This window comes from Actinomadura violacea (assembly GCF_017573465.1).
Lineage (GTDB): Bacteria > Actinomycetota > Actinomycetes > Streptosporangiales > Streptosporangiaceae > Spirillospora > Spirillospora violacea.
In genome coordinates this window covers 111,567-167,670 of the sequence record NZ_JAGEPF010000015.1, presented here as the reverse complement: position 1 = coordinate 167,670, position 56,104 = coordinate 111,567, and the positions used below count along the sequence as shown (strand labels likewise).

Here is a 56,104-nt window from a genome sequence, read left to right as displayed (position 1 = left end):
GCGGCGCGTCCGGTGACGCGCCGGGCGGGACGTCCGCGGGCGGGAAGACGGCGGTGACGACGAAGCCGCCGTCCTCGCCGGGGCCGGCGTCCAGCGTCCCGCCGACGCTGCGCGCCCGCTCGATCATGCCGAGGATCCCGAACCCCTCCGGCCCGGCGCCGGAGGGGCCGCGGCCGTCGTCGGCGACCCGCACGACGAGCCCCGCCTCCTCGCGGGCGAGGGTCACCGCGACGCGGTGCGCGGCGGCGTGCTTGACAACGTTGGTCAGGGCCTCCTGGACGATCCGGTACGCGGCGACGCCGATCTCCGGCGGCGCCGCGGCGGCTCCGTCCGCGTCCAGCGTCACCTCCAGCCCGGCGGACCGGGCCGCGGACACCAGGCCGGGGATCGCGTCCGGGCCCGGCAGCACGGCGGGCGCGCCGACGTCGGTGCCGCGCAGCACCTGCAGCGTGCCGCGCAGCTCGGTGCGGGCGTCCCGGCAGGTCCCCGCGATCGACCCGAGCGCCTCGGCCAGCTCGGCGCGGTCCAGCGGCCGGTCGCCGGCGAGCAGATGGGCGGCGGCGCCGGCCTGGACCCCGATCACCGTGATGCTGTGCGCGAGCAGGTCGTGCAGGTCGCGGGCGATGCGCAGGCGCTCCTCGGCGACGCGGCGGCGCGCCTCCTCCTCGCGGGTGCGCTCGGCCCGCTCGGCGCGCTCGGTGATCGTCGCCAGCCGCGCCCGGTGCACCCGCCAGACCTGCACCGCGATCACCACGGAGACGACCGCCTCGATCACCGCGATCTGCTCGCGGACCGAGCTCCCCCCGGCGCGCAGCGCCATCATCATCACGCAGACGAACAGCAGCAGGCCCACGACCATGAGGACCGCGCGGACCCGGCGGCCGAGCACCGCGTAGGCGAACAGCGCGATCACCTCGGCGGGGATCAGCGCGTGGTGCTGGTACTGCAGCAGGTGATACGGCAGCGTCAGCAGGACCAGCACGACGAGCGCGAGCCCGGGCCGGCGCCGGATCACCGCGAGCGGGGCGTGCGCGCCGGCCAGCAGGAGCACGCCCCCGGCGTCCAGCGGCCGGGTCCCCGGCCAGGCGAGCGCCACCGCCGCCGCCACCGCGGCCAGCAGCGTCGTCAGCAGGGCGTCGCGGGTCGCCGCACCGGGCCGGGGCATCGTCACCACGCGCCCATCCTCCCCGACGCGGCGGGCCGCGCGCATCCACCCCCGCGCCACGCGATCCCGCCGCCCGCCCGGGCGGCCGCGCCGCCCGGGCCGGGGGCGCGACCGCGGCGGATCAGATCAGGCCCTGCGCCAGCATCGCCTCGGTGACGCGCTCGAACCCGGCGATGTTCGCGCCGACGACGTAGTTGCCGGGCGCGCCGTAGCGCTCGGCGGTCTCGTCGCAGGTGTTGTGGATCCGCGTCATGATCTCCGCGAGCTCCGCCTCGGCCTGCGGGAACGTCCACATCTCCCGCCCGGCGTTCTGCCGCATCTCCAGCGCGCTGACCGCGACGCCGCCGGCGTTGGCGGCCTTGCCCGGCCCGAACGCGACGCCCGCCTCCTGCAGCACGTGCACCGCGTCCGGTGTGGTGGGCATGTTGGCGCCCTCGGAGACGGCCTTCACACCGTTGCGGACCAGCACCCGCGCGGCCTGGACGTCCAGCTCGTTCTGCGTCGCCGACGGCAGCGCGATGTCGGCCGGCACGTCCCACACGCCGCCGCCGCGCACGAACCGGGCGGACGCGCCGCGCCGCTCGGCGTAGTCGGAGACGCGGCCCCGCTCGACCTCCTTGACCTGCTTGAGCAGCTCGAGGTCGATTCCCTTCTCGTCCACCACGTAGCCGCCGGAGTCGGACACGGTGATCACGTTGGCGCCGAGCTGCTGCGCCTTCTCGATGCTGTAGATCGCGACGTTGCCGGATCCGGACACGGTGACGGTCTGGCCGTCGAGCTCCTCGCCGCGCTTGCGGAGCATCTCGGCGGTGAACAGCACGTTGCCGTAGCCGGTGGCCTCCGTCCGGCACGCCGACCCGCCCCACGGCTGGCCCTTGCCGGTCAGCACGCCCGCCTCCCAGCGGTTGCTGATCCGCCGGTACTGGCCGAACAGGAAGCCGATCTCGCGGCCGCCGACGCCGATGTCGCCGGCCGGGACGTCGGTGTCCGCGCCGATGTGGCGCTGCAGCTCGGTCATGAACGACTGGCAGAACCGCATGACCTCGGCGTCGGAGCGGCCGTGCGGGTCGAAGTCGCTGCCGCCCTTGCCGCCGCCGATGCCGAGCCCGGTCAGCGCGTTCTTGAAGATCTGCTCGAAGCCGAGGAACTTCACGATGCCGAGGTTCACGGTCGGGTGGAAGCGCAGCCCGCCCTTGTACGGGCCGAGCGCGCTGTTGAACTCGACCCGGAAGCCGCGGTTGACGTGCACCGCGCCGGAGTCGTCGGTCCACGGCACCCGGAAGACGATCTGCCGCTCCGGCTCGACGAGCCGCTCCAGCAGCCCGTTCGCGCCGAGCTCGGGCCGGGCGGCGACCGCCGGGCCGAGCGTCTCCAGCACCTCGTGGACGGCCTGGTGGAATTCGGGCTCCCCCGGGTCGCGGACCAGGACGCGCTCGTAGGTCTTCTCCAGCACGGTCTGCGTGCCGGTCGCGTGCTGCGGCCGGGGGGATACGGGCATGCCGGGTCCTTCCTCAAACGGTGATCATGCCTCTCCACTTTAGGCGGTGGTCTGGACCAGCGCGGCTCCCGGGCCGGTCAACGCGCCGCATCGCCTCCGATCACGGGCTTGACGTCCACCACCGGCGTGCCGTCGACGGCCTCGAGGCCGCGGACGCGCAGCCGCCGCCCGACGACCTGCAGCACCTCGACCGGGTGCAGGCCGACCGGGTTCGGCCGGTCCGGGGACCGGGTGGCGAACACGCCGGTCTCGGGGTTGCGCGGGTCGTCGCGCGGCCGGGTCCGCAGCACGTCCCGCGACGCCTGGTGCAGCCACGTCAGCACGATGATCCGGTCGCCGGCGCTCAGGCCCTCCAGCGCGGCGTGGTACGACGGCTCGAAGACCAGCCACGCGTCGGGGGCGCCCTCCGTCCCCTGCTTGGGCGCCGCGGCACGGTCCTTGAGCGGGGACGACACGTGCCCGACCGGCGTGAGGGTGAGGTCACCGCGGATGCTCTCCATGCCGCGATCCTCTCAACCCGGTCGCGCGGGCGCGTTCTAACCCCCGGGAGGCGGTTGCGGCAACGGGGGTGCGGCGGGTTACCGTCGACCACGACAGATCGCGGGGGCCCGGCGAACCGGGCTGAGATAGCGGCTGGGACGGCCGCTGACCGCATGAACCTGACCGGGTAATGCCGGCGTAGGGAGAGATCGAGTCGTCATGACCGAATCCGTGGTTCCAGCTGCCCGCAAGACCTACCTGCCGGGCTCGCGCCCGGGGATGCGCGTCCCGATGCGGGAGGTTCCGCTGACCAACGGCGATGTCGTCGTCCTGTACGACACGTCCGGGCCGTACACCGACCCCGAGCACGAGACCGACGTCCGCAAGGGCCTGCCGGCGCTGCGGGAGGCGTGGATCGCCGAGCGCGGCGACACCGAGCCGTACGAGGGCCGGCCGGCGCGTCCCGAGGACGACGGGCGCCGCGCCGCGCCCGTCGCCGACGGGCTGCTCCCCCGCCGCCCGCGCCGGGCGGCCGGAGGCGCGGTGACCCAGCGCGCGTACGCGCGGCGCGGGGAGATCACCGCCGAGATGGAGTTCGTGGCGCTGCGCGAGGGCGTGGCGCCGGAGTTCGTCCGGAGCGAGCTGGCCGCCGGGCGGGCGGTGCTGCCCGCCAACGTCAACCACCCGGAGACCGAGCCGATGATCATCGGCCGGAACTTCCTGGTGAAGGTGAACGCCAACATCGGCAACTCGGCCGTGGCGTCCTCGATCGAGGACGAGGTCGAGAAGATGACGTGGGCGACCCGCTGGGGCGCCGACACGATCATGGACCTGTCGACGGGCCGGGACATCCACACCACCCGCGAGTGGATCCTGCGCAACTCGCCGGTGCCGGTCGGGACCGTCCCGCTGTACCAGGCGGTGGAGAAGGTGGGCGGCGACCCCGCCGAGCTGACCTGGGACGTCTTCCGCGACACCGTGATCGAGCAGGCCGAGCAGGGCGTCGACTACATGACCGTGCACGCCGGGGTGCTGCTGCGGTACGTCCCGATGACGGCGCGGCGCAAGACCGGCATCGTCTCGCGCGGCGGGTCGATCATGGCGGCGTGGTGCCTGGCGCACCACGAGGAGAACTTCCTCTACGCCCACTTCCGGGAGCTGTGCGAGATCTTCGCGGCCTACGACGTCACCTGGTCGCTCGGCGACGGGCTGCGGCCGGGCTGCATCGCCGACGCCAACGACGAGGCGCAGTTCGCCGAGCTGCGCACGCAGAGCGAGCTGACGGCGATCGCGGCCGAGTACGACAACCAGGTGATGAACGAGGGGCCAGGCCACGTCCCGATGAACAAGATCAAGGAGAACGTGGACCTGCAGCAGGAGTGGTGCGGCGGCGCGCCCTTCTACACGCTCGGGCCGCTGACCACCGACATCGCGCCGGGCTACGACCACATCACCTCGGCGATCGGCGCCGCGATGATCGGCTGGCACGGCACCGCGATGCTCTGCTACGTCACGCCGAAGGAGCACCTCGGGCTGCCCGACCGCGACGACGTCAAGGCCGGCGTGATCGCCTACAAGATCGCGGCGCACGCCGCCGACCTGGCCAAGGGGCATCCGGGCGCGCAGGCGTGGGACGACGCGCTGTCGGACGCGCGGTTCGACTTCCGCTGGGAGGACCAGTTCAACCTCTCGCTCGACCCGGACACGGCCCGGGAGTTCCATGACGCGACGCTCCCGGCGGCGCCCGCGAAGACGGCGCACTTCTGCTCGATGTGCGGGCCGCACTTCTGTTCGATGAAGATCACCCGGGACGTCCGGCGGTACGCGGGCGAGCACGGGCTCGCCGAGCAGGACGCGCTCGCCGCCGGGATGCGGGAGAAGGCCGGCGAGTTCCGCGCAGCGGGCGGGCGCGTCTACCTGCCGATGGCGCCCGGCGGCTCCTGACCGGCGGCCCCGCCCGGCTTCCGGCCGCCTCCGCTTTTGGACGGCGCCGCACTCGGGCGGGGTCGCCCTCGGACGGGCCGCCTCCGCACCCCACCGGAGCCCGCCGCGGACCTCGTGTCCGCGGCGGGCTCCGGCCGTGCGGGATCCCTGCTCCGCGGGGGCGCGACCCGCTGCGACTAGACTTCGGGGAACGTTCCAACTCCGCGGACCAACCCCTCCGAGCCGCGGTCGCGCATGCGTCAGGGAAGGACCGGGGAACCACGTGACCAGCGACGACACGCCGCGCACCCGTGCGCCGCGCGCGGACGTCCGCCGCAACCGCGCCCGGCTGCTCGCCGCCGCGCGCGAGATGTTCGCCCGCGACGGCGCGGGCGCCTCGCTGGAGGGGGTCGCCCGGCTCGCGGGCGTCGGCGTCGGAACCCTCTACCGCCACTTCCCCACCCGGCAGGACCTCCTGGAGTCGCTGCTCGCCGACGCCTACGACGCGCTCGCGGACCGGGGCCGCGAGCTGCTGGGGTCGCCGGAGCCCGGGCGGGCGTTCCTGGCGTGGCTGGGCGAGTTCGTCGCCGCCGTGTCGCAGTTCCAGGGGACGGTGCCGTCCGTCCTGGTGTCGCTGCGGGCCGAGCGGCCGGCGGGGTCCCGGTCGTGCCGCGCGATGCGGGACGCGGGCGAGGCGCTGTTCGCCCGCGCGCAGGAGTCGGGCGAGGCGCCCGCCGGGGCCGCGTTCCTGGACGTGCTGAAGCTCGCGGGCGGCATCGCGACGGCCGCCGAGCGGGAGCCCGGCGCCGCGGAGCGCCTGCTGTCCCTCGCCGCGTCCGGCATCGCTCCCGGCGCGGCCGGCGCCGTCGGCGACGCGGCGGGCGGGTGCGGCTGAGGCGTCAGGTCCGGACCGGGACGGGGAGGATGCGGCGCGGTCCCTTCGGCTCGCCGCCGTGCCTGCGCCATTCGCGCGGGTAGCCGACCGAGACCTCGATGTGCGGCACGCCGTCCGTCCAGATCGTCCGGGGGATGTGCAGGTGCCCGTACACGACGGCGACGGCGCCGAACCGCGAGTGCCAGGACGCGGTGCGCTCGGTGCCGCACCACTGCGCGAACTCCGGATACCAGAGGACGCGGGTCGGTTCGCGGACGAGCGGCCAGTGGTTGACCAGGACGGTCCGGGTGCCGGGCGCGAGGGCCGCGAGCCTCTCCTCGGTGTAGGCGATCCGCGCGTCGCACCAGGCGTCCCGGGTGGGGTGCGGGTCCGGGTGCAGGAAGACCTCGTCGGTGCAGACGACCCCGGTCCCGTGCGCGATCTCCAGCGCCTCCTCCTTGGTGGACGCGCCGTCCGGGCGGAACGTGTAGTCGTACAGCAGGAACAGCGGCGCGACCGTGACCGGGCCGTCCGCGCCGTCCCAGACCGGGTACGGGTCCTCGGGCGTGAGGACGCCGAGGCCGCGGCACATGTCGACGAGCCGCCGGTAGCGGGCCTCGCCGCGCAGCGCGACGGGGTCGTCCTTGATCGTCCAGAGTTCGTGGTTGCCGGGGACCCACAGGACGCGGTCCCACCGCTTCGCCAGCGCGCCCAGCGCCCACTCGACGTCGGCGAACCGCTCGGCGACGTCGCCGGCGACGATCAGCCAGTCGTCCGGGGCCTCCGGTTCCAGCGCCTCGACGAAGTCGCGGTTCTCGGGGAACCCGACGTGCAGGTCGCTGATCGCGTACACACCGCTCATGCCGTGATCGTAAGCGCAAAGCGGGCGCGGCCCGCCGGGGATCCCCCGGCGGGCCGCCTGCGGTGCGTGGTGACGGGTCAGCCGTCGGCGTCGGGCGACGGCAAGTAGCGGCCGGGCACCTCCGCCGGGGTGAGGATCGTCTTCTCACCCGGATACGGCTTGGTGAACCCGTGGGTCAGGTACCACGTGTAGTGGTCCATCTGGTCGGGGTTGGCGCGGTCGGGCTGCGGGTTCTGGTCGTTCTGGTGCTGCTGCCGGTTCCACGCGTCCCACAGGTTCGCGACGCCCTTCTCCCCCGCCGGCACCGCCGGGGTCGGCGACTGGGCCGGGGCGAGCGACGTCTTGGCCGTCGGGACGGGATCGTCGCCGCAGGCCGGCGGGGTCTTGAGCCCGTAGGTCAGCGGGACGCGGTTCTGCACGGCGGTGAACGGCGTGGGGTCGGGCCGCTTGTTGAAGGCGGTGAACATCGGGGTGGCCGCGCTGTCCTTCTGGTTCATCGGCCGGACCCCGAGGATCTGCTCGATGGTGCGGACCACCGTGATCTGCGAGTAGTAGTGGCCGTCGACCTTGCCATGGTTGGCGTAGGGGCTGATGACCTGCACCGGGCCGCGCGCGCCGTCGACGTGGTCGACACCGTCCTGGGTGTCGTCCTCGATGACGAAGATCGCGCTGTCCTTCCAGTACTTGCTGTGCGAGATGTGGTCGACGATCCGGCCGACCGCGAGGTCGTTGTCGGCGACCTGCGCGATCGGGTTCGGCGCGCCGCCGGTGTGGTCGCTGGACAGCCAGAACATGTTGAGGGAGGCCGGGCCCTCGGCGTCGAAGTGGCGCTTCCAGATCTCGTACCGGTAGATGTCCGGGATGTTGGTGTCGAACTTCGGGTAGTCATGCGCGGTGACGTCGTTCAGCGACGGGATCGGCGAGGACGAGTCGGTCTTGATGGCGGTGTTCTGGCCGGTGTCCGCCATGGTCCTGGCGTCGCAGTAGAACTGCTGCCAGGTCGCGCCGGACGGCTTGGTCTCGAACTGCAGGAACTCGCCGTAGTTCTTGACGGTGCCGCCGGCCGCCTGGACGCCGCTCCACAGGGTGCCGGTGCGCTGGTGGCCGAGCGCGTCGTCCTCGGTGTCGTAGCTGCGCGTGTACTCGCCGGCGCCCGACTCGGTGTACTCCGGGTTGTCGGACTGCATCAGCCAGTTGTGGCCCTCGGCGGAGTTGGTGCCGATGTCGTAGGTGTTGTCGTAGAGCCCGAACTGCCTGGCCAGGGCGTGCTGGTTCGGTGTCGCGTTCTCGCCGAACTGCGCGAGCGCAGGGTCGCCGTTGCCCCGCTTGTCGTCGCCGAACACCTGGTCGTAGGAGCGGTTCTCCTTGACGAGCAGGAAGACGTGCTTGATGGTCGACGGGTCGCCGAGCCGGACCGGGACCGGCACGGGCCGCGCGCGGCCGCCGGTGCGCAGCCCGATGAGCGACGCGGCGTCCCAGCCGTTCTGCTGGAAGACCCGGGACGTGTAGGCCCTGATGAGGCGGTCGTCCGGGAGCTTGAAGCGCAGCAGCGTGCCGGTCGAGTCGTGGGTGTTGTGGCCGGTGGCCGGCGACGTGCCGGCGCCCTTGTCGATGGTGCGCCCGGGGCCGCGCTCACCGATGCCGCGCAGGTTGGTGACGACCACCTGCCCGCCGGCCGTCGTCACGTTCTCGGGGAAGTAGTCGGTCGGCAGCAGCCCGACGTAGCCGACCGGGTCCTTGGGGCTCTTGTACCGGTAGACGGCGAGCGCGTTGGCGCGGCCGAGCGTGACCAGCAGGCGGCCGTCAGGGGTGAGGGTGACGCCGTCGGGCTCGTATCCGACCTTCGCGCCCGGCCACGGCTGCGTCGTGATGGTCTGGACGACGGTGTCCTTCGAGGTGTCGACGACCGAGAGGGTGTCGCTGCCGGTGTTGGCGACGAACAGCACCCCGTTCGCGGCGTGCAGGGCGGTCGGGTGCAGGCCCACGTCGATGGACTTGACCGAGCCGCCGTCGTCGCCCACGTCGATGACGCTCACCGTTCCGGTGGTGGCGGCGCCCGTCTTCGGGTCGGCGGGGACCTGGGTGCCGTAGGAGTTGAGGGTCTGGTCGCCGTCCTTCGCGGGACGCCCGCCCTCGTTGCTGACGTAGAGCTTGCCGCCGATCAGGGCCAGGTCGCGTGGAGCGTTCCCAACGCTCCAGCTGTGCTTGATCGTGCCGGTGGCCGGGTCCATGGCCACGACGCGGTTCTGGCCGTTGACGGCGGCGTACAGGGTGGTGCCGTCGGCGGAGAACACCGCCTGGGCGGGCAGCGGGTGCTTCGCCCCGTCGTTCGGGATCGTGATGAACGCCGGGGCGCCGACGGTGCCGTCGGCGTTCACCGGGAAGCGGCTGAACCCGTTGATCTGCGGCATCCAGAGGGTCTTGCCGTCCGGCGAGTACGTCGGCCCCTCCTGCCCGACGTTGTTGTTGCCGATCTTCAGGTCCGCGTCCGCGGCGGTGCCGGCCTGCTGAAGGACCTTGTAGTCCTTCAGGTCGACGATCGTCAGGGCGATGGACCGGTCGGTGGTCAGCGCCGCGAGATGGCGCCCGTCCGGGCTGACGGTGGAGGACAGCAGCTTCCCGTTGTCGACGAGCAGCCGGTCGCCGAGAGGCTTGTTGAACTGGTCGCTGGCGAGCACCGTGCCGAGGCCGGTCGTGTCGCCGACCTTGCGAGTGCCGAACGCGTGCGTCGACGCGTAGGCGGCACCCCCGCTCGCCGCGATGGCCAGCGCGGCGGTACCGGCCGCGACGATCCGGACCCGGCGGCCGCCGAGCCGGCGGAACACCCCGGAGCGGTTCTCCGCGGGGCTCCGGCGTTGACGTCTGACATGCATGAACTAACCCTTCTGAGCACTGGCGGGGCCGGCGAGCAGGTCGACGTTCCCGTCGAACTGCCACAGGGGGTTGGGCGCATCCCCGCTCGAGGTGCGCACCTGGAAGTAGCCGTTCACCTCCTTCGGGCCGTCTCCGTCGGCGACGTACCGCCCGTCCGCGGTGACGTCGAGCTGGTAGATGGCGGTGCCCGTGGAGGACACGCCGGGCAGGTGCCACGTCACGACGCACCGCCAGTCGTTGCCCGGACCCTCGTCGGCGACGCGGTCGCCGCCCTTGTCGCACGACGCGGTGGTCCGCAGCTGTGCCTCGGTGACGGCGGGACGGTGCAGCTCGCGGGTCTGCAGCCGGTAGAGGTGCCCGTACGAGGTGGCGAGGGAGTCCTCGAGCTTGCCCCGGTCGATCCCCGACCCGCTCGCCGGGGTCGTCCAGGAGACGAGCGCGACCGTGAGGACGGCGAGGAGGGCCAGCGGCAGCACCCCGTGCACGGTGACGCGGCGTCCGGACCCGTCGTAGGCCAGGTCGGTGAAGTCCCGGCGCAGGAACAGCCGGTAGGCCAGCGCGGTCGCGACGACGGCCCACACCAGCGCGACCGCGATGCCGATGAGCAGCGGGCGGGTCTGCGCCGGGGCGGTGAACAGGCCGCGCCAGGCGAGGAACGCCTCGCCCGGCAGGGCCGTCCGCACCGCCACCGGCAGCGGGAGCATCTGCGCGAGCTGCAGCCCGAGCGCGAGGAGCGCGGGCATCAGCAGTCCCATCGGCGACCGGCCGAGCGCCACCGAGCCGAGCAGCCCGACCGCCGCGAACGCCAGCGTCGGCGCGAGCACGCAGCCCCAGGCGAGCAGCACCGTGGTGGCCGCGTCCCCGGAGGACAGCATGTGGCCGTCGAGACCCGCGAGCGGATGGCCGCCCGCCGCGGCCAGTCCCCCGGCGATGCCCGAGACGGCCAGCCCGGCGGTCATCGCCAGGATCACGGTGAGGCTCGCGAGGGCCTTCGCCACGAAGATCCGGCGCGGGGAGCGGACCGCGACCAGCAGGTGGCGCCAGGTGCCGAGCCGGTCCTCGGCGGCGAACACGTCGCCGGCCGCCAGCGACGTCAGCAGCGGGAGCGCCCAGGTGCAGGAGAAGCCCAGCACCACCAGCGACCCCGCCCAGCCGGACGCGTGCATCCAGCGGCCGAAGACCGTGTCGGCCGGCAGCGAGCTCTGCATGCTCACCGCGGCCACGAACACCGCCGGCGCGATCCAGCACGCGGCGAGGACCAGCCGGATCCGCCACTGCGACAGCAGCTTGACCAGCTCGAAGCGGTAGCCGCGCGGCAGCGGCGCCGGCCTGGCCTCGTCCGCGGCGGGCGGGGTCTCGGCGGTGGTCGCGGTCATCGGGGGTCCTCCTCGGTCTCGCGCGGCTCGGTCCCGGTCAGCGCCAGGAAGGCGGCTTCCAGCGGCGGGACGACGGGCGCCAGCCCGCGCACCGCGACACCGGCCTCCACGAGCCGCACCACCAGGTCGTCGAGGGCCTGCACCGGCCCGCGGACGACGAGCGCGCCGTCGTCCGGCCCGGCCTGCGGGTCCCGCACGACCCGCAGGCCGGGCGTCCGCGACGCCACCTCGCGGGCGGCCGGCGGATCGGCGGTCAGCAGCCGGTGGTCGAGGTCGCCGACCTCCGCGGCGAGCTTGCCGACCGGCCCCGAGAACACGACCCGCCCGGTCGCGAGGACGGTGACCTCCGGGCACAGCGCGGCTAGGTCGTCCATCCGGTGGCTCGACATGACGACCGCGGCGCCGTCCGCGGCGAGCCCGGTGATGACCCGGTGCACGTGCCGCTTGCCCGCCGGGTCCAGGCCGTTGGCGGGCTCGTCGATGACGAGCAGCCGCGGCCGGGTGAGCAGCGCGGCGGCCAGCCCGAGCCGCTGCCGCATCCCGAGGGAGAAGCCGCGGACACGGTCGTCGGCGACGTCGGTGAGCCCCACCTGCTCCAGCGCCTCGCCGACGCCGGCGGCGGAGTCGTGCCCGCGCAGCCTCGCCAGGGCGGTGAGGTTCTGCCGCGCGGTCAGCGAGGGGTAGAGCCCGGGCCCGTCCACGAACCCGGCGACGCCGTCGGGGACGGCGAGCGTCCGCCCGACCGGCGCCCCCAGGATCTCCAGGCGGCCGCGGTCGGCGACCGCCAGGCCGAGCAGCAGGCCGAGGAGCGTCGTCTTGCCCGCGCCGTTCGGGCCCACCAGGCCGTGGACCTGCCCGGCCTCGACCTCCAGGTCGACGCCGTCGAGGGCGACCACGTCGCCGAACGACTTCGTGATGCCGCGAGCCCGGACGACCCTGCTTCTGCGCATTTCGGTTCCCGTCTTAGACGCCGCCGCAGGAACTTAGAGATCGCGAGTGGCGTCGACGGGGCGCGCAGCCGAACGGCGGGCGAATGATCACCCACGCGCAGGGGCCGCGGCGTTCCGGCCCTGGTGGGCCGGGTGGTGCTCGCGGGTCAGCCGGCCGGCACCGTCACGTCCGGGTCGGTGACGATGGTCGCGGCGGGCACGGACGACGCGCGCCGGACGACCGGCGCGCCGCTCGCCTGGATGTCGCGGATCCGGATCCGCGAGCCGCCGCCGATGTGGACGTGCGGGACGCCCTGTGCGGTGGCGTTCGGCTGGACGCCGTCGCCGTCGCTGAACATCGGGCTCTCGATGACGATGCCGGTGCCGCCGGTGATCGTCACGATCCCCTTGTCGTGGGCGGCGCTGGAGTGGCCGGTCGAGTCCGGCCGCGCCATGCCGCCGTAGAACCAGCAGTCGCGGACCCGGACGAACCTCCCGCCGGTGATGAGCAGCTGGCTGCCCCAGGTCGGACGGCCGGCCTGGGCCTGCGCGTCGAAGCGGACGCCGTCCAGGACCACGCCGCGGCCGCCGTCGAGGCGGATCCCGCAGACGTTGGCCTGCGCCGTGATGAACAGGGGGCCGACGACGGTCTTGCTGACGTTCGGCAGCCACACGTGATAGCGGTCGCCGCTTCCCATCTTCGGGGAGTCGATCAGCATTCCGTCCGTCCAGTAGCTGTTGTCGGAGCCCCAGAGCTTGAACGGCGTGTCGTAGCTGTTGTTGACGTCCCAGAAGCCGGAGAACGTGACGGCGTTGTGCGCGCCCCAGATGACGTGCTTGAAGAGGTTGAACGCGAGGTTCTCGAAATGCGAGGCCCACAGCACCGGGCCGGTGTGGTCGTGGTCGGTGAAGAAGGTGGTGCCGGAGTCGCCCTCGAAGCTCAGGTCGCCGATGTAGAGCCCCCGGGTCCGCCCTTTGGGCAGGGCGAGCCATCCCGAGCCCGGGACGCTGATCCGCACGCGCTGGTTGTAGTGGAACTCGTTGCCGCTGATGACGCCGGTGAAGGCGAGACCGTCGAAGACCTCGCGGGTCTGCTTGAACTCCATCGCGCGCTGGCCGAGCACGATCGCGGGCTTGCAGGTCTGCTGGGACACGTAGGCCAGGGCCCGGGTGAGCTTGGCGTCGTCGGTGGCGCCCTCGAACGAGTCCAGCAGGACACCGCGCGCGCTTTCCGGAGCGTCGGCCACCGTCGTCCCCTCACCGCCGGCGTCACGTGCCGGCCACATCTGCCTCACCTGCGGCGATGCCGCCTCGCGCCGGCATTTCCGAGCACTACTCTACGTAATCGGCTCATCTCATTTAAGTCACCGGCAGGTGACAGTAAGGCGGTGGAAGTGCGCATCGGAACCCGGACCGGCCTGGTCCTCGCGGCGTCGGCGCTGATGGCCGGAGCACCGGCCGCGGCGGCGTCGGCGTCGCCCCCGATCGCGACGGCGCCGGCGTCGGTGCCCGCGTCGGTGTCGGCGCCGGCGCTGGCCGGCTACGACGCCTGCCCGCGCGGCCGGATGTGCATCTGGCACGACAGGGACGGCGGCGGCGCCCGCCTGTCCTTCGCCCACAAGGCGCGGGACCTGAGCGAGCTGGAGGGAGGGCTCAACGACCACGTGCTGTCGGCGTGGAACCGCACCGGCCGCAGGTGGTGCCTGTACCAGGACGCCCACTACAAGGGCGACAAGCGCGCCGCCGAGCGGGAGCCGCTGGTGGGCTCCAAAGGCAACACCAACGCGTTCGGCTACAAGATCAGTTCGCTGAAGCCCTGCTGACGCCGGATCACCGGGGGACGTAGAGGCGGACGTCGTCGACCCGGGCGGCGCCCTCGTAGAAGTTCATGTGCGGGTCACCGATCATGAACCGGTCGGGATAGGCCGACCCGGCCGGCCAGGTGCGCCGGTCGACGAGGGTGCCGCCGGGTCCCTTCCAGGTCCAGTCCGCGTCGTAGCGGCCGTCGTACTCGCCGGGCCGCTGGTTGTAGTGCCAGATCGGCTCGCCGTCCTGCACGAACTTGCGCGTGTACCGGAACGTCGCGCGGCCCACGTGCGCGAAGACGCCCGACATCTCCATCGTGTACGCCCCGGCGCGCCGCTCGATCGCGAACGTGTAGGGGTTCTCGGGCAGAAGTTCCGGCCGCAGGTCGACCGTCGAGACGATCGCGCCGCCCTTCACGAAGCCGCATTCGCTCTGCATCAGGTATTCGGTGCCCGGCATGGCCGGATACCGGCGGTCGTCGGTCATGAAGATGGCGTTGACGCCGTTTCCGGTCCCGGCGGAGTACGGCTCGTACCGCTTGGTGGCGGGGTTGCAGTACTTGAGCCCCGAGCCTGTGTACTTGTACCTGTTGTATCCGTCCATGGCCACCTTCCGGTGCGCGTGGACGAACACGTTGTTGTGCGGCGCGACCCGCCGGTAATCCATGATCGACATGTAGTAGAAGCCGTTGGAGTCGGTGCGGGCGTCCGGCCACGCGCATTCGGGCCGGGAGAAGTCGCCGCCCGACGTCCACGGGAAGACGGTCTTGCAGCCGCCCGGCGCGTAGCCGTTGATCCGGCCGTCGGGATAGTCCCACGAGCCGCCGCGCTCGCCGCCGAAGTCCAGGCCGCGCAGCGTCATCTCGACCCGGTACTCGGCGGGCAGGTCCCGCGTCGACCGGATGACGACGCCGCCGCGGTAGTCGGGCTCGTCGAGGTCCGCGGCGCCGTTCCGCGAGGTCAGGGTCGGCGGGTCGTCCGGCCTGCCGTCCCCGTCGCGGTCGCGCGCGGCGAGCTCGGCGGTGAGCCATCCGCGCCGGCCGAACGCGAAGGACTTGCGGTACGTGTGCACCTTGGCGAGCTGCGTGCGGAAAGCCGGTCCGCCCACGGCGGTGAAGTAGCCGCCGTCGTTGTCGTACATGTCGACGTCGTAGGGGCTCGCGGGGCCGTCGTCGTCGGGCCGCCACGGCACCCGCGCGTCGTCCAGGCGCCGGTCGAACGGCTCGGCCGCGACGAGCCGCCAGCCGGGCCGGGTCCCCGGCGGCCCGCCGTCCGCCTCGGTCGTTCCCCTGTCCGCGGCCGCCGCCGTGCCCGCGGTCGCGGACAGCACGAGCGGGACCGCGAACGCCAGGCCCGCGCGAACGCACCGGTTCATCTCGCCGCCTCCCCCGCCGCGCCGTCCGGGCGCGGCGCTCCGCCGATGTCAGGACGATCTTCGGTGACGCTAGGCCGGGTGCGCGCGGACCGCCATGGCAAACATCGACAAAGTGGTATTGACCAGTCGCCATAATGGGACGTAGCGTGTGCGACGACGGGATCGGATCCTTAGAGAGGTGAAGGCGTGCGGACTGGCGGCGAGGGCCGTAACGGGAACACGAAGCGGCAGACGGTCCGCCGGGAGCTGCTCGCCATGCTCGACGGCCTGGAGCCCGGTGACGCGCTGCCCTCCGAACGCCGGCTGGTCGAGGACCTCGGCGTCTCCCGGCCCACGTTACGGCAGGCCGTGGACGGCCTCGTCGCGGAGGGCCTGCTCGAACGGCGGCACGGAAGCGGCACCTACGTGGCCGAACCGCGGATCGCGGTCCCGCTCACCATGACCTCGTTCACCGAGGACATGATCCGCCGGGGGATGAAGCCGGGCGGCCGCGTGCTGTCGTTCCGCACCGAGACCGCGGGGGCGCGGATCGGCAGGCGGCTGGCCCTGTCCCCGGCCGAAGAGGTATTTACCATTCGGCGGCTGCGGCTGGCGGACGGCGCGACGATGGCCATCGAGACGCTCTACCTGCCCCGGGCGCTCATGCCCGGGCTGCGCCGGGACGTCCTGGAGGGCCGGTCGTTCTACGACCTGCTGCGCGGCGCCGGCATCGTGATCGCCTCGGGCACCGAGACGATCGAGCCGACCGTCGTCACCGCGGAGGAGGCCGCCGAGCTGGACGTCCCCGTGCACACGCCGGCGTTCCTGTTCGAGCGGGTGACGCGGGACGAGGACGGGCGGCCGCTGGAGTACGTCCGGTCCCTCTACCGGGGCGACCGGTACCGGCTGGAGCTCGACCTGCGCCCGCCGTCCCACTGACCGCTCCCCCGGCGCGCGTCCGGGGCCACGACCGTCCATCCGCGCTGTCGGGGCTACAGCGCGCGACCCACCCCGAGAAGTGAGGCGACTTCACCATGGGCGTCATCAAGGACATCCTCACGTTCCTGGCGAACAACGTCTTCGGCCAGGTCCCGATCCTGATCGGGCTCATCACGCTCGCCGGGCTGATCCTGCAGCGCAAACGGGCGGAGGACGTCGTCGCGGGCGCGCTGCGCGCCACGATCGGCGTGGTGATCCTGTTCATCGGCGTGGACGTGTTCACCGGCGGGCTCTCCAGCTTCCAGACGGTGCTGGCGAGCGCGATGGGCACCACGCCGCCGCACGCCGACCACTCGCTCACCGACTTCCTGTCCGAGCAGGGCGGGACGATCGCACTGGTGATCACGGTGGCGTTCCTCGTGCACGTGCTGATCGTGCGGCTGTTCCCCGCCGCGCGGTACCTGTACCTGACCGGGCACCTGATGTTCTGGGTCAGCACGGTGACCGTCGCGTCGCTGGTGACGATCGCGCCGGGCGCGAACCAGCTGACGCTGGTGCTGTGCGGCGCCGGGTTCGTCGCCGCGTACTGGACGCTGCAGCCGCTGTGGATGCGGCCGCTGATGCGCCGCGTCATGCCGGACGACCGGTTCGGGTACGCGCACACCAGCTCGCTGGCCTGCCTCATCACCGGCTACGCCGCCCGTCCGCTCGGCAGCCGGGACAAGCACGACACCGAGAAGCTGACGTTGCCCCGCCAGCTGTCGTTCTTCAAGGACGTGAACATCAGCACCGCGCTGATCATCTCGGTGATCATGCTGCTCGGGGTCGCGTTCGCCGACCACGGCGTGGTGGCCAAGGCCGCCGCCGAGATGGACGACAAGCTGTCCCCATGGGTGTGGGGGCTGCTGGTCGGGCTGCGGTTCGCGGGCGGCATCGCGATCCTGCTGTACGGGGTCCGGATGTTCCTCGGCGAGATCGTCCCGGCGTTCAAGGGCTTCAGCGACCGGGTCATCCCCGGCACCCGGCCCGCGCTGGACGCGCCGACCGTCTTCCCCGTCGCGCCGACCGCGGTCATGCTCGGGTTCGTGACGTCCACGGTGGTGTTCCTGATCTGCCTCGCGGTGTCCGCGGCGGCCGGCTGGTTCACCCTCGCCCCGCCCATGATCATGCTGTTCTTCGTCGGCGGCGCCGCCGGGCTGTTCGGCAACGTGGTGGCGGGCTGGCGCGGCGCCGTCCTCGGCGGGGTGATCTCCGGCCTGATCCTGGCGGTCGGCCAGGGCTTCACCTGGGGCCTGTACGAGAAGACGGCGCCGGAGCTGTCCACGCTCGCCGACCCCGACTGGTTCGCGATCGGGTGGCTGCTGAAGGCGACGGACCCGGTCATCGGCAAGGGGTCGGTGTGGCTCGTGCCCGTCATCGCGCTCGCCGCGACCGTGGTCACCCTGGTCCTGCTCGGCCGCGCCGAGAAGCGCCGCGCCGTCACCGAGGGCGAGCCCGCGGCCGCCGGCACCGCCGCCGCCAAGGCGTGAACGACCTGCAACGGAGGGAAACGGATATGGCACTGGACAGGCGGCTGGAGGTCCTCGCGGTGTGCGGGGTCGGGATGGGCTCCAGCCTGATGCTGAAGATGACCGCCGAGGACGCGCTGAGCTCGCTCGGCGTGGACGCCCGGGTGGAGAACACCGACGTGTCGTCCGCGCGGGGCATGTCCCCGGACGTGGTGATCGGGCAGGGCATGCACACCGGCGAGATCGCCGACCTCGCGCCCGTCGTCATCACGATCAGCGACTTCCTCGACAAGGACGGCCTCGCGGCGCAGCTGAAGGAGCGGCTGACCGAGCAGGGGTGGCTGCCGTGACCGTCATCGCCGCCAACGACGACGTCGCCGCCCGGGACTGGCGAGAGGCCGTCCGCGAGGCCGCCGCCGCGCTGGTCGCCGCGGGCGCCGCAGGCGAGGGCTATCCGGCCGCGTGCGAGCGCGTCGTCGAGGAGAACGGCCCGTACATCGTCCTGACCAAGGGCCTCGCGCTCGTCCACGCCCGCCCGGAGGACGGCGGCCTGGCCGTCGGGGTCGGCGTGACGCGGCTGGCCGCGCCGGTGGAGTTCGGGCATCCCGACAACGACCCGGTCGACCTGCTGCTGGCGTTCTGCACCCCGGACCCGGACGCGCACGTCGGCACGCTCGCCGCGCTCGCCCGGTCGCTGTCGGGCGGGCTCGCCGGCCGGCTGCGCGCCGCGCCCGGCCGCGAGGACCTGGCCCGCGCGCTCAAGGAGGCCGTGCCCGATGCCTGACGCAGCCCGGCTGCCGCTCCCCGGCCGGGTGCGGGCCCTGCTCGACGACCTCGACGCCGCGTCCGGCGAGGCGATCGGCGCGGCCGCCGCGCTGCTGCTCGACGCCGTCCAGGCGGGCGGGATCGTGCACGTCGCGGGGGCCGGGCACTCGCTGGTGATGGTGTGCGAGACGTTCTACCGGGCCGGCGGGCTCGCCGCCGTCCGCCCGATCTGGGCGCCCGACGTGCTCCCGCTGGACGACGCCGTGCGCAGCACCCGCGCCGAGCGGCGCACCGGCGTCGGCCGCGCCGTCGTCAAGGAGGCCGCGCCCGCCCCGCCGGACGTCGCCGTCGTGTTCTCCACCAGCGGCCGCAACCCGTACCCGGTGGAGATCGCCGCGGAGTGCGCGGCCCGGGACGTCCCGGTGGTCGCGGTGACCTCGGCCCGCGCCGCGGACGGCGCCGCCGCCCGGGCCGCGACGACGCTCGCCGACCACGCCGCGATCGTCGTGGACACCCGGGTGCCGCCCGGCGACGTCCTGCACCCGCCGGAGGCGCCGCGGACCGCCGCGGTCTCCACGATCCTCGCCGCCTACGCGTGGTCGCGGATCCTCGCCGACCTGGACGACCTCGCCGCCGCCCGCGGCGCGGACCCGCCCCGGTGGACGAGCGCGAACGTGCCGGGCGGCGACGAGCGGAACACCGCGCTCATCGAGCGCTACCGGCACCGCGTCCCCGAGCTGACCGGCGGCGAATGATCGCGTCTATGATGCGTGGCATAGCGGACCAGTTCAGGGGGAGCGCATGACCACCAGGCCGACCGAGGACGACCTTCTCGCCGTGTTCACCAAGGCGGACCTCGGCAACGACGAGCGGCTCGACCTGATGGAGTTCACGCTCGTCCTGGAGCATCTCGGGCTGTCGTGGACGCGCGCGGAGACGCAGGACAGGTTCGAGAAGGCCGACGCCAACCTCGACGGGTTCATCTCCTACGCCGAGTACCGGGCGATCCTCGAGGACCAGGGCTGGGCCTGAGCCCGGACGCGAACGCCTGAGCCCGGACGCGAACGGAACGGGCCCGCCGGACGCACCGGCGGGCCCGTTCCGTTCGCGCCGTCAGACCCGGCGGCCGCGCAGCTCGCGGTACCTGCGCACGAGCGCGGCGGTGGACGCGTCCGGCGCGTCCGTGGGCGGCTCCTCGGAGGTGAGCGCGGGCGCGAGGTCCTGCGCCATCACCTTGCCCAGCTCGACGCCCCACTGGTCGAAGGAGTCGATGCCCCAGATCGTCCCCTCGACGAACACGATGTGCTCGTAGAGGGCGACAAGCTCGCCGAGGGTCTTCGGGGTGAGCTTGGGGACCAGGATCGTGCTGGTCGGCCGGTTGCCCGGCATCACCTTGTGCGGCACGACCGCGGCCGGGGTCCCCTCGGCGGCGATCTCGTCGGCGGTCTTGCCGAACGCCAGCGCCGACGTCTGCGCGAGCAGGTTCGCGGTGAGCAGGTCGTGCATGCCCGCCCGGTCCTCGAACGGCTCGGCGAACCCGATGAAGTCCGCCGGGACGAGCCGGGTGCCCTGGTGCAGCAGCTGGTAGAAGGCGTGCTGGCCGTTGGTGCCGGGCTCGCCCCAGAAGATCTCGCCGGTCTGCGCGACGACGGGCGCGCCGTCGGCCCGCACCGACTTGCCGTTGGACTCCATCGTCAGCTGCTGCAGGTAGGCGGGGAAGCGCGCCAGCCGCTGGCTGTAGGGCAGCACCGCGCGGGTCTGCGCGCCGAAGAAGTCGGTGTACCAGACGCCGAGCAGGCCCATCAGGACCGGCATGTTCGCCTCGAACGGCGCGGTGCGGAAGTGCTCGTCGATCGCGCGGAAGCCGGCCAGCATCTCCCGGAAGCCCTCGCCGCCGATCGCGATCATCAGCGACAGGCCGATCGCGCCGTCGAAGGAGTAGCGGCCGCCGACCCAGTCCCAGAACCCGAACATGTTGTCGGTGTCGATGCCGAACTCCGCGACGCGCTCGGCGTTGGTCGACACCGCGACGAAGTGCCGCGAGACGGCCTTGGCGTCGCCGAGGGCGTCGATGAGCCACTGCCGCGCGACCTTGGCGTTGGTGAGCGTCTCCAGCGTGCCGAACGTCTTGGAGCTGATGACGAACAGCGTCTGCTCGGCGTCCAGCCCGGCGAGCTTGCCGAGGATGTCGGCCGGGTCGATGTTGGAGACGAACCGGCAGGAGATCCCCGCGTCCGCGTAGTCGTGCAGCGCCTCGTAGGCCATCGCGGGACCGAGGTCGGAGCCGCCGATGCCGATGTTGACGACGGTGGTGATGGGCTTGCCGCTGAAGCCCGTCCACTCCCCCGAGCGGACCCGTTCGGCGAACCGGGACATCTCGTCCAGGACGGCGTGCACGTCGGCGGCGACGTCCTGGCCGTCCACCGTCAGCGCCTCCCCCGGCGGCAGCCGCAGCGCGGTGTGCAGGACGGCGCGGTCCTCGCTGACGTTGATGTGCTCCCCGGAGAACATCGCCGCGATCCGGTCGCGCAGCCCGGCCCGCTCCGCCAGCGCCACCAGCAGCCGCAGCGTCTCCTCGGTCGCGCGGTGCTTGGAGTAGTCCAGGCAGAGGTCCCCGGCGGTCACGGTCATCCGCTCGACGCGTCCCGGGTCCCCGGCGAACAGCTCGCGCAGGTTCCGCCCCGCCAGCGCCGCCTGGTGCTCGGCCAGCGCCGTCCACTCGGGCGCCTCGGTGATATCAGCCATTGCCTCTCTCATCTCCTCGGCGGGACCGGGCGAGCGCCGACGGCCCCCGGGCGCTGCGCCGTCCCCCACGGCGATCATAGGTCGGCGGCGCGCGGCGCTCGCAACGCTCTCCCCAACCGCGGAGTGTTCCCACCCGGATGACCGGTTCGTCCTGCCGCGCGGATAAGGTCGGCGCGATAGCCTGCCGGACGGTCTCGGGAGGGTTCATGGGCGACGCCCCGCAGGGCATGACGCGGCTGTTCGACCTCACCGCGCTCGGCGGGGACGTCTTCGCGGCGGAATCTCCGCCGGTGGGGCGGCCCCGGCTGTTCGGCGGCCAGGTCGCCGCGCAGGCGCTGCGGGCCGCGTGCCGGACCGCGGACGGACGGCCGCCGCACTCGCTGCACGCCTACTTCATCAGGCCGGGCGCCCCCGAGAAGCCGCTGCGCTTCGAGGTGGCCCGCACCAGGGACGGCCGCTCGTTCTCCACCCGGCACGTCACCGCGAGCCAGGGCGGCAAGCCCCTCCTGGAGCTGATCGCCTCGTTCCACGGGCCGGAGGACGGCTACGACTGGCAGCGTCCGGGCCCGTCCGGGACGCCGGCCCCGGAGGACCTGCCGGCGCACTGGGTGCCGCCCGGGTTCTCCCGGCATCCGGACGGTTTCGAGGTCCGCGTGGTGGACCCGCCGGACGAGGACGGGTTCCCGGTGCCGCAGCCGTTCTGGATCCGGACGGACGGGCCGGTCGGCGACGATCCGGCGCTGCACGCCTGCCTGCTGGCCTACCTGTCCGACATGGGGATGGTGAGCAGCGCTCGCGCGCCCGGCTCGCCGAAGCGCCTCGCGACGGCCGTCACGCTGGACCACGCGATGTGGTTCCACCGCCCGCCGCGCGCGGACCGGTGGCTGCTGTTCTCGGCGGAACCGGTCACGAACCACGGTGCGCGGGGCCTCGCGCGCGGAACGCTCCACACGGCGGACGGCACGCTCGTCGCGTCCATCGCCCAAGAGGCCCTGCTGCGCCCCGCCACCGGCTGACCCCCCGAAAACCGCTGGGAAGCGGGGGCCGCGGAGCGTACCGTCACCGCCCATGGGGGCCCGCGCCAACTTCGTGCTGATCGATGCCAGCCGGGTGCGCCTGCACTACTCCCACTGGGGCGCCGACGTGGTGTGCTCGGCACTGGTCGCGGGCCCGGCCCCGGCCGCCCGGTTCATCGCCGCGCAGCACCGCTGCGACGACCCGGAGAACGACTGGCTGGACGACGTCTGGGCCGAGGGCGGCGCCGTCGTCGACCGCACCGCGCGGCGGCTGGTGTTCTACGGCGATCAGCTGATGCAGGACCTGCCGTGCAAGCGCGCGTTCCTGGCGCTGCTGGAGGCGACGTGGCCGGGCTGGACGGTCCGCTGGGCCTACGACGGCGCCGGCGACCTCGCCGCGGCGGCCGGTCTCGACCGGTCGGCCGTGCGCGAGCCCGATGAGGACGAGCGGTTCCTGCCGGACGAGACCATCGCCGAACTCGACGACGAGATCCATCTCCTCACCGTCCGGACGCCGGAGGGGTGCACCGCCTACCCGCTCGGGTGGTTCGTGCACACCGGCTGGCAGGGGCCCGCGCTGCTGGACCGGCTGCCCGCCGGAGGGCTCGCCCGGCTGGACCTGCCGGAGATCCCGGCCGGCGGTCTCCACGTGGACGCCGGCGCTCGGACGGCGGGCGTCTGGATCCGCGATTCCTGCACGGGCCTGGTGCCCGCGCTCGGCGGGCTGTGGCCGGGATGGCGCGTGGAGTTCTGGGAGGACCGCTACGAGGAGCAGCTCGTCCGCTGCGGCGGGACCGTCACCGCTCCGCGCGTCGACCTGGCCGCCGCTCTGGACGAGGTCGTCGCCGCGCTCGGCGCGCGGCGCGGCGACGACCCGGTACGGCGGATGCTGGACTTCGTCGACGAGGTCGCCGGGGACCGGCGGGTCGAGCTGAACCCGCGCTTCACCGCGCACCGTCCGGTGGACGCCTCCCCCGGCGAATGGGAGTCGGTGCTCCGTGCCGCCGCCGGCCTGCGCGCCCGGCCGGCGGCGGGAACGTGACGGAGCCCGGCGCGCGAGGCGGTCAGGCCTCGGCGGCGGCCAGGGCCGGGGCCGGCGCAGGGGCGGTCGCGGCGGCGGTCCCGGGACGGGCGCGGCGGACGCGGGCGAAGCCGTAGGCGGCGGCGAGCGCGACGGCCAGGCAGACGGTCCCGGCGAGCACGAGCGCGGTGCGGGGCCCGAGGGTGTCGCAGAGCGCGCCGAGCGCGGGGCCGCCGACCGCGCCGGACGCGGCGCCGACCATGCCCTGCGCGGCGATGACGCGGCCGCGCAGGTGGCCGGGGCTGTCCAGCTGGACGCGGGTGGCGACGGTGGTGTCCAGGACGACGGCGCCGGCCGCGATCGGCAGCATCGCGGCGCCGAACAGCGCCAGGTTCGGCGCGCCGCCGCTGAGCAGCTGGCCGACGGAGCAGATCGTCGCGGTGATCACCAGCAGCCGGATCGGGAGCCGGGCGCGGGACGCGGCGTACACGCCGCCGAGGACGGTCCCGACGGCGAACAGCACCGACAGGGCGCCGTAGCCGCCGGCGCCGCCGTGCAGCGGGCCCTGGCTCATCGCGGCCATGGTCACCTGGTAGTTGCGGCCGAGGCTGCCGAGCGCGAAGGCGAGCCCGAACATGATCAGCAGGCGGGGGTTGCCGAGCACGTACCGGAACCCGGCGACGATGCCGCGCTCCCCCGGCTTGGCGGGCGGCAGGACGTGCAGCTCCTTGGTGCGCATCAGCCCGATCGCGACGAGCACGCCGAGGAAGCTCACGGCGTTGGCGGCGAACGCGCCGGGGACTCCGGCGAGCGGGATGATCACGCCGGCGAGGCTCATGCCGAGGATCCGGCCGCCGGAGCTCAGCACCGAGCCGAGCGCCAGGCCGTTGGACAGGTCCTCGGGGCCGACGACCTCGGCGCCGAAGCGGCCGAGCGCGGGCGAGGTCATCGCGGTGACCATGCCGGACGCCAGCGAGATCGCGTAGAGGCCGCCGGTGCCGGACGGGTCGCCGGCGGCGATCACCGCGAGCACGGTGGACAGCGCCGCCTGCGCGATCTGCCCGGAGGCCACCACGTAGCGGGCGGGGAGCCGGTCGGCGATCACGCCGCCCCACGGGCCGAGCAGCATGGTGGGCAGGGCCTGCAGGACCAGGCCCAGCCCGACGCTGGTGGCCGAGTGGGTGATGGACAGGATGAGCCAGTTCATCGCGAGGACCTGCATCCACGTCCCGGTGATCGAGACGAAGTCCGCGGTGGCCCAGAGCCGGTAGTTGTGATGGCGCAGCGAGCGCAGCATCACCGGGATCGCCAAGGATCTCTCCCCTTCAAAGGCACTGTCAAAGGGGGTTAAACGCCACCGGCTCCATGGAACGTTCCGGTCAAGAGAAGTGTATGAGCCATGTCACGTTTGCCCAGGTCAGGACCTGGATAGGGCGAACTGGCCCGCAGCCCCGGCGCCGCCGGGGCTCGCGCGCGGCGCGGCCTTCCGGCGCCGTGTTTCCAGGGAGGGCGCACGGGCACGTCCCCGATGAACAGGCGGACACCCAGGGAGCATCCCGACATGACGACGATCGCCACCACCAATCCCGCGACCGGGGACGTGGAGAAGACCTTCGACGAGCTGGCCGACGAGGAGGTCGACCGGCGCCTCGCACGGGCCGCCGAGACGTTCGCCGCGTACCGCACGACCGACCTCGGGCGCCGCGCCGAATGGATGAACGCCGCCGCCCGGATCCTCGACGACGAGGCCGAGCAGATCGGCGCGATGCTCACCACCGAGATGGGCAAGACGCTCAAGGCGGCGATCGCGGAGGCGCGCAAGTGCGCGAAGGCGTGCCGGTACTACGCCGCGCACGCCGCGGAGTTCCTCGCCGACCGTCCCGCCGACCCCGAGGCGGTGGGCGCCCGGGACGCCTACGTCCACTACCAGCCGCTCGGGCCGGTGCTGGCCGTGATGCCGTGGAACTTCCCGCTCTGGCAGGTGATCCGCTTCGCCGCGCCGGGGCTGATGGCGGGCAACGTGGGCCTGCTGAAGCACTCCTCGAACGTCCCGCAGACGGCGCTGTTCCTGGAGGACCTGTTCCGCCGCGCCGGGTTCCCCGAGGGCGCGTTCCAGACGCTGCTGATCGGGTCGGCGAAGGTGGAGCGGGTGCTGCGCGATCCGCGGGTCAAGGCGGCCACGCTGACCGGCAGCGAGCCGGCGGGCCGGTCCGTCGCCGCGATCGCCGGCGACGAGATCAAGCCGACGGTGCTGGAGCTCGGCGGCAGCGATCCGTTCGTGGTGATGCCGTCGGCCGACATAGCGGCCGCGGCGGAGGCGGCGGCCACGTCCCGGTGCCTGAACAACGGGCAGAGCTGCATCTCCGCCAAGCGGTTCATCGTCGACCGCGGCTGCGCCGACGAGTTCGAGCGGCTGTTCGTGCAGAACATGCGGGCGCTGAAGGTGGGCGACCCGATGGACGACGGCACCGACGTCGGGCCCCTGGTCAGCGAGCAGGGCCGCGCCGACGTCGAGGAACTGGTCGCGGACGCGGTGGGCAAGGGCGCGACCGTGCTGTGCGGGGGCGAGCGCCCGGACCGTCCCGGCTGGTACTACCCGCCGACGGTGATCAGCGGGGTGACGCGGGACATGCGGATGTTCCACGAGGAGGTCTTCGGGCCGGTGGCGTCGCTGTTCCGGGTGGACGGGGCGCAGGAGGCCGTCGAGCTGGCCAACGCGACCGGGTTCGGCCTCGGGTCCAACGCCTGGACGCAAGACCCGGGCGAGCGAGAGCTGTTCGCCCGCGAGCTGGACGCCGGGCAGGTCTTCATCAACGGGATGACCACGTCCTACCCGGAGCTGCCGTTCGGCGGCGTCAAGCGGTCCGGGTACGGGCGCGAGCTGTCCGCGCAGGGCATGCACGCCTTCTGCAACGTCAAGACGGTCTGGGCGGCATGATCGCCACGCGCTAGGGTGACCGCGGAGGTGGGGGCGATGACGCACATCGAACCGGGCGCGGTGGTGGTCCGCGGGGACGAGGCCGAGACGATCGGGGACGTGCCCGCGGCGGTGCGGCTCCTCGCCGACTCCAGCACCACGGGCGGCGCGCTCAGCACGCAGCGGGTGACGCTGGCGGACGGCGGGAACGGGGCGACGCCCCACTACCACGCGGGATCCACCGAGCTGTTCTACATGCTGAGCGGCACCGCGCAGATCCTGGCCGGCGAGCAGGTGCTCGAGGCCGGCGAGGGCGACCTGGTCGTGGTGCCGCCGAGGATGGCGCACGCGTTCGCGGCCAAGCCCGGCAGCACCGCCGACCTGCTGATCGTCATCACGCCCGGCGTCGAGCGGTTCGACTACTTCCGGCTGCTCGGCCGCCTCGGCGCGGGCGAGGCGACCCTGGACGAGCTGCTGGAGTCGCAGGAGCGGTTCGACAACCACTTCCTCGACAGCCCCGAGTGGACCAAGGCCCGTCCCTGACGTCCTCGGGGCGCGCGGTCAGGCGCTCTTCGCGGCCTCGGCCTCGCGCCGCACCTCGTCCATGTCGAGGGCGCGGGCCTGCGCGATGAGATCCTCAAGGGCGTCCTCGGGCAGCGCGCCCGGCTGCGAGTACAGCACCACCCGGTCCCGGACGACCATCAGCGTCGGGATCGAGCTGATCTGGAAGGCCGCCGCGAGGTCCTGCTCGGCCTCGGTGTCGACCTTGGCGAACACCACGTCGGGGTGCTTCTCCGACACCCGCTCGTACACGGGGGCGAACTGCCGGCACGGCCCGCACCAGGACGCCCAGAAGTCGACCAGGACCATGCCGTCCCCGCCGACGGTCTCGTCGAACGTCTCGCGCGTCAGGGCCTTCGTTGCCATTACCGTTCTCCTCTCCGGGTCCTTACAGCTACGGCAACACCCGCCCCGGCACGGCGATTCCCCCACCGCCGCGCGCGCCCCTCGCGGCCCGGCGATTACGACCGCACGGGCTTGTCAGGGCGCCGTGTAAGCGAGACGAAATCGGTGTTCATTACGGTCCAGGACGAGGCTCATCCCGTCCTGGAAGGCGGCTCATGTCGGGTACAGGAGTCCTTGTCAGAGCGAACGGCGCGGACACCACCGCTCCGGGCGGGCCGGGCGCCCGCGAGGGCGCGGTGCGGTCCGCCGTCCGTTTCGAGGTGCTCGGGCCGGTCCGGGCCCGCGGCGCCGCCGGGCCCGTCCGGCTCGGCACCCCCAAGGCGCGCGGGCTGCTGGCCGCGCTGCTGTGCGGCGCGAACCGGCCCGTGGCGCTGGAGACGCTGGTCGACGCCCTGTGGGGCGAGGGGCCCCCGAAGTCGGCGACCAAGAACATCCAGTCGTACGTGCACCGGCTGCGCCGCGCGCTCGGCGACCCGGACCGCATCGCGCGGACCGGGCCGGGCTACCTGCTGCGGGTGCGGCCCGGCGAGCTGGACGCGCACGCCTTCGAGCGGCTCGTCCGGGAGGGCGGCGCGGCGGCCCGGGAGGGCGACGACGCGCGGGCGGCCCGGCTGCTGCGGGAGGCGGCCGCCGCGTGGCGCGGCGACGACGCCTACGCCTGCGTCCCGGACGTCCCGCTGGTGCGGGCCGAGGCGCAGCGGCTCGCCGAGGCCCGGTTCGCGGCGCTGCGCGACCGGATCGACGCGGAGCTGCGGCTCGGCCTGCACGCGGCGCTGGTGCCGGAGCTGTCCGCGCTGACCGCGCGGCACCCGCTGCGCGAGGAGCTGTGGGAGCGGCTGATGACGGCGCTGTACCGGTCCGGGCGGCAGGCCGACGCGCTGCGCGCCTTCCGCGGCGCCCGCCGCGTCCTCGCCGAGGAGGCCGGGCTCGACCCGGGCCCGGGCCTGCGGGAGCTGCAGCGGGCGATCCTCGCGGGCGACCCGGCGCTCGCGCCGCCGGTGCGCCCGTCGGAGGTGCTCGAACGGTTCATGCGCGCGCTGGACGCCGACCTGCCCGCGGAGGACGCCGAGCGGGCCGCGCTGTGCCACAGCATCGTCGCCGGGCGCAGGCTCATCGCCGCGCTCGACGACGCGGCGGGCGAGCTGCTGCGCGCTCTGGACTCCCGCTGACGCGTCCGCCGGCCCCGGCTCGTCCCGGGGCCGGCGGTTCCGCCTAGTGGACGGTCTGCGGAACCTTCCACGGGTTGTCGTCGCGCAGCGGCGGCGGCAGCAGGTCCTGCGGCCAGCCCTGGAACGCCACGGGCCGCAGGAACCGCTCGATCGCGGCCGTGCCGACCGAGGTGGTCGCGGGCGCGGTCGTGGCCGGGTACGGGCCGCCGTGCTCCATCGCGTAGCTGACGGCGACCCCGGTGGGCCACTGGTTCCACAGCACCCGCCCGCTGCGGTCCGCGAGCACGCCGGTGAGCGCGGCGAGGTCGCCGGTCTCGTCCTGCTCGGCGTGCAGCGAGGTGGTGAGCTGCCCGGGCAGGGCGGCGACGGCGTCCGCGACGTCGGCGAGGTCGTCGTAGGTGACGACGAGGCCGAGCGGGCCGAAGCACTCCTGTCCGGCGGCGCCGGCGTCGGCGCGGAACGCCTCGAGGTCCATGGTCAGCAGGCGCGGGGCGAGGGACGCCCCGTCCTCCGGCCACACGACGCGGCGGACGCCGGGACGGCCGCCGAGCACGTCCGACACCGCCAGGAAGCCGGACGCGATGCGGTCGTTCAGCATCGGCGCGGCGGCGACGCCCTGCAGCCGCTCGGCGATCTCGTCCACCAGTGACTCGGGCGCGAAGAGCAGGCCCGGGTTGGTGCAGAACTGCCCGGCGCCCAAGGTGAGGGACGCGGCGTAGCCCTGTGCGATCTCGTCGGCCCGCGTCTCGGCGGCGCGCGGCGTCACCACGGTCGGGTTGACGCTGCCGAGCTCGCCGAAGAACGGGATCGGGGTCGGCCGCTCCGCCGCGATCTTCGCGAGGGCGAGGCCGCCCTTCTCCGAGCCGGTGAACGCGGCGGCGGCGATGCCGGGGTGCCGCAGCGCCTCGACGCCCTCCGCCTCGCCCTCGATCAGCCCGAACACCCCGTCCGGCAGCCCCGCGCCGGCGATGATCTCGGCGGTGCGGCGCGACAGCCGGGGGTGGCCGGGGTGCGCCTTGACCACGACGGGGCAGCCGGCGGCGAGCGCGGACGCGGTGTCGCCGCCCGCGACGCTGAACGCGAACGGGAAGTTGCTCGCCGCGAACACCAGCACCGGGCCGAGCGCCGTCCGGTAGCGGCGCAGGTCGGGCCGGGGGCCGCTCGGCCAATGCGGGTCGGGGCGGTCGATGCGGGCGTCGTAGAACGCGCCTTCCCGGACCTGGTCGGCGAACAGCTTCAGCTGGAACGTCGTGCGGGTCAGCTCGCCGTTCAGCCGGGTCTCGCCGAGGCGGCTCTCCTCGTCGGCGAGGGCGACCAGCTCCGCCCGGGCGGCCTCCAGGGCGTCCGCGATCGCGGTCAGGCCCTCGGCGCGCTCCTGCGGCGGCGCCGCGGCCCAGCCGGCCGCGGCGGACACGGCGGCGGCGACGGTCTGGTCGGGTGTCATGAGGTGCTCCCTTCGTCCCCGCCCTGCGGGGTGGTGCGGACGGTCCCCGGTCCCCGATTCTCCACCGAGTTCCGGTACCCGTAGAACGCGTAGACGATCAGGCCGAGCAGCATCCAGACCACGAACCGGACCCAGGTGACCCAGTCGAGGTTGGCGATCAGCCAGATCGAGAAGCCGATGCCGACCAGCGGCACCAGCGGCACCCAGGGGGTGCGGAACGAGCGCGGCAGGTCGGGGCGGGTCCTGCGCATCACCATGATCGCGACGGCGACCACGATGAACGCCATCAGGATGCCGATGTTGGTGAGGTCGGCGGCCTCCTTGATCGGCAGGAACCCGGCGATGACGGCCGAGCCGATCCCGACGAGCCAGATGACGCGGTCCGGGACCTGCCGCTTCGGGTGGTTCTTGGCGAAGTAGGCGGGCAGCAGCCCGTCCCGGCTCATCGAGAACCAGACGCGGGTGACGGCGAGCATGTTCGCCAGCGCGGAGGTGGTGATGCCGATGACGGCGCCGACCGCGACGACGGTGCCGAGGCCGGCGAGGCCGACCGAGGCGAGCGCGCTGGAGAACGGGCTCTTGACGTCGATGTGCCGGTAGTCCTGCATGCCGAGCAGCACGATGCAGACCAGCAGGTAGATGACCGCGGCGATGGCGAGCGAGATGACGATCGCCTTCGGCAGCACCTTCTTGGCCTCGGCGCTCTCCTCGGCCGCGGCGCTCATCGCGTCGTAGCCGTACACGGCGAAGAACGTGGTGGCGGCGCCGGAGATCGCGCCGCCGATGCCGAACGGCAGGAACGGGCTGAAGTTGCCGCCGGAGATGTGGAACGCTCCCGCGATCACGACCAGGGCGACGATGCCGAGCTTCACCACGACGAGGATCGTCTCGAAGCGCGCCGACTCCTTCGTCCCGCGCGACAGCACGAACGCCAGCAGCAGGCACAGCAGCGCCGCGAACAGGTCGATCTTGTGGCCGGAGCCGGTGCCGGGCGCGCCGAGCGCCCAGTGCGGGATGTCGAGGCCGACCTGGTCGAGGATGTAGGACAAATAGCCGGAGATCGCGATGGCGACGACCGCGACGATCGCGGTGTACTCCAGCAGCAGGTCCCAGCCGATCGCCCACCCGATCGCCTCGCCGAGCGCGGCGTAGGAGTAGGTGTAGGCGGAGCCGGCCTTCGGGATGAGGCCCGCGAACTCGGCGTAGCAGAGCGCGGCGGCGCTGCTGGCGATGATCGCGATGAGGAACGAGATCATCACGCCGGGCCCGGCGTCGTCGTGCGCGACGACGCCCGCGAGCGAGAACACGCCCGCGCCGACGAGGCCGCCGAGGCTGAGCGCGACGAGCTGCCACAGGCCCATGGTGCGGCGCAGGCCGCCGGCGGTCTCCTCCTCCGAGGAGTCGACCGGCTTCAGGCGGAAGACGCCCGCTCGGGTGAACAGTCCGCTCGCGCCGGAATCGGCCGAGGGCGGTGTTTTGGGCATGGCTTGGGACATGACGGTCCCTCCCGGATGGGTCAGGGGAATACCAGGGGTGGGTGCGCGGCGGCCGGCCCGGTGCGGCCGGCCGCCGTGAGATGCCCGGACGGGGCCCGCGGCCCCGGACCGGGAGAAGCCGGTTCCGTCAGAGGACGAAGCCCTCGGGGAACGGATCGGCGGGGTCGAGCAGGTAGGTGGCGTTGCCGGTGATCCAGGCGCGGCCGGTGAACTCGGGGATCACCGCGGGCGGGCCGCCTGCCTCGGCGGTACCGACCTCGGTGGTGCCGACGAGCCGGCCGGTGAACCGGGTGCCGATGAACGACTCGTTGACGAACTCGGTGTGCAGCGGCAGCTCGCCGCGCGCGTGCAGCTGCGCCATCCGCGCGGACGTGCCGGTGCCGCACGGCGAGCGGTCGAACCAGCCGGGGTGGATCGCCATGGCGTTGCGCGAGTGCTTCGCGTCCGAGCCGGGCGCGAGGAACTGGACGTGCTTGCAGCCGCCGATCAGCGGGTCGCCGGGGTGCACGGGGCGGTCGGAGTCGTTGATCGCCGCCATGATCGCCAGCCCGGCCTCGAGGATGTCGTCCTTGCGGGCCCGGTCGAACGGCAGCCCGAGCCGCTCCAGCTCGGTGATCGCGTAGAAGTTGCCGCCGTAGGCCATGTCGTAGCGGACCTCGCCGAGGCCCGGCACGTCGACGGCGGCGTCCTGGCGCAGCGCGAACGAGGGGACGTTGCGGAGCGTGACGTTCTCGGCGACGCCGTCGCGGACCGCGACGCGGGCCTCGACGAGCCCGGCGGGGGTGTCCAGCCGGACGATCGTCTCCGGCTCGGTCACCTCGACCATCCCGGTCTCGACCAGCACGGTCGCGACCCCGATGGTGCCGTGCCCGCACATCGGCAGGAACCCGCTGACCTCGATGTACACCACGCCCCAGTCGGCGTCCGGCCGGGTGGGCGGCTGCAGCAGCGCGCCGCTCATCGCGGGGTGGCCGCGCGGCTCGTCCACCAGGAACCGGCGCAGCCCGTCGAGGTGCTCGACGGCGTAGCGGCGGCGCTCGGCCATCGTCGCGCCCGGGATGGGCGCGACGCCGCCGGTGACGACGCGGGTCGGCATGCCCTCGGTGTGCGAGTCGACCGCGCTGATCGACCGGACCGAGCGCATCAGGCGGCCTGCCGCCGGGCGAGGGCCTCGATGGCGCGGGCCATGTCGGCGGTGACGCCGGCGCGGTGCTCGTCGGTGAGCGGGCCGCGCGGCGGGCGGCACGGGCCGCCGTACCGGCCGACCTGCTCCATGCCGAGCTTGATCGCCTGGACGAACTCGGTGCGCGAGTCCCAGCGGAACGCGGCGACGAGCGGCTCGTACAGCGCGCGCGCCTCCTCCAGCTTGCCGGTGGTGGCCAGCTCGTACAGCAGCGCGGACTCGGCGGGGAACACGTTCGGGAAGCCCGCGAACCAGCCGGTGGCGCCCATCAGCAGCGCCTCCAGGGTGACGTCGTCGGCGCCGGCGACCACCTCGATGCCGGGGGCCTTCTCCTTGATCTCCAGGACGCGGCGGACGTCGCCGGAGAACTCCTTGACCGCGACGACGCCGTCGATCTGCGCGATCTCGGCGAGCAGGTCCGGGGTGAGGTCGACCTTGGTGTCGATCGGGTTGTTGTAGACCATGACGGGCAGCCCGGCGGACGCTACGGCCTCGTAGTGCGCGATGACCTCGCCGCGGTTGGCCCGGTACATCGTCGGCGGGAGGCACAGCACGCCGTGCGCGCCGTCCTCGGCGGCGATCTCCGCCCACTGCTTCGCCTGGTGGGAGCCGGGGCCGTGCACGCCGACCACGACGACGCCGTCCTTGCCGACGGCCTCGACGGCGGTGCGCGCGACGCGGCGGCGCTCGTCGTCGGTCAGCGAGGAGTACTCGCCGAGGGAGCCGTTCGGTCCGACGCCGCGGCAGCCGTTGTCGACGAGCCAGCGGCAGTGCTCGGCGTACTTGTCGTAGTCGACGGCGAGCCCGGCGGGGGCCGAGGCGTCCTCGTAGTAGGGCAGCGCCGTCGCAACGATGACGCCGCCGAGGCTCAGGAGCTTGGTGTCGCTCATCGGGCGCTCTCTTTCTGATCGGGGTCAGGTGTGTTCTCGGTGGGGGGACTTGCGAGCTCGCCGAGCCTGATGGGCTGGGCGATGGGCCGGTGGTGGGGGTTCGCCCCGGGCACCTTGCCGGAGAGCAGTTCGGCGGCCGTGGGGCCGCAGACGCGGGCCTGGCACGGTCCGAGCCCGGCGCGGGTGCCGAGCTTGACCGCGCGGGCGGACCCGCTCGCCTCGTCGCCGGCCGCACGGCACAGGGAGCCGTAGGTGGTCTCCTCGCAGCGGCAGACGACGGTCTCGTCGCGCAGCCAGCCGGGCCAGGCCGCACCGATCGGGTGCGCGGCCGCTAGGCGGGCGGCGAACGCGCGGGCCTGATCGCGGCGGCGGCGCAGCGCGCCGGCCTCGCGGGCGCCGGGGTCCCCTCCCCCGGCGATCCAGCCGGCGAGCAGCCCCTCGGTGCGGGCGGCGGGCGCCCCGCCGATACCGGTGATCTCTCCGGCCGCGTAGACGCCGGGCGCGGTGGTGCACTGGTCGGTGTCCACCTCGGTGAACGCGCCGCCGGGCGTGCGGGCGAGCGCGCAGCCCGCCGCGACGGGCAGTTCGAGCTGCGGGCTGAAGCCGTGGGTGACGCACAGCGCGTCGACCGGGACGGTGCGCTCGGTGCCGGGGACGACCGACCAGTCGGGACGCAGCCGCGCCGTGACCGCTTCTTCGACGCGCCCGTCGCCCCGGGCCTCGATCACGGCGCGGCCCGTCCGGTACGGGACGCGGTGCCGGGCCAGCAGCCCCGCGTACTCGGCGAGTTCCCCGGCCTTGCCGGCCTGCGAGGCCAGCTCCCAGGGGCGGCGTGCCCAGCCGCGCGCGACGGTCGCGGCGGGGTTGGCCTCCAGCACCTCGAGGACGGTGGCGCCGGCCTCGATCAGCGACGCGGCGACCGGGAGGAGGAACGGTCCAGAACCGGCGATCAGGACGGGGTCGCCGACGACGAGGCGCTCCCCCTTGGCGAGCGCCTGCGCGGCGCCGGCGGTGTAGACGCCGGGCAGCTCCCAGCCGGGGAACGGCAGGACGCGGTCGTGGGCGCCGGGCGCGAGGACCAGGGCGTCCGGCTGCAGGACGCGGCGCTCGCGGCCGGCCGCGTCGGCCTCGCCGCGCAGCACGTGGACGGCCGGCGTCCCCTCGTCGTGCCGCTCGATCGACCAGACGGTGCTCTCCGGCCACCAGTCGCAGCGCGGGTGCCGCAGGACGTGGTCGCGCAGCCGCTCGAAGCCCTGCCAGCCGTGGTGCAGGCGTCCGGGGTCCGCGGCGGCGAACGCGTCGGGGAGCATCCGGTGGTACTGGCCGCCGGGCTGCTCGGACGCGTCGACCAGCGTGACGTCCGCGCCGGCGCGCAGCGCGCCCGCCGCCGCGCCGAGCCCCGCGGGGCCCGCGCCGACGATCACGACATGGCGGCTCATCGGGCGTCCCCGCCGCGCGACTGGGTGGCGACCGCGTCGCCGTCGTGGGCGCGGCGGCGGCAGGCCCGCACGTCGCGGACGCCGTTGACGGTGACGAGGCAGTCGAAGCAGGCGCCGATGCCGCAGAACACGCCGCGCGGGGCGCCGGACGGCCCGGACCGCCAGGTGCGGCGCCCGGACGCGAGCAGCACGCCCGCGATGGTCTGCCCGGCGGCGCCGTCGACGGGCTCGCCGTCCACGGTGATCCGCAGCGGGACGTCGGGGCGGCGCCCGGACGCGTCGCCGGCCGCGGGCACGAGTCTCGCGCTCACAGGTTCTCTCCTTCGGACTGGACGGCGGGCCGGTCCGCCCGGAACGGGTCGGCGTCGATCGCGGGCTCGCGGCCGAGCATCAGGTCGCGCAGCACGGCGGCGGTGCCGGCGGACAGCCCGATCCCGGCGCCCTCGTGGCCGGTGGCGTGCCAGAGGCCGTCCAGGCCGGGGTCGGCGCCGATGACCGGCAGGTGGTCGGGGACGAACGGGCGGAACCCGCCGTAGGCCCGGATCACCGGCACGCCGGCCAGCATCGGGAACAGCCGCAGCGCCTTGGCGGCGATGACCGACAGCACCTCGGGACGGAGCCGGTCGTCGAACCCGACGCGGCGGCGCGACGAGCCGAGCAGGATCGTGCCGCCGCGGGTGGCCTCGACGACCGCGGACGCCTGGAGGTCCTCGGCGGCGCTGCCGACGGCGCCCACGTAGTCGGCGTCGTAGACCTTGTGGAAGACGGTCGGCGGCATCGGCGCGGTCACCAGCACCTCGCCGCGGCGGGGCCGGACGTCGAGCCGGACGCCGAGCCTCTTCGCGACCTCCCCGGACCAGGGTCCGGCGGCGTTGACGACGGCGTCGCCCTCGATCGTCCCGGCGGAGGTGCGGACGCCGGTGATCCGCCCGCCGCGGCGGACGGCGCCGAGCGCCTCGCAGCCGGTGCGCAGTTCGGCGCCGGCGCGGACGGCGGCGGCGAGCAGCGCGGTCGCGGCGCCGGTGGGCTGCACCTGCGCGTCCTCGGGGTAGCGGACGGCTTTGGCGACGTCGCGGGTGAGGTGGGGTTCGGCGGCGGCGAGCGCGGCGACGTCCATCTCCTCGGCGGTGACGCCGGCCTTCCGCTGCCCTTCGGCGAACTCGGTGAGCGCGCCGGCGCCCTCGGCGGTGGTGGCGACGACGATGCCGCCCTTGGGGTCCCATTCGGCGGCATCCGCGTTCGGGTCGCCGTCCAGGATCGCGGGCCACAGCTCGCGGGACAGCTTCGCCAGCTCCAGCTCCGGGCCGGGCCCCTTGTCGGAGACGAGGACGTTGCCCTCGCCGTGCGCGGTGGTGCCCGCGGCCGGGCCGGACCGGTCGACGACCGTGACCGCGAACCCGGCGAGGGCCAGCTCGCGGGCGCAGGCCGCGCCGACCATCCCGGCGCCCAGCACCACGATCCGCGTCATCGACCCTCCCGCCGCGCCGTCACCGTCCAGAGCGTTCGTTAAACCGAACGAGCCCGAGAGTACGTCCGCCCGCGGCGCGCTGTCAATGCGCGGATGAGACCGCCGTCACGGCGTCTCGACCAGGTGCGGCGACTCCGCCGGTGCGGCATGAAGCCGCTGGTCAGAGCGGTACTGCAGGAGCAGCACGGACCGGACGGCCCCATCGAGGGCGGTGTAGGTGTGCGGCAGCCGGGCATCGAAGCTCACGTAGTCGCCGGGCCCGAGCTCCACGTCCCGGTCGTCCACCCGAACGCCGAGCCGGCCCGCCTGCACGATGGTGTGCTCGGTCCCGACATGGCCGAGCGAGTCCTGCCGGGAACCGGCCCTGACCTGCTGGTCGTACACCTCGAAGATCGCGCCGCCGGACTCGATGCCGCGCAGCGGGCGCAGGTCGACGCCCTCGCCGCGCAGCACCTCGACGTCCGCGCCGCGCACCACGGTCAGCCCGGACGGCTCCTGGTGGTCCAGCAGGTCGGAGATCGGCACCTCCAGGGCGCGCGACAGGCTGAACACCGTCTCGATGGTCGGGTTGCCCGCGCCCGCCTCCAGCTGCGACAACGTCGCCTTGCCGATCTTCGACCGGCGCGACAGCTCCGACAGCGACAGCCCGAGCTCCAGCCGCGCGCGGCGCAGGTTGCCCGCCAGCACGTCCCGCACCGAATCGCCCGGACCGCCCACGTGCCCGCCCCCTTCGCCCGCGGGACGCCGCCCGCCCGCATCTCTTGCGTTCGCTTTAACGAACACGTAGTTTACCGACGGCGCGGCGTGCCGTCCGGTCCGGCCCGCTACAGCGCGACGATCCGGCCCGCGCCGGCGGCGCGGGCGCGCTCCACGATGACGGCCGCGGCCGCCGTGTCCTGCACGCCGAGGCCGACGCTGTTGTAGAAGACGACGTCGTCGGCCGCGGCGCGGCCGGGCGCGAGCCCGGCGACGATCGGGCCGAGGGGCCTGATCCGGTCCTCGCTCAGCCGTCCGTCGCGCAGCCCCGCCACGATCGGGCCCGCCTGCCGCACGGCGGTGTCCACGTCGTCCACGACGACGGCGGCCGCGCGGTCGAGGAGCGCGCCGTCGACCTCGCGGCGGTCCGGCGCGAACGACCCGACGCTCAGCACCGTGCAGCCCGGTTCGAGCCACTCGCCGAGGACGACCGGCTCCGCGCTGGTGGTGGCGGTGACGACGAGGTCGGCGCCGGCGACGGCCGCGCGGACGTCCCCGGTCCCCTCGACCGGGAGCTCCAGCTCCGCGGCCAGCTCGGCGGCGGCGCCGCACGTCCCGGCGTTGCGGCAGACCACGGTCACCCGCTCGACCGGGCGGACGCGCGGTAGCGCCCGCACGTGCGCGCGGCCCTGCACGCCGCAGCCGATCACGGCGAGCCGGGACGCGGCCGGGGCCGCGAGGTGGTCCGCGGCGACCGCGCTCGCCGCGGACGTCCGCAGCGTCGTGACCGCCTCGCCCTCGATGATCGCGACGGGCCGCCCGTCCACCGGGTCCTGCACGGTGACCAGCGCCGCGACGCTCGGCAGGCCGCGCGCGGCGTTGCCCGGCGTGACGCTGCCGAACTTCGCGACCGCGCCCGTCCCGGGAAGCCGCGACAGGTAGCTGAACGCCACCGCGCCGTCCGGGCCGTCCAGCAGCACCCGCGGCGCGAGCCGCGCCTCGCCGGTGCCGAGCGCCGCGAACGCGGCCCGCTGCGACTCGATCGCGGCCGGCAGGTCGAACACCGCGCGCACGTCGGCGGCGGACAGCAGCAGGACGTCGGCCATGCGCCGATCCTCGCGACCCGGCCCCGGCGCCGTCCAGGGCGGAAGGGCAAGCGGTGCTTACCGATCACGACATGAGATCGCATGCTTCGTCGTCTCGACGGCCGTCCGCAGGCGGATCACGCTTTTGCCAACCCGCCTGACGAGCGAGGGAGCGGCGATGACGGCCAGAAGACGACGGCGCGGCGGAGCGCGATCGCACGGGCTCGCGGCGGCCGGCGCCGGGCTGCTGCTGGTCCCGCTCGCCGCCGGCTGCGGATCGGGCGGCTCCGGCGGCTCCGGCGACGTCAAGATCGGCGTTCCGGCGCCGCTGAGCGGCGACTCCGCCTCCGCGGGCCAGGACATCCTCGCCGCCGCGCGGGTCGCCGCCGACGAGGTCAACAAGGCCGGCGGGGTGAAGGGCAAGAAGATCAAGATCGTCCAGGCGGACGACCAGTGCAGCGCGCAGCAGGGCGCGCAGGCCGCGCAGAAGCTGCTGAACAGCGGCGTCGTGGCGGTCGCCGGCGGCTACTGCTCGGGCGCGGCGGTGCCCGCCATCCCGATCTACGGGCGGCGGAGCGTGCCGTTCGTCATGGACGCCTCCACCAACCCGTCGCTCACCGACAGCGGCAAGGGCAAGGTGTTCCGCACCTGCGGGCGCGACGACAACCAGGGCCTGGTCGCGGCGAAGTTCATGACCGGCCCGCTCGGCGCGAAGCGGATCGCGCTGCTGCACGACAACACCACCTACGCCAAGGGCCTCGCGGACGCGGCGGCGAACTCGGTGAAGCAGGCCGGCGGCCAGGTCGTCTACGAGGACGCGCTGCAGCCCGGCCAGTCCGACTACAGCCCCGTCCTGACGAAGATCGCCTCGACGAAGCCGGACGTCCTGTACTTCACCGGCTACTACGCCGAGGCGGGCCTGCTGATGAAGCAGCGCAAGCAGCTCGGGTTGAAGTTCACGCTGATGGGCGGGGACGCGACGACCGACGCGACCGTCCTGAAGACGGCCGGCTCGGCGGCCGACGGCTACATCGCCACGACCGCGCCGCTCGCCAAGGACCTGCCCGCCGCATCGGGGTTCGTGTCGGCCTACAAGGCGAAGAACGGCGCCGACCCCGGGCCGTTCTCCGTCTACGAGTACGACGCGGTGAAGGTCCTGGCGAAGGTCATCGGCCAGACCGGGACGAAGGGCGCCGACATCATCAAGGGCCTGCACGGCGTCAAGGACTTCCCCGGCATCACCGGCCCGATCACCTTCGACGCGAAGGGCGACCGGACCGACCCGCTGTACATCACCGTCCACGTGCAGAACGGCGCGTTCACCGCCTTCAAGAAGCTCGACAAGAGCGGCGCCTGGGTGGACGCCAAGGCCTCGTGAGCGCGGCGGCATGAGCGAGTTCGTCCAGTACCTGGTGAACGGCCTGACCATCGGGGCGTTCCTGGCGCTGATCGCGCTCGGCTACTCGATGATCTACGGCGTGGTGCGGCTGATCAACTTCGCGCACGGCGACGTGTTCATGATCGGGGCGTTCGCCGGGTACGGGGTGCTGACCACGCTCGGCGTCACCGGCGGGTCGGCGTGGCCCGCGCTGCTCGCCGCGGTGGTGGTCGGCGCGCTGACCACGGGCGTGGTCGGCACCGGGATCGCCCGCGCCGCCTACGTCCCGCTGCTCTCCTCACCCCGGCTGGCGCTGCTGATCTCCGCGATCGGGGTGTCGCTGGCGCTTGAGGAGGGCGTGAAGGACCTGACGCACGCCCGGTTCAAGTCGTATCCGGGGGTGCTGGACGGCGGCCGGATCTTCAGCGGCACCGTCCGCGTCACCTACGGGCAGCTCGCGCTGGTGCTGCTGTCGGTGGCGCTGATGGCGGGGCTGTGGCTGTTCGTCACCCGCACCGTCACCGGCACGGCGATGCGGGCGCTGGCGATGGACCGGGACGCCGCCCGCCTGCAGGGCATCAACGTCGAGCGGCTGATCCTCGTCACGTTCTTCGTCGGGTCCATGCTCGCGGGCGCCGCCGGCGTCATGTACGGGCTGTACTACGTGCAGATCAGCTTCGGCATGGGCTTCCTCATCGGGCTGCGCGCGTTCACCGCCGCGGTGCTCGGCGGGATCGGGAACCTGCCGGGGACGATGGTCGCGGGCGTGTGCATCGGGCTCGTCCAGTCGTTCGCCGCCGGGTACGTCTCGTCCCGCTGGACCGACGTGATCATCTTCGGGCTGCTGATCGCGGTGCTGGCGCTGCGGCCGACCGGGCTGTTCGGCGAGCGCGTCGTGGAGCGCGCATGAAGGCCCGCTTCGCGCTCCTCCGGAACCCGGCGCTCCGGCACGGCGGCTGGCCGCTGCTGATCGTGATCGCGCTCGCCGGCGGGCAGGTGATGGACGACTACCAGGTCACCGTCGCCGGGACGATCCTCATCTACGCGATCCTCGGGCTCGGCATCAACATCGTTGTCGGCTACGCCGGGCTGCTCGACCTCGGCTTCGCGGCGTTCTTCGCGATCGGCGCGTACACCTCCGGCCTGCTGATGCTGAAGCTGGACTGGAACTTCTGGCTGACGCTGCCCGCCGCGGTGCTCGCCGCGGCCGCCGCCGGGGTCGTGATCGGGTACCCGACGCTGCGGCTGCGCAGCGACTACCTCGCGATCGTCACGCTCGGCTTCGGCGAGATCATCCGGATCACCGTGGTGAACCTGGACGTCACCGGCGGCCCGAACGGGCTGACCGGGATCCCGCCGGTCTCGGTCGGCGGCCGGCAGATCGTCACGCCCGCCGGCTTCTTCTACCTGGCGCTCGCGTTCTTCGCCGTCGTGCTGGTCCTGACGGGCCTGCTGGCGCGGACGCGGCTGGCGTACGCGTGGCGGGCGATCCGGTCCGACGACACCGCCGCCGAGGCCGTCGGCGTCCCGTCCCGGCGGGTGAAGCTGCTCGCCTACGTCCTCGGCGCCGCGGTCGGCGCGGTCGCGGGGCCGCTGAACGCCGCGCAGCTCGGCACCGTCGACCCGTCCAGCTTCACGTTCCTGACCTCGCTGATGATCCTGCTCGTAGTGATCATCGGCGGGATGGGCAGCCGGCCCGGGGTGATGGTCGGTGCGATCGTCATCGTCGCGCTGCCCGAGGCGCTGCGGACCGTGCAGGAGTACCGGGGGCTGTTCTTCGCGCTGCTGCTCATCGTCATCGTGATCCTGCGGCCGCAGGGCGTGTGGCCGGCCCGGCCGCGCCGGTTCCGGCTGCCCGCGCGGGCGCCCGCCGAGGCGCGGCCCGCCCGGGCCGAGACGGGCGCGCTGCTGGAGGTGGACGGCCTGACCCGGGAGTTCGGCGGCGTCACGGCCGTCGCGGACCTGCGGCTGCGCGCCGCCGCCGGGCAGGTGGTGAGCGTGATCGGCCCGAACGGGGCGGGCAAGACCACCGCGTTCAACTGCATCACCGGGCTGATCCCGCCGTCGTCGGGCACCGTCGCGCTCGGCGGGCGGCGGGTGCGCGGGCTGTCCCCGCACCGGGTCGCCGCCGCCGGGCTGGCCCGCACGTTCCAGAGCATCCGGCTGTTCGAGGAGATGACCGTCGCCGAGAACGTGCTGATCGGCCGGTTCGCCCGCGACCGGGCGCTGCTGCGGCCGCCGCGCCGCGCCGACCTGGACGCGGTCCGCCGCTGCCTGGACTTCGTCGGGCTGGCCGATGCGGCGGACCGGCCCGCCGGGGGCCTGCCCTACGGCGACCGGCGCCGGCTGGAGATCGCGCGGGCGCTCGCCGCCGAGCCGCGGGTGCTGCTGCTGGACGAGCCCGCCGCGGGCGCCAACCCGACCGAGAAGCGCGCGCTGATGGAGCTGATCGCGCGGATCAGCGGGCTCGGCACCGCGGTGGTGCTGATCGAGCACGACGTCGCGCTGGTCATGTCGATCTCCGACCGGGTCACCGTCCTGGAGCACGGCCGGGCGATCGCCGAGGGCCCGCCCGCCGAGATCCAGGCGGACCCGCGGGTGATCGCGGCCTACCTCGGCGTGCCCGACGACCCGGAGACCGACCTCGTCACGGAGGTGCTGGGGTGACCCTGCTGCGGGTGACGGACCTGCACGGCCGCTACGGGCAGGTCGAGGCGCTGGCCGGGATCTCCTTCGAGGTCGCCGAGGGCGAGATCGTCGCGCTGCTCGGCAGCAACGGCGCCGGCAAGACGACCACGCTGCGCACCATCACCGGCCTGCACCGCGCCCGGTCGGGACGCGTCGAGTTCGACGGCCGCGACATCACCCGGCTCGACGCGCACACGGTCGTCGCGGCCGGGCTCGGGCACGTCCCGGAGGGCCGCCGGGTGTTCCCGGCGCTGACGGTCGCGGAGAACCTGCTGCTCGGCGGCTACCTGCGGCGCCGCGACCGGGCCGCGGTGAGCGCCCGCCGCGAGGAGGTGTACGCGATGTTCCCGCGCCTCGGGGAGCGGCGCGGGCAGCTCGCCGGGCTGCTGTCGGGCGGCGAGCAGCAGATGCTCGCGATCGGCCGCGCGCTGATGCTGCGCCCCCGGCTGCTCGCCCTCGACGAGCCGACGATGGGGCTCGCGCCGCGGACGGCACAGCAGGTGCTGCAGGTCGTCCGCGACATCCGGGACCAGGGCGCGACCGTCCTGATCGTCGAGCAGAACGCGCACCAGACGCTCCGCCTCGCCGACCGCGCCTACGTGCTGGAGACGGGCCGCATCGTCCTGGACGGCCCAGCGGCGGACCTCGCGCGCGACGACCGCGTCAAGGCCGCCTACCTCGGCGGCGACCCCGTCATCGAGACCGGCTGAGCAGCCGCTGCGGGCGCCGACTACTGAAACCGATTTCTGTTTCTCTGGGCGACCGAGTCCCCCGCGGCGCCGCATGGGCCGGATAACAGCAGATCAGCACGTTTTCGGCGGCGCACCTATTGACATCGCCTGCGCGCATGCTGCAATCATTCTCTGACAACGATTTCAGTGATCTGCGCAACAGACGGGAGTCGACGTGGCGACCATCCACGACGTGGCGGCGCGGGCGGGCGTCTCCCCCGCCACCGTCTCGCGGTTCCTGCGGGGACAGCGGGTCAGGTCAGCGGAGGCCATCCGGGCCGCCGTGGATGAGCTGGGCTTCGCGCCGAACATCGCGGCGCAGTCGCTGAAGTCGGGACGCACCCGCACCATCGGCGTCGTCGTCCCCGACATCACCAACCCCTACTTCGCCGCGGTCGTGAAGGGCATGGAGTCCGTCAGCCGCGACCGCGGTTACCGGCTGCTGCTCGCCAACAGCGACGAGAGCGGCGCCCGCGAGGCCGACCTGCTCGCCGACATGGCCCGCCAGGTGGACGGCATCATCCTCGCCCCGGCCACCGAGCACGAGCAGACCCCGGTGCAGCTGCGCGACAGCGGGCTGCCGGTCGTGTTCATCGACCGCGACCTCGCCGACGGGGAGAGCTTCGACGCCGTCCTCGTCGACAACCGCGCCGGCGGCCGGCAGGCCGCCGAGCACCTCCTCGCGCTCGGCCACACCCGCATCGCGATGATCAGCGGCGGCCAGGAGTCCACGCCGGGCCGATACCGGCGGGACGGCTTCCTGGAGGCCGTGTCCGCCGCCGGCGTCGAGATCCCGCCGGAACTCGACCTGATCGGCGACTTCCGCGAGGAGCGCGCCTACCAGCTCACCCTGTCGCTGCTGTCGCTCGCCGAACCGCCGACCGCGATCTTCACCGCGAACAACCTCACCACGCTGGGCGCGCTGAAGGCGCTGCACGACATGCGGGTGGACGTACCCGGGCAGATCAGCCTCATCGGATTCGACGACCTGGACACCGGACCGCTGCTGCGGCCCCCGCTGACCGTCGTCGACCGTCCGATGACCGAGCAGGGCGTCCTCGCCATGCGGCTGCTCCTGCACCGCTTCGACGACAGTCAGACCCGCGACCTCCCCCGGCGCATCGTCATGGACATAAAGATCATCGAGCGGGCCTCGACGGCCCCGCCCCGGACCTCCAGGAAGGCGGGCAGGACCCGATGACCGTGACCGAACTGCAGGGATTCCTGCACGGCCTGCCGGGCGTGGACCAGGTGGGCGCCGAGGAGCGCGCGGCACGCCTGGCGTCGCGGTCCATCAAGACCTCGGCCAAGGCCGAGGCGATCGACCTGGCCATTTCGATGGTGGACCTGACCACACTGGAGGGCGCGGACACGGCGGGGAAGGTGCGTGCGCTGTGCGCCAAGGCCGCCCATCCCGATCCATCCGATCCCTCGGTGCCGAAGGTCGCAGCGGTGTGCGTCTACCCCGACATGGTCGAGGTCGCCGTCCGCTCCCTTGAGGGAACGGGTATCGGGGTGGCGTCGGTGGCGACGGCGTTCCCGTCGGGGCGGGCTCCGCTGGAGGCCAAGCTCGCCGACACCCGGGCCGCCGTCGCGGCAGGCGCGAGCGAGATCGACATGGTGATCGACCGGGGCGCGTTTTTGTCCGGTGACTACGGGACGGTCTTCGAGCAGATCGTCGCGGTCAAGGACGCCTGCGGGGACGCGCACCTGAAGGTGATCCTGGAGACGGGTGAGCTGGTCACCTACGACAATGTGCGGCGTGCGTCGTGGTTGGCGATGCGGGCGGGTGCGGACTTCATCAAGACCTCGACCGGGAAGGTGTCGCCGGCGGCGACGTTGCCGGTGACGCTGGTGATGCTGGAGGCCGTCCGCGACTACCGCGCCGCGACCGGACGCCAGGTCGGGGTGAAGCCCGCGGGCGGGATCCGGACCACCAAGGATGCGATCAAGTATCTGGTGCTGGTGAACGAGACCGCCGGCCCGGACTGGCTGACGCCGCACTGGTTCCGGCTCGGCGCCTCCAGCGTGTTGAACGACCTGCTGATGCAGCGCCGCAAGCTGTCCACCGGGGTGTACTCCGGTCCCGACTACTTCACCCTGGACTGATCATGGTGTTCGAGTACGCGCCCGCGCCGGAGTCCCGGTCGGTCGTTGACATCCGCGGCTCTTACGGGTTGTTCATCGACGGTGAGTTCGTCGACGGGCATGGTGAGCCGTTCAAGACGATCAACCCGGCCGACGAGGCCGTGCTGGCCGATGTGGCGTGCGCTGACGAGGCGGACGTGGACCGCGCCGTGAAGGCCGCCCGGATCGCCTTTGAGCGGGTGTGGGGGCCGATGCCGGGCGCCGAGCGCGCCAAGTACCTGTACCGGATCGCGCGGATCATTCAGGAACGCTCGCGTGAGCTGGCGGTGCTGGAGTCGATCGACAACGGCAAACCGATCCGCGAGTCCCGCGACGTGGACGTCCCGCTGGTGGCGGCGTGGTTCTTCTACTACGCCGGCTGGGCCGACAAACTCGGCCACGCCGGGTTCGGCCCGGACCCGAAACCGGTCGGTGTCGCGGGGCAGGTCATTCCGTGGAACTTCCCGCTGCTGATGCTGGCCTGGAAGATCGCCCCGGCGCTGGCCTGCGGGAACACCGTGGTGTTGAAGCCTGCGGAGACCACGCCGCTGACCGCTCTGCTGTTCGCCGACATCTGCCGCCAGGCCGACCTGCCGCCCGGCGTCGTCAACATCATCACCGGCGCCGGCGACACCGGACGCGCCCTGGTCGCCCACCCCGGCATCGACAAGGTCGCCTTCACCGGCTCCACCGACATCGGACGCCAGATCGCCCGCACCCTCGCCGGCACCGGCAAGAAGCTCACCCTGGAGCTGGGCGGCAAGGCCGCCAACATCGTCTACGCCGACGCCGCCCTCGATCAGGCCGTCGAAGGCATCGTCAACGGGATCTTCTTCAACCAGGGGCACGTGTGCTGCGCCGGGTCCCGGCTGCTGGTGCAGGAGTCGGTGGCCGAGGAGGTGCTGGAGCGGTTGAAGGCGCGGATGGCGACGCTGCGGGTCGGTGACCCCCTCGATAAGAACACCGACATCGGCGCGATCAACTCCGCCGCGCAACTCGACAAGATCCGCGAACTGTCGGCGGCCAGCGAACAGGAGGGCGCCGGCCGGTGGTCGCCGCCGTGTCAGCTGCCCGACCGCGGGTTCTGGTTCGCGCCCACCGTCTTCACCGGCGTCGCCCAGTCGCACCGGATCGCGCGTGAGGAGATCTTCGGGCCCGTTTTGTCGGTGCTGACGTTCCGCACCCCCGAGGAGGCCGTCACCAAGGCCAACAACACCCCCTACGGACTCTCCGCCGGGATCTGGACCGAGAAGGGCTCGCAGATCCTGTGGACCGCGCAGCGGCTGCGCGCCGGGGTGGTGTGGGCCAACACCTTCAACAAGTTCGACCCCGCCTCCCCGTTCGGCGGCTACAAGGAATCGGGATTCGGCCGCGAAGGCGGACGCCACGGGCTGGAGGCCTACCTCAATGTCTGAGCGAATGACTGACCGGCTCGCCGTCCGCAAGACCTACAAGCTCTACATCGGCGGCGCGTTCCCGCGGTCGGAGTCAGGCAGGTCCTACCCCGTGACCGACACCAAAGACCGCTTCCTCGCCAACGCCTCCCACGCCTCCCGCAAAGACGTCCGCGACGCCGTCACCGCCGCCCGCAAAGCCTTCGGAGGCTGGTCGGGGCGCACCGCCTACAACCGCGCGCAGATCCTCTACCGCATCGCCGAAATGCTCGAAGGCCGCCGCGACCAGTTCATCACCGAACTCCGCCACACCGGCGCATCCAAAACACAGGCCGCCACCGAGGTCGACGCCGCCATCGACCGGTGGGTCTGGTACGCCGGCTGGGCCGACAAGATCACCACTGTTACCGGCGCCGCCAACCCCGTCTCCGGCCCCTACTTCAACTTCTCCACCCCCGAACCCACCGGTGTCGTCGCCGTCGTCGCGCCCGACTCGCCGCTGCTGGGCCTGGTGTCGGTGATCGCGCCCGCGATCGTCACCGGCAACACCACCATCGTCATCGCCTCCGAGCCCGCACCACTCCCCGCGATCACCCTCGCCGAAGTGCTCGCCACCTCCGACCTGCCCGGCGGCGTCATCAACATCCTCACCGGACACCGCACCGAACTCGCCCCCTGGCTCGCCTCCCACATGGACGTCAACGCCATCGACCTCACCGGCGTCGCCCACGAAGACCGACGGGACCTCGAAGAGACGGCCGCCGGCAACCTCAAACGCGTCCACCACCCCGCCACCACCGACTGGGCCGACGACCCCGGGACCGCGCGCATGACCGCGTTCCTGGAGACCAAGACCGTCTGGCACCCCGTCGGGGTCTGATCCACGACCGCACACCAGCCAAGGACACGGCGGAACCGCCGTGGCCTCTCCCCACTCATGCCTCGAACAGCCGGAACAGGAGGACCGCGATGGAACCCCACGGTGTTCTCGTCGTCGGCAGCATCACCGCGGACGTGACCGCGTTCAGCGCACGGTTCCCGCGGCGCGGCGAGACCGTGCTCGGCGACGACTTCACCCTCGTGCTCGGCGGGAAGGGGGCGAACCAGGCGGTCGCCGCCGCCCGCGCGGGCGCGCCGACGTGGCTCGCCGGGTGCGTCGGCCGGGACCCGTTCCGCGAGATCGTCATGGACGGCCTGCGTTCGCACGGCGTCGAACTCGACGAGGTCCGGACCGTGGACGGCCGAACGGGCGTCGCGCACATCCGGGTCGACGCGTCCGGTGAGAACGACATCGTCATCACCCCCCTGGCGAACGCGGACCTCAGCCCGGCGATGGTCGACGCGAGCATCGCCGCGACCGCCGGGAAGGCCGGCGTCCTGCTGCTGCAACTCGAAGTGCCCGCCGCGACGACGTGCCACGCCGCGAAGGCGGGCAGGGCGGCCGGGCTGACGGTCGTCCTGGACCCGGCCCCCGCGCAGCCGCTGCCGGACGACGTGTGGCCGCACATCGACCTCGTCACGCCGAACGAGAGCGAGGCGACCGAGCTGACCGGCGTGGAGGTGACCGACGCGGCGTCCGCCGAGCGGGCCGGACGCTGGTTCCTGGACCGCGGCGTCGGCCACGCGCTGATCACGCTGGGCGCGGGCGGCGCCGTCTCCGTCACCGCCGCCGGCGCCCGCCACTTCCCCGCCTACGAGGTCACGGCCGTCGACACGACCGCGGCCGGGGACGCGTTCACCGGCTCGCTGGGCGCGGCGCTCGCGGCCGGCGACGACCTGGAACGTGCCATCAACCGCGGGATGGCCGCCGGCGCGCTGGCGACGACCCGTCCCGGCGCGAGCCCGTCCCTCCCCGGACGGGACGAGGTGGACGCGCTGATGTCCGGTACCCCCCTGGAAGGAGCCGCCCGATGAGGCGCAACAACGGCACGCTCAACGGCCAGCTGGCCCGGGTCATCTCCGAGCTCGGGCACACCGACCTGCTCGTCGTCACCGACGCCGGGCTGCCCATCCCGCCCGGGGTGGAGCGGGTCGACCTGGCGGTGCGGGAGAACCTGCCGCGCTTCCTCGACCTGCTCGACACCGTCCTCGCCGAGGTCGCCGTGGAGGGCGTGCTGATGTCGGAGGAGGTCAGGGAGCACAGCCCGGACATGCTCGCCGAGGTCGAGGCGCGCTTCCCGGGCCTGGCGGTGCGGTTCGTCCCGCACGCCGAGTTCAAGCGGGCCACCGGCGGCGCGCGGGCGGCGGTGCGGTCCGGGGAGTTCACCCCGTACGCGAACGTGCTGCTCACCGCGGGCGTCGTCTACTGACGGGAGATCGACATGCGGATGCAGCTGGTCGACGTCCACAAGTCGTTCGGGGAGAACCACGTGCTGCGGGGCGTCGGCCTCGCGGTCGAGCCGGGCGAGGTCGTCGCGCTGTGCGGCGAGAACGGCGCCGGCAAGTCCACCCTCACCCGGGTGATCTCCGGCGCGCACCAGCCCGACGGCGGGCGGATCGTCATCGACGGCGAGGCCACGGTCCTGAAGGACCCGCAGGCCGCGATGGCGCTCGGCATCGAGGTCATCTACCAGGAGTTCCAGCAGAACCTGTTCCCGAACCTGTCGGTCGCGGAGAACATGCACGTCCTCGACCGGGAGGGCCGGTTCGGGCGGCTGAACGTGTCGCGGCGCCGGATGGCGGAGGCCGCGGCGGCCGCGCTGAAGGACCTCGGCCTGGACATCGACGTCCGGCGCCCGGTCGGCGAGCTGGGCGTCGCCGAGCGGCAGATGGTCGAGATCGCGAAGGCGATGACGCACCGGCCGCGGCTGCTGATCCTGGACGAGCCGACCGCGGCGCTGGACGAGCGCGAGTCGGAGCGGCTGTTCGAGCAGGTCCGGCGGCTGCGCGAGGCGGGCGTCACGATCCTCTACATCAGCCACCGGCTGGACGAGGTGTTCGAGCTGTCCGACCGGATCGTCGTCCTGCGCGACGGCCGCGTCACCCTGGACGAGCCCACCGGGTCGCTCACCCCCGCCCAGGTCGTCACCGCGATGGTCGGCGACGCCGTGGACGACTTCTACCCGAAGGAGCGCAACGCCACGGACCGGGTCGTCCTGCGGGTGCGGGGCGCGTCGGGCGGCGCGGCGTTCCGCGACGTGGACCTCGACGTCCGGTCGGGCGAGGTGCTCGGCATCGGCGGCGTGGTCGGCTGCGGCCGCGGCGAGCTGCTGCGCGCCCTGTTCGGCCTGCACCCGCTGACCTCCGGGACCGTGGCCGTGGACGGCGAGCCGGTCAAGGCGCGCGACCCGCGGCAGGCGATCGCCGGGGGCATCGCCTACGTCACCCCGGACCGGTCCGGTGAGGGCCTGGCCCTGCAGCAGTCGGTCGAGGCGAACGTGTCGCTGCCGTCGCTCGGCCGGTTCACCACGGCCGACGTCGTCCGGCGCGGCCGGGAGCGCGCCGCGACCAGGAAGGTGATGGCGGACCTGCGGGTCCGCGCCGCGTCGCCGTCCGTCCCGGCCGCGTCCCTGTCGGGCGGCAACCAGCAGAAGGCCCTCTTCGCCAAGTGGGTCATGACCGGCCCGCGGGTGCTGCTGATGGACGAGCCGACCCGCGGCGTCGACGTCGGCGCCAAGACCGAGATCTACCGGATCATCAACGGGCTCACCGCGGACGGCGTCGCCGTCGTGCTGGTCAGCTCCGACCTGCCCGAGCTCGTCGCCATGTCCGACCGCGTCCTGGTGATGCGCGAGGGGCGGCCGGTCTCCGAGCTGGCGGGCGACGACGTGAACGAACAGAACATCCTCGAACACGCACTGGTAGGTGCCCCATGACCCTCTCAGTCACGAGCCCGGCGTCCCGGTCGCGGCTCTCCTCGGCGGCCGCCGCCGCACGCCGGCTGCGCGCGGTCTGGATGCTGCTGCTGGTCGGGATCGTCCTGACCATCGCCTCCCCGGTCTTCCTGACGCACAACAACCTGATGAACGTGGGGCTGGCGACGTCGGTCGCGGCGCTGCTCGCGGTCGGCCAGACCTATGTGATCATCCTGGCGGAGATCGACCTGTCGGTCGGCGCGGCGCTCGGCTTCACCGCCGTGGTCACCGCGCAGATGCTCCGCGACCACGGCCTGGTCGCCGGGGTCGCCGCGGGCGTCGCGGCCGGTGCCGCGATCGGGCTGGTGAACGGGCTGCTCGTCACCAAGACGCGGATGCCGTCGTTCATCGCGACGCTCGCGACCATGTCGGTGCTGTCGGGCCTCAGCCTGCAGCTCACCAAGGGCAACCCGGTCGCCGTGACCGACTACGACTTCCAGGGCATCGGGCAGAACCGGATCGCCGGCGTGCCCGTCCCCGTGGTGATCATGCTGGTGGTGTTCGCGGCGGCCGGGTACCTGCTCGCCCGCACCCGGTTCGGCCGGCACGTCTACGCCACCGGCGACAACACCGAGGCGGCGCGGCTGTCCGGCGTCCGCACCGACCGGGTCAAGATCCTCGCGTTCGTGGTCAGCGGAGTGCTGGCGGCGCTCGCCGGGTTCATCCTGACCGCCCGGCTGTCGACCGCCGAGCCGACCGCCGGCACCGGCCTGGAGCTGGAGGCGATCGCCGCCGTCATCATCGGCGGGACGAGCCTCGCCGGCGGGCGCGGCACCCTGCTCGGCACCCTCGTCGGCGCGCTCGTCCTCGGTGTCATCGACAACGGGATGAACCTCCTCGACGTCTCACCGTTCCTGCAGAACGTCGTGAAGGGCCTGGTCATCCTGCTGGCCGTGTTCCTGGACCGCAACATCGACGTGCTGCGCTCCCTCCTTCCCAAACGCGCGGACGGCACCGCGCGCGGCGGCCCGTCCCATCGCGGCGGCGCCGCCGTCAAGACCCCCTGACCGGTCTCACCCCACCCCACCCCGCAAAGGAGATTCCCATGCGCGTGGCCCGTACCACCCGCGCCGCGATCGCCGTGACCGCCGCCGCCTCGCTCGCCCTCGCCGGGTGCAGCCGCGCCGGCGACGACGCCGGCTCCGGCTCCGGCAAGGCGTCCGGCAAGAAGGACGCGACGATCATCATGAGCACGCTGAACAACCCGTTCTTCGTCAGCGTCAAGAACGGCGCCCAGGCGCAGGCGGCCAAGCTCGGCATCAAGCTGAACGTGCAGAACGCCAACAACAGCGACGCCGCCGCGCTGAACCAGGCGACGACGGCGGTCTCCAAGCAGACCGGCATCCTCATCATCGACCCGGTCAGCACCCAGTCGGCGACGTCGTCGGTGACGCAGGCGAACGGCGCGAACATCCCGGTGATGGCGTTCGACCGCAAGCCGTCCGGCGGCAAGCTCGCCACGTTCGTCGGGTACGACGCGGTCCAGGCCGGGCGGAACGCCGCCAAGGCGCTCGCCGAGGCCGTCGGCGAGAAGGGCAAGGTCGTGGAGATCCAGGGCCTGCTCGGCACGAACGTCGCGCAGGACCGCAGCAAGGGCTTCAACGAGGAGATCGCCAAGCACAAGGGCATGACGGTCGTCGCCAAGCAGGCCGCGGACTTCGACCGCGCCAAGGCGCTCAACGTGATGACGAACGTGCTGCAGGCCAAGCCCGGCATCAACGGCGTCTACGCGGCGAACGACGAGATGGCCATGGGCGTCCTGTCGGCGCTGAAGGCCCGCAACCTGTCGAAGAAGGTGAAGCTCGTCGGCAACGACGGCATCTCCGACGCGCTGGCCGCCGTCGCGGCGGGCGACATGTACGCGACCAACGCCGAGTCGCCGTTCGCGCTCGGCCAGAAGGTCATGACGCTCGCCGCCGACATCCTCGCCGGGAAGAAGCCCGCCGCGGACGAGACGCTGCAGGGCAGGCTCGTGACGAAGGGCGACGCCAAGGAGTACGCCGACTACCTGGTCGGGCTCGGCGACGCCGCCGACGTTCCGGCGTCCCTCAAGTAGTCCGCCGCATGGTCCCGCCGGCCCCCGCCCGGGCCGGCGGGATCGTCCTTTTCCGACCCGTCACCGAGACCGGCCGAGGAGCCGCGCGGCGGCTTCGACGACGGCGTCCTCGGACAGCAGGACGTGGGCGGCGGCGTCGCCGAGCGGGACGAAGGAGTCGTCGCTCGCGACGCGGGCGGCACGGCCGTCGAAACCGGCGTCGGCGAGGGCCGCCAGGACGCCTTCGGAGACGCCGCCGGTCCGCCTCGTCTCGTCCGCGACGAGGACGGCGCCGGTCGCGCGGGCCTCCCGCAGCAGGTCGTCCACGGGCAGCGGGGCGAGCCAGCGCAGGTCGAGCACGCGGCAGCCGACGCCGCCGGCCTCGAGGCGGCGCGCGGCCCGCAGGCTCATCCGCAGCCCGTTGGCGAAGGTGACGATGGTCAGATCGCGGCCGTCCCCGTAGGTGCGACCGCGTCCGAGCGGTACCGTGCCACCGGGCGGGGCGAGCCAGCCCTCGTCGCCCTCTTCGTGCAGGTCACGGGCATGGTAGAGGGCGATCGGCTCGAGGAACGCGCAGACCCGGCCGTAGCGCTCGGCGGCGCCGGCGCAGGCGCGCAGCATCCCGGCGGCGTCGTCCGGCCTGGCGGGCGAGGCGATGACGAGGCCGGGGATGTCGCGGAGCGCCGCGACGGCGTTGTCGTTGTGAAAGTGGCCGCCGAACCCCTTCTGGTAGGCGTAGGCGGCGATGCGGACGACCATCGGGTTGCGGTACCGCCCCGCCGAGAAGAACGGCAGCGTCGCGGCCTCGCCGCGGATCTGATCCGCGGCGTTGTGCAGGTAGGCGAGGTACTGGATCTCCGGGACGGGCAGCATGCCCGCGAGCCCGAAGCCGAGCGCGAGCCCGAGGACCGACTGCTCGTCCAGGAGCGTGTCGAACACCCGCGCCGCCCCGGCCCGTTTCATCAGGCCGCGTGTGACGCCGTAGACGCCGCCCTTGCGGGCGACGTCCTCGCCGAACACGACCATGCCGGGACGCTCGTCGAGCAGCGCGGCGAGCGTCCGATTGATCGCCTGCGCGACCGTCACAGGCTCACCCCGCCCCGGCTCCTCGGCGCCGGGTGACGGCTCGCGGTACCGGATCGGGGCCGTCACCTCGGCGGCGGACGCCAGCCGCGGGGCGTCCCTGACCTGCTCCGCGCGCCTTAGAACGTCGCGCCGCTTGGCCTCGTACAGCCCGACGACCCCGTCGGCGGTCGCGATGCCTCGGTCGACGAGGAGGCGGGCCGTGCGCAGCAGCGGGTCGGCGGCGAGGTCCGCCGTGATCTCGGCGGGCGTGCGGTAGGCGGCCTCGACGTCCGAGCCCGCGTGGCCCATCAGCCGGACGCACCGCAGATGCAGGAAGGCGGGACGGCGGTGCTCGCGGACCCACTCGGCGGCGCGCCGCGACGCGGCGAAGGCGTCCTCTAGATCGCCGCCGTCGGCCGGGAAGTAGGCGAGGCCGGGACGCGAGCCGTAGGCGGCCTCGATCCAGCCGGGCGGGGTGCGGACGCTGATGCCGATGCCGTTGTCCTCGCAGACCAGCAGCAGCGGCATCGGCAGCCCCTGGAAGCCGCAGTTGACCACCGCGTTGATCGCGCCGGCCGCCGTCGAGTGGTTCGCGGACGCGTCGCCGAAGCTGCACACCGCCAGCGCGTCGCTCGGCCACGGCGACGCGACGCCGAGCCGCGCGGCCCGTTCGATCGCGAACGCGACGCCGAGCGCGCGCGGCAGGTGCGAGGCGATCGTCGAGGTCTGCGGGATGACGTGCAGTCGGCGGCTGCCGAACACCTTGTGGCGGCCGCCCGCGATCGGCTCGTCCGCTGCCGCGACGACGCCGAGCAGCACGTCCCGCAGCGGATCCGCCTCGCCCGCCTGCCGGGCCCGCTCCAGGAAGAACGCGCCCGACCGGTAGTGCAGGAGCGCCGGGTCGTCGGGACGCAGCGCGGCGGCGACGGCGGCGTTGCCCTCGTGGCCGGACGACCCGATGGTGTAGTAGCCGCGATCCTGGGCGCGCAGCCATCGCGCGGCGAGGTCGAGGTGCCGGCTGCCGAGTTGCGCGTCGAACAGCCGCAGGCACTCCTCGCCGGTGAGCGGCCCGGGCGCGCGCGGGGACGCCGGCGGTTTCAGCGCGGCGGCCTGCTCCAGGAAGTGGACGTCGGCGGGCTCGGCCATGCGGGCTCCTGCGGTGCGGTAAGGCGGTCCGGTAACGAGCATCGTGCGCGCGCGCCGCCCGGGTCGACTCGGGCGAGGACGCGAACCGGTTGCCCGGTGGCCAAGGGATGCTTAACGCGCGTGCTCGGCGGGCGAAGCCCCAGCCGGGCTTGGCCTCGCGGTAAGCAGGCCGCGCTCTGCCCGATCTTGGCCGGGCGCGGCGGCCCGTTCAGTGTGGGAACCGTGCTCACCTCCGTCATCGGCGGCGCCCGGATCCCGGCGGGGCCGCGCTCGTACCGCTCCACCGACCCCTCCCGGACCGCGGACCTGGTCGCCGAGGTGGCCCTCGCGGACGCCGCCGGCCTCGTCCGGGCCTGCCGGGCGGCGCGTGCCGCGCAGGACGCCTGGCGCGACGTGCCGGCGCCGGTCCGCGGGCAGGTCGTCGCGTCGATCGGCCGGCTGGTCGAGGCGAACAAGGCGGCGCTGGCGCGCGTCGTCGCCCGCGAGGTCGGCAAGCCGTACGCCGAGGCGCTCGGCGAGGTCCAGGAGATCGCCGACACCTGCGCGTTCTTCATCGGCGAGGGGCGGCGGCTGTACGGGCAGACCGTCCCCTCGGAGATGCCCGACAAACAGCTGTTCACGTTCCGGGACCCGGTCGGCGTCGTCGCGGTCGTCACGGCGGGGAACTTCCCGGTCGCGGTGCCGTCCTGGTACATCGTCCCTGCATTGCTGTGCGGGAACGCGGTGGTGTGGAAGCCCGCCGAGTACGCGGCCGCCTGCGCCGATGCGTTCTATCGGCTGTTCGCGCATGCGGGCCTGCCCGACGGAGTCCTCAACGTCGTCTACGCCGACGGCCCGGAGACCTACGCCGGGCTGGAGCGGGCGCTCGGCGAAGGGCTCGTCGACAAGGTCGGGTTCACCGGGTCCACGGAGGTCGGGTCGCGGATCGGCGAGCTGTGCGGACGGCACCTGCAGACGCCGTGCCTCGAACTCGGCGGCAAGAACCCGATGGTGGTGACCGAGGACGCCGACCTGCCGCTCGCCGTCGAGGGCGCCCTGTTCTCCGGCTTCGGCACGGCCGGGCAGCGCTGCACGTCCCTCGGCACGGCGATCGTGCACGAGTCGCTGCACGGCGCGTTCGTCCGGCTGCTGGACGAGGCGGTCCGCGCGGCGCCGGTCGGCGACCCGTTCGAAGACGTCCTGTACGGCCCGCTCATCAACGAGCGGTTCGCCGGCGGGTTCGAGAAGACGCTCGGCTGGATCGGCGGGCGCCACGCGGTGCACGGCTCGTCCGACACCGGGCGGATCACGAGCGCGAACCCGCGCGCCGGGTTCGCCGGCGACCCCGAGGCCGGGCTCTTCTACCATCCGGTGATCGTGGACGGCGTCGGGCCCGGCGACGAGCTGTTCATGAACGAGACGTTCGGCCCGGTCATCGGCGTCGTCCCGTACCGGACGCTGGACGAGGCGGTCGCGCTGGCGAACGCGCCCGGCTACGGCCTGTCCGCGTCGATCTACACCACCGACCCGGCGAAGGTGTTCCGGTTCCGGCGGCGGATCTCCGCCGGGATGGTCAGCGTGAACAACTCGACGTCCGGCGCGGAGGCGCACCTGCCGTTCGGCGGGAACGGGCGGTCCGGCAACGGCAGCCGCCAGTCGGGCGTCTGGGTGCTGGACCAGTTCACCCGCTGGCAGTCGATGAACTGGGACCATTCCGGGCGGTTGCAGAAGGCGCAGATGGACGTCCTGGAGATCGTCCCCGACCTCGGTTTCCGGCTGTAGGCGCGCATGGAGACCACGGCGGACGTCGTCGTCATCGG

At 73.4% G+C, this 56,104-nt stretch carries 51 protein-coding genes and 1 riboswitch (2 of these 52 only partly in view); of the genes, 29 read left to right on the top strand and 22 right to left on the bottom strand.

Going from position 1 to position 56,104, the window contains the following annotated elements:
- The 3 genes from J4709_RS24785 to tsaA all read right to left on the bottom strand — a co-directional run.
- Window positions 1-1,165, bottom strand: the 5' portion of a protein-coding gene (locus tag J4709_RS24785) for a sensor histidine kinase (protein WP_232384039.1). Its footprint begins 56 nt before the window's first position; 1,165 of the gene's 1,221 nt are visible here — the first part of the coding sequence; the start codon lies at window positions 1,163-1,165; the stop codon falls past the left edge of the window.
- Between the two features lie 121 nt (window positions 1,166-1,286).
- Window positions 1,287-2,663: an NADP-specific glutamate dehydrogenase gene (gene gdhA, locus J4709_RS24780; RefSeq protein ID WP_208244192.1), complete on the bottom strand. Its 1,377-nt coding sequence runs from the start codon at window positions 2,661-2,663 to the stop codon at window positions 1,287-1,289.
- A 77-nt stretch (window positions 2,664-2,740) separates the two neighbouring features.
- Window positions 2,741-3,163 (bottom strand): tRNA (N6-threonylcarbamoyladenosine(37)-N6)-methyltransferase TrmO, encoded by a 423-nt coding sequence (gene tsaA / locus J4709_RS24775; protein WP_208244191.1) that lies wholly within the window; start codon window positions 3,161-3,163, stop codon window positions 2,741-2,743.
- 90 nt (window positions 3,164-3,253) lie between these two features.
- Window positions 3,254-3,367: riboswitch (TPP riboswitch) on the top strand.
- On the opposite strand from tsaA, the gene thiC reads away from it, so the two are divergent.
- Both thiC and J4709_RS24765 read left to right on the top strand, forming a co-directional pair.
- Window positions 3,363-5,087, top strand: a complete 1,725-nt coding sequence (thiC, locus tag J4709_RS24770) for a phosphomethylpyrimidine synthase ThiC (RefSeq protein WP_208244190.1) — start codon at window positions 3,363-3,365, stop codon at window positions 5,085-5,087. Its footprint overlaps the riboswitch before it by 5 nt.
- A gap of 262 nt (window positions 5,088-5,349) precedes the next feature.
- Entirely contained in the window at window positions 5,350-5,961 is a 612-nt protein-coding gene (locus tag J4709_RS24765; RefSeq protein ID WP_307801510.1) for a TetR/AcrR family transcriptional regulator, read from the top strand.
- Between the two features lie 4 nt (window positions 5,962-5,965).
- Here the strand turns inward: J4709_RS24765 and J4709_RS24760 are convergent, their stop codons facing one another.
- The 5 genes from J4709_RS24760 to J4709_RS24740 form a co-directional block, all read right to left on the bottom strand.
- Window positions 5,966-6,802, bottom strand: a complete 837-nt coding sequence (locus tag J4709_RS24760; protein WP_208244189.1) for a metallophosphoesterase family protein — start codon at window positions 6,800-6,802, stop codon at window positions 5,966-5,968.
- A gap of 77 nt (window positions 6,803-6,879) precedes the next feature.
- Window positions 6,880-9,675, bottom strand: a complete 2,796-nt coding sequence (locus J4709_RS24755) for a bifunctional YncE family protein/alkaline phosphatase family protein (protein WP_208244188.1) — start codon at window positions 9,673-9,675, stop codon at window positions 6,880-6,882.
- A gap of 3 nt (window positions 9,676-9,678) precedes the next feature.
- Window positions 9,679-11,052 (bottom strand): ABC transporter permease, encoded by a 1,374-nt coding sequence (locus J4709_RS24750; RefSeq protein WP_208244187.1) that lies wholly within the window; start codon window positions 11,050-11,052, stop codon window positions 9,679-9,681.
- Complete coding sequence (locus J4709_RS24745) at window positions 11,049-12,002, bottom strand: ABC transporter ATP-binding protein (protein ID WP_208244186.1); 954 nt, start codon at window positions 12,000-12,002, stop codon at window positions 11,049-11,051. The genes J4709_RS24750 and J4709_RS24745 overlap by 4 nt, the downstream gene beginning before the upstream one ends.
- Window positions 12,003-12,148: 146 nt before the next feature.
- Entirely contained in the window at window positions 12,149-13,228 is a 1,080-nt protein-coding gene (locus J4709_RS24740; RefSeq protein ID WP_208244185.1) for a hypothetical protein, read from the bottom strand.
- A 141-nt stretch (window positions 13,229-13,369) separates the two neighbouring features.
- On the opposite strand from J4709_RS24740, the gene J4709_RS53555 reads away from it, so the two are divergent.
- Window positions 13,370-13,804, top strand: a complete 435-nt coding sequence (locus J4709_RS53555) for a peptidase inhibitor family I36 protein (protein ID WP_208244184.1) — start codon at window positions 13,370-13,372, stop codon at window positions 13,802-13,804.
- A 7-nt stretch (window positions 13,805-13,811) separates the two neighbouring features.
- On the opposite strand, the gene J4709_RS24730 is transcribed toward J4709_RS53555, so the two are convergent.
- On the bottom strand, window positions 13,812-15,161 hold the full coding sequence (locus J4709_RS24730; protein WP_208244183.1) for a hypothetical protein: 1,350 nt from the start codon (window positions 15,159-15,161) through the stop codon (window positions 13,812-13,814).
- A gap of 186 nt (window positions 15,162-15,347) precedes the next feature.
- Here J4709_RS24730 and J4709_RS55720 point away from each other — a divergent pair, with 186 nt between their 5' ends.
- From J4709_RS55720 to J4709_RS24700, 6 genes are all read left to right on the top strand, one after another.
- Window positions 15,348-16,079 carry a GntR family transcriptional regulator gene (locus tag J4709_RS55720; RefSeq protein WP_208244182.1) on the top strand — a complete coding sequence of 244 codons (732 nt, stop codon included), beginning with the start codon at window positions 15,348-15,350 and terminating at the stop codon, window positions 16,077-16,079.
- Window positions 16,080-16,174: 95 nt separating this feature from the next.
- On the top strand, window positions 16,175-17,608 hold the full coding sequence (ulaA, locus tag J4709_RS24720) for a PTS ascorbate transporter subunit IIC (RefSeq protein ID WP_208244181.1): 1,434 nt from the start codon (window positions 16,175-16,177) through the stop codon (window positions 17,606-17,608).
- A 26-nt stretch (window positions 17,609-17,634) separates the two neighbouring features.
- A complete protein-coding gene (locus J4709_RS24715; RefSeq protein ID WP_173092523.1) occupies window positions 17,635-17,937 on the top strand; it encodes a PTS sugar transporter subunit IIB in 303 nt (100 codons plus the stop codon).
- Window positions 17,934-18,371, top strand: coding sequence for a PTS sugar transporter subunit IIA (locus J4709_RS24710; RefSeq protein ID WP_208244180.1), 438 nt, complete (start codon window positions 17,934-17,936; stop codon window positions 18,369-18,371). Before J4709_RS24715 ends, J4709_RS24710 begins: the two co-directional genes overlap by 4 nt.
- Window positions 18,364-19,107: a sugar isomerase domain-containing protein gene (locus J4709_RS24705; protein ID WP_208244179.1), complete on the top strand. Its 744-nt coding sequence runs from the start codon at window positions 18,364-18,366 to the stop codon at window positions 19,105-19,107. The genes J4709_RS24710 and J4709_RS24705 overlap by 8 nt, the downstream gene beginning before the upstream one ends.
- A gap of 46 nt (window positions 19,108-19,153) precedes the next feature.
- The gene (locus J4709_RS24700) at window positions 19,154-19,384 is read left to right on the top strand and encodes an EF-hand domain-containing protein (protein ID WP_208244178.1); all 231 of its coding nucleotides are present in this window, start codon (window positions 19,154-19,156) and stop codon (window positions 19,382-19,384) included.
- An 81-nt stretch (window positions 19,385-19,465) separates the two neighbouring features.
- On the opposite strand, the gene pgi is transcribed toward J4709_RS24700, so the two are convergent.
- Complete coding sequence (gene pgi, locus J4709_RS24695) at window positions 19,466-21,097, bottom strand: glucose-6-phosphate isomerase (RefSeq protein ID WP_232383998.1); 1,632 nt, start codon at window positions 21,095-21,097, stop codon at window positions 19,466-19,468.
- A gap of 206 nt (window positions 21,098-21,303) precedes the next feature.
- Between pgi and J4709_RS24690 the strand changes: the two genes are divergently transcribed.
- Together J4709_RS24690 and J4709_RS24685 are read left to right on the top strand one after the other, a co-directional pair.
- Complete coding sequence (locus J4709_RS24690; protein ID WP_208244176.1) at window positions 21,304-22,113, top strand: acyl-CoA thioesterase; 810 nt, start codon at window positions 21,304-21,306, stop codon at window positions 22,111-22,113.
- Window positions 22,114-22,165: 52 nt separating this feature from the next.
- A complete protein-coding gene (locus J4709_RS24685; protein WP_208244175.1) occupies window positions 22,166-23,155 on the top strand; it encodes a hypothetical protein in 990 nt (329 codons plus the stop codon).
- 22 nt (window positions 23,156-23,177) lie between these two features.
- On the opposite strand, the gene J4709_RS24680 is transcribed toward J4709_RS24685, so the two are convergent.
- Window positions 23,178-24,446, bottom strand: coding sequence for an MFS transporter (locus J4709_RS24680; protein ID WP_208244174.1), 1,269 nt, complete (start codon window positions 24,444-24,446; stop codon window positions 23,178-23,180).
- A gap of 249 nt (window positions 24,447-24,695) precedes the next feature.
- On the opposite strand from J4709_RS24680, the gene J4709_RS24675 reads away from it, so the two are divergent.
- Together J4709_RS24675 and J4709_RS24670 are read left to right on the top strand one after the other, a co-directional pair.
- The gene (locus tag J4709_RS24675; RefSeq protein ID WP_208244173.1) at window positions 24,696-26,072 is read left to right on the top strand and encodes an NADP-dependent succinic semialdehyde dehydrogenase; all 1,377 of its coding nucleotides are present in this window, start codon (window positions 24,696-24,698) and stop codon (window positions 26,070-26,072) included.
- A 36-nt stretch (window positions 26,073-26,108) separates the two neighbouring features.
- A complete protein-coding gene (locus J4709_RS24670) occupies window positions 26,109-26,594 on the top strand; it encodes a cupin domain-containing protein (RefSeq protein WP_208244172.1) in 486 nt (161 codons plus the stop codon).
- 18 nt (window positions 26,595-26,612) lie between these two features.
- Here the strand turns inward: J4709_RS24670 and trxA are convergent, their stop codons facing one another.
- Window positions 26,613-26,978, bottom strand: a complete 366-nt coding sequence (gene trxA, locus J4709_RS24665; protein WP_208244171.1) for a thioredoxin — start codon at window positions 26,976-26,978, stop codon at window positions 26,613-26,615.
- 194 nt (window positions 26,979-27,172) lie between these two features.
- Here trxA and J4709_RS24660 point away from each other — a divergent pair, with 194 nt between their 5' ends.
- A complete protein-coding gene (locus tag J4709_RS24660) occupies window positions 27,173-28,186 on the top strand; it encodes an AfsR/SARP family transcriptional regulator (protein ID WP_208244170.1) in 1,014 nt (337 codons plus the stop codon).
- Window positions 28,187-28,229: 43 nt separating this feature from the next.
- On the opposite strand, the gene J4709_RS24655 is transcribed toward J4709_RS24660, so the two are convergent.
- The 9 genes from J4709_RS24655 to J4709_RS24615 all read right to left on the bottom strand — a co-directional run bounded on the left by J4709_RS24655 (window position 28,230) and on the right by J4709_RS24615 (window position 37,908).
- The gene (locus J4709_RS24655) at window positions 28,230-29,630 is read right to left on the bottom strand and encodes an aldehyde dehydrogenase (NADP(+)) (RefSeq protein ID WP_208244169.1); all 1,401 of its coding nucleotides are present in this window, start codon (window positions 29,628-29,630) and stop codon (window positions 28,230-28,232) included.
- Window positions 29,627-31,114 carry an amino acid permease gene (locus tag J4709_RS24650; RefSeq protein ID WP_208244168.1) on the bottom strand — a complete coding sequence of 496 codons (1,488 nt, stop codon included), beginning with the start codon at window positions 31,112-31,114 and terminating at the stop codon, window positions 29,627-29,629. The genes J4709_RS24655 and J4709_RS24650 overlap by 4 nt, the downstream gene beginning before the upstream one ends.
- A 139-nt stretch (window positions 31,115-31,253) precedes the next feature.
- Window positions 31,254-32,270: a proline racemase family protein gene (locus tag J4709_RS24645; protein WP_208244167.1), complete on the bottom strand. Its 1,017-nt coding sequence runs from the start codon at window positions 32,268-32,270 to the stop codon at window positions 31,254-31,256.
- Complete coding sequence (locus tag J4709_RS24640) at window positions 32,270-33,199, bottom strand: dihydrodipicolinate synthase family protein (RefSeq protein ID WP_173092494.1); 930 nt, start codon at window positions 33,197-33,199, stop codon at window positions 32,270-32,272. The genes J4709_RS24645 and J4709_RS24640 overlap by 1 nt, the downstream gene beginning before the upstream one ends.
- Window positions 33,196-34,638: an FAD/NAD(P)-dependent oxidoreductase gene (locus J4709_RS24635; protein ID WP_208244166.1), complete on the bottom strand. Its 1,443-nt coding sequence runs from the start codon at window positions 34,636-34,638 to the stop codon at window positions 33,196-33,198. Before J4709_RS24635 ends, J4709_RS24640 begins: the two co-directional genes overlap by 4 nt.
- Window positions 34,635-34,949: a (2Fe-2S)-binding protein gene (locus tag J4709_RS24630; RefSeq protein ID WP_307801507.1), complete on the bottom strand. Its 315-nt coding sequence runs from the start codon at window positions 34,947-34,949 to the stop codon at window positions 34,635-34,637. Before J4709_RS24630 ends, J4709_RS24635 begins: the two co-directional genes overlap by 4 nt.
- Window positions 34,946-36,106, bottom strand: coding sequence for an NAD(P)/FAD-dependent oxidoreductase (locus tag J4709_RS24625; protein WP_208244165.1), 1,161 nt, complete (start codon window positions 36,104-36,106; stop codon window positions 34,946-34,948). Before J4709_RS24625 ends, J4709_RS24630 begins: the two co-directional genes overlap by 4 nt.
- 105 nt (window positions 36,107-36,211) lie before the next feature.
- Window positions 36,212-36,823 carry a helix-turn-helix domain-containing protein gene (locus J4709_RS24620; protein WP_307801506.1) on the bottom strand — a complete coding sequence of 204 codons (612 nt, stop codon included), beginning with the start codon at window positions 36,821-36,823 and terminating at the stop codon, window positions 36,212-36,214.
- A gap of 107 nt (window positions 36,824-36,930) precedes the next feature.
- Entirely contained in the window at window positions 36,931-37,908 is a 978-nt protein-coding gene (locus J4709_RS24615) for an ornithine cyclodeaminase family protein (RefSeq protein ID WP_208244164.1), read from the bottom strand.
- A 157-nt stretch (window positions 37,909-38,065) separates the two neighbouring features.
- Here J4709_RS24615 and J4709_RS24610 point away from each other — a divergent pair, with 157 nt between their 5' ends.
- The 13 genes from J4709_RS24610 (at window position 38,066) to J4709_RS24550 (ending at window position 52,115) form a co-directional block, all read left to right on the top strand.
- The gene (locus J4709_RS24610; RefSeq protein ID WP_208244163.1) at window positions 38,066-39,265 is read left to right on the top strand and encodes a branched-chain amino acid ABC transporter substrate-binding protein; all 1,200 of its coding nucleotides are present in this window, start codon (window positions 38,066-38,068) and stop codon (window positions 39,263-39,265) included.
- Window positions 39,266-39,275: 10 nt separating this feature from the next.
- A complete protein-coding gene (locus tag J4709_RS24605) occupies window positions 39,276-40,175 on the top strand; it encodes a branched-chain amino acid ABC transporter permease (RefSeq protein WP_208244162.1) in 900 nt (299 codons plus the stop codon).
- Complete coding sequence (locus tag J4709_RS54865) at window positions 40,172-41,932, top strand: branched-chain amino acid ABC transporter ATP-binding protein/permease (RefSeq protein WP_269757390.1); 1,761 nt, start codon at window positions 40,172-40,174, stop codon at window positions 41,930-41,932. Before J4709_RS24605 ends, J4709_RS54865 begins: the two co-directional genes overlap by 4 nt.
- Window positions 41,929-42,663 carry an ABC transporter ATP-binding protein gene (locus J4709_RS24595; RefSeq protein ID WP_208244161.1) on the top strand — a complete coding sequence of 245 codons (735 nt, stop codon included), beginning with the start codon at window positions 41,929-41,931 and terminating at the stop codon, window positions 42,661-42,663. The genes J4709_RS54865 and J4709_RS24595 overlap by 4 nt, the downstream gene beginning before the upstream one ends.
- 196 nt (window positions 42,664-42,859) lie before the next feature.
- Window positions 42,860-43,885, top strand: a complete 1,026-nt coding sequence (locus J4709_RS24590; protein ID WP_208244160.1) for a LacI family DNA-binding transcriptional regulator — start codon at window positions 42,860-42,862, stop codon at window positions 43,883-43,885.
- The gene (gene deoC, locus J4709_RS24585; protein WP_208244159.1) at window positions 43,882-44,793 is read left to right on the top strand and encodes a deoxyribose-phosphate aldolase; all 912 of its coding nucleotides are present in this window, start codon (window positions 43,882-43,884) and stop codon (window positions 44,791-44,793) included. Before J4709_RS24590 ends, deoC begins: the two co-directional genes overlap by 4 nt.
- A gap of 2 nt (window positions 44,794-44,795) precedes the next feature.
- Complete coding sequence (locus J4709_RS24580; RefSeq protein WP_208244158.1) at window positions 44,796-46,226, top strand: aldehyde dehydrogenase family protein; 1,431 nt, start codon at window positions 44,796-44,798, stop codon at window positions 46,224-46,226.
- The gene (locus J4709_RS24575) at window positions 46,219-47,085 is read left to right on the top strand and encodes an aldehyde dehydrogenase family protein (protein ID WP_208244157.1); all 867 of its coding nucleotides are present in this window, start codon (window positions 46,219-46,221) and stop codon (window positions 47,083-47,085) included. Before J4709_RS24580 ends, J4709_RS24575 begins: the two co-directional genes overlap by 8 nt.
- 89 nt (window positions 47,086-47,174) lie before the next feature.
- A complete protein-coding gene (gene rbsK / locus J4709_RS24570) occupies window positions 47,175-48,119 on the top strand; it encodes a ribokinase (protein ID WP_208244156.1) in 945 nt (314 codons plus the stop codon).
- The gene (gene rbsD / locus J4709_RS24565; RefSeq protein WP_208244155.1) at window positions 48,116-48,514 is read left to right on the top strand and encodes a D-ribose pyranase; all 399 of its coding nucleotides are present in this window, start codon (window positions 48,116-48,118) and stop codon (window positions 48,512-48,514) included. The genes rbsK and rbsD overlap by 4 nt, the downstream gene beginning before the upstream one ends.
- Window positions 48,515-48,526: 12 nt before the next feature.
- On the top strand, window positions 48,527-50,020 hold the full coding sequence (locus tag J4709_RS24560) for a sugar ABC transporter ATP-binding protein (RefSeq protein WP_208244154.1): 1,494 nt from the start codon (window positions 48,527-48,529) through the stop codon (window positions 50,018-50,020).
- Entirely contained in the window at window positions 50,017-51,066 is a 1,050-nt protein-coding gene (locus J4709_RS24555; protein WP_208244153.1) for an ABC transporter permease, read from the top strand. Before J4709_RS24560 ends, J4709_RS24555 begins: the two co-directional genes overlap by 4 nt.
- Before the next feature lie 38 nt (window positions 51,067-51,104).
- Window positions 51,105-52,115 carry a substrate-binding domain-containing protein gene (locus J4709_RS24550; protein ID WP_208244152.1) on the top strand — a complete coding sequence of 337 codons (1,011 nt, stop codon included), beginning with the start codon at window positions 51,105-51,107 and terminating at the stop codon, window positions 52,113-52,115.
- 60 nt (window positions 52,116-52,175) lie between these two features.
- Here J4709_RS24550 and J4709_RS24545 read toward each other — a convergent pair whose 3' ends face one another.
- Window positions 52,176-54,305: a thiamine pyrophosphate-dependent enzyme gene (locus J4709_RS24545; RefSeq protein WP_208244151.1), complete on the bottom strand. Its 2,130-nt coding sequence runs from the start codon at window positions 54,303-54,305 to the stop codon at window positions 52,176-52,178.
- Between the two features lie 222 nt (window positions 54,306-54,527).
- Between J4709_RS24545 and J4709_RS24540 the strand changes: the two genes are divergently transcribed.
- Complete coding sequence (locus J4709_RS24540; RefSeq protein ID WP_307801504.1) at window positions 54,528-56,066, top strand: aldehyde dehydrogenase family protein; 1,539 nt, start codon at window positions 54,528-54,530, stop codon at window positions 56,064-56,066.
- Between the two features lie 6 nt (window positions 56,067-56,072).
- Window positions 56,073-56,104 carry the start of an NAD(P)/FAD-dependent oxidoreductase gene (locus tag J4709_RS24535; RefSeq protein WP_208244149.1) on the top strand. 1,111 nt of this gene lie beyond the right edge of the window, so the window shows 32 of its 1,143 coding nt (coding positions 1-32); the start codon lies at window positions 56,073-56,075; its stop codon lies off the right edge, out of view.

What these genes read in the sequence shown, in the direction of transcription:
- J4709_RS24610 (WP_208244163.1), top strand. Translation starts at nt 38,066, where the DNA reads ATGACGGCCAGAAGACGACGGCGCGGCGGAGCGCGATCGCACGGGCTC.
- trxA (WP_208244171.1), bottom strand. Translation starts at nt 26,978, where the DNA reads ATGGCAACGAAGGCCCTGACGCGCGAGACGTTCGACGAGACCGTCGGC.
- J4709_RS24650 (WP_208244168.1), bottom strand. Translation starts at nt 31,114, where the DNA reads ATGCCCAAAACACCGCCCTCGGCCGATTCCGGCGCGAGCGGACTGTTC.
- J4709_RS24760 (WP_208244189.1), bottom strand. Translation starts at nt 6,802, where the DNA reads ATGAGCGGTGTGTACGCGATCAGCGACCTGCACGTCGGGTTCCCCGAG.
- J4709_RS24605 (WP_208244162.1), top strand. Translation starts at nt 39,276, where the DNA reads ATGAGCGAGTTCGTCCAGTACCTGGTGAACGGCCTGACCATCGGGGCG.
- J4709_RS24700 (WP_208244178.1), top strand. Translation starts at nt 19,154, where the DNA reads ATGACCACCAGGCCGACCGAGGACGACCTTCTCGCCGTGTTCACCAAG.
- rbsK (WP_208244156.1), top strand. Translation starts at nt 47,175, where the DNA reads ATGGAACCCCACGGTGTTCTCGTCGTCGGCAGCATCACCGCGGACGTG.
- deoC (WP_208244159.1), top strand. Translation starts at nt 43,882, where the DNA reads ATGACCGTGACCGAACTGCAGGGATTCCTGCACGGCCTGCCGGGCGTG.
- thiC (WP_208244190.1), top strand. Translation starts at nt 3,363, where the DNA reads ATGACCGAATCCGTGGTTCCAGCTGCCCGCAAGACCTACCTGCCGGGC.
- J4709_RS24685 (WP_208244175.1), top strand. Translation starts at nt 22,166, where the DNA reads ATGGGGGCCCGCGCCAACTTCGTGCTGATCGATGCCAGCCGGGTGCGC.
- rbsD (WP_208244155.1), top strand. Translation starts at nt 48,116, where the DNA reads ATGAGGCGCAACAACGGCACGCTCAACGGCCAGCTGGCCCGGGTCATC.
- J4709_RS24655 (WP_208244169.1), bottom strand. Translation starts at nt 29,630, where the DNA reads ATGACACCCGACCAGACCGTCGCCGCCGCCGTGTCCGCCGCGGCCGGC.
- J4709_RS24555 (WP_208244153.1), top strand. Translation starts at nt 50,017, where the DNA reads ATGACCCTCTCAGTCACGAGCCCGGCGTCCCGGTCGCGGCTCTCCTCG.
- J4709_RS24670 (WP_208244172.1), top strand. Translation starts at nt 26,109, where the DNA reads ATGACGCACATCGAACCGGGCGCGGTGGTGGTCCGCGGGGACGAGGCC.
- pgi (WP_232383998.1), bottom strand. Translation starts at nt 21,097, where the DNA reads ATGGCTGATATCACCGAGGCGCCCGAGTGGACGGCGCTGGCCGAGCAC.
- J4709_RS24560 (WP_208244154.1), top strand. Translation starts at nt 48,527, where the DNA reads ATGCGGATGCAGCTGGTCGACGTCCACAAGTCGTTCGGGGAGAACCAC.
- J4709_RS24645 (WP_208244167.1), bottom strand. Translation starts at nt 32,270, where the DNA reads ATGCGCTCGGTCCGGTCGATCAGCGCGGTCGACTCGCACACCGAGGGC.
- J4709_RS24730 (WP_208244183.1), bottom strand. Translation starts at nt 15,161, where the DNA reads ATGAACCGGTGCGTTCGCGCGGGCCTGGCGTTCGCGGTCCCGCTCGTG.
- J4709_RS24575 (WP_208244157.1), top strand. Translation starts at nt 46,219, where the DNA reads ATGTCTGAGCGAATGACTGACCGGCTCGCCGTCCGCAAGACCTACAAG.
- J4709_RS24755 (WP_208244188.1), bottom strand. Translation starts at nt 9,675, where the DNA reads ATGCATGTCAGACGTCAACGCCGGAGCCCCGCGGAGAACCGCTCCGGG.
- J4709_RS24580 (WP_208244158.1), top strand. Translation starts at nt 44,796, where the DNA reads ATGGTGTTCGAGTACGCGCCCGCGCCGGAGTCCCGGTCGGTCGTTGAC.
- J4709_RS24660 (WP_208244170.1), top strand. Translation starts at nt 27,173, where the DNA reads ATGTCGGGTACAGGAGTCCTTGTCAGAGCGAACGGCGCGGACACCACC.
- J4709_RS24545 (WP_208244151.1), bottom strand. Translation starts at nt 54,305, where the DNA reads ATGGCCGAGCCCGCCGACGTCCACTTCCTGGAGCAGGCCGCCGCGCTG.
- J4709_RS24635 (WP_208244166.1), bottom strand. Translation starts at nt 34,638, where the DNA reads ATGAGCCGCCATGTCGTGATCGTCGGCGCGGGCCCCGCGGGGCTCGGC.
- J4709_RS54865 (WP_269757390.1), top strand. Translation starts at nt 40,172, where the DNA reads ATGAAGGCCCGCTTCGCGCTCCTCCGGAACCCGGCGCTCCGGCACGGC.
- J4709_RS24550 (WP_208244152.1), top strand. Translation starts at nt 51,105, where the DNA reads ATGCGCGTGGCCCGTACCACCCGCGCCGCGATCGCCGTGACCGCCGCC.
- J4709_RS24615 (WP_208244164.1), bottom strand. Translation starts at nt 37,908, where the DNA reads ATGGCCGACGTCCTGCTGCTGTCCGCCGCCGACGTGCGCGCGGTGTTC.
- J4709_RS24625 (WP_208244165.1), bottom strand. Translation starts at nt 36,106, where the DNA reads ATGACGCGGATCGTGGTGCTGGGCGCCGGGATGGTCGGCGCGGCCTGC.
- J4709_RS24745 (WP_208244186.1), bottom strand. Translation starts at nt 12,002, where the DNA reads ATGCGCAGAAGCAGGGTCGTCCGGGCTCGCGGCATCACGAAGTCGTTC.
- J4709_RS24750 (WP_208244187.1), bottom strand. Translation starts at nt 11,052, where the DNA reads ATGACCGCGACCACCGCCGAGACCCCGCCCGCCGCGGACGAGGCCAGG.
- gdhA (WP_208244192.1), bottom strand. Translation starts at nt 2,663, where the DNA reads ATGCCCGTATCCCCCCGGCCGCAGCACGCGACCGGCACGCAGACCGTG.
- J4709_RS24715 (WP_173092523.1), top strand. Translation starts at nt 17,635, where the DNA reads ATGGCACTGGACAGGCGGCTGGAGGTCCTCGCGGTGTGCGGGGTCGGG.
- J4709_RS24690 (WP_208244176.1), top strand. Translation starts at nt 21,304, where the DNA reads ATGGGCGACGCCCCGCAGGGCATGACGCGGCTGTTCGACCTCACCGCG.
- tsaA (WP_208244191.1), bottom strand. Translation starts at nt 3,163, where the DNA reads ATGGAGAGCATCCGCGGTGACCTCACCCTCACGCCGGTCGGGCACGTG.
- ulaA (WP_208244181.1), top strand. Translation starts at nt 16,175, where the DNA reads ATGGGCGTCATCAAGGACATCCTCACGTTCCTGGCGAACAACGTCTTC.
- J4709_RS24675 (WP_208244173.1), top strand. Translation starts at nt 24,696, where the DNA reads ATGACGACGATCGCCACCACCAATCCCGCGACCGGGGACGTGGAGAAG.
- J4709_RS24640 (WP_173092494.1), bottom strand. Translation starts at nt 33,199, where the DNA reads ATGAGCGACACCAAGCTCCTGAGCCTCGGCGGCGTCATCGTTGCGACG.
- J4709_RS24705 (WP_208244179.1), top strand. Translation starts at nt 18,364, where the DNA reads ATGCCTGACGCAGCCCGGCTGCCGCTCCCCGGCCGGGTGCGGGCCCTG.